Below are 57,671 nucleotides of genomic sequence, written 5' to 3' on the forward strand. Positions count from 1 at the left end.
TTACCAAGTAGCCACATCAGTTCAATATTGCGTTGGCATTCGGTTTCTAATCGGCGGGATGATTGAATACGGTTGAGGTAACCATAAAGATACAGTTTTAATAATGTGGCTGGATGATACTTAGGGCGGCCTGTGGACTTTAAAGTTAATCCTTTAAACCCCAATTCAGCTAGATTTAGTTCCTCAATGAAAACATCAATCACTCTGACCGTATTATCTTCACTGACGTAATCTTCCAACGATTCTGGAAATAACGTTGATTGGTCACGACTTTCACCGCTTATAAACTTTGACATACTGCCTCAACCCTCAACTGAATCAATAGTCTAATTATATAAATATCAGTATATTAAGTGAACTAAATGTATAGATTAATAGATCATAAGCAGAACATACTTAGACCAAAAGGTGATCAGAGTTTTCACACAGTCTGGGCACAGAGCAGTCAACTAAACTGGGCTGCATTATTAAGTGGTTAGCTACATAAAGCCTGTATTTGGTAACTTTATGCCATTATATACTTCAATTTTATGCCAAGTTATACTTCACTTACGACGCTGTAGCTCAGTAAAAGCATATGTTCTTATGCCAACTTATACTTCAAACAACATTTGGGTGTATTAAAATTCCATTTATCTATTTTCTAATATTTTATTTTGTTATTCGTACGCTAATTCTAGCTTTTACGCACTTAGCTAATTTTTTGTCATTATAGACAATAGCTAACGGGTAAGTAATAATTAAAACTCGTGATTATACTATACACCGCAGGTGTTCAATAAAGCTATAAAGGGTCAATATGGCATCTCAGAGGAATAAATGGGCGCTGGCAATATTACTCGGGCTTATTGGAGGTTGCGCTAACCTTCTACCTCTGTATTTTTTTGATAGCTCTGAATTTTTATTTGGTCAGACGTTTGTAATACTTAGCCTAGTGTTTGCAGGGCTTCGTTATTCTCTTCTTAGTTTAGCGATTGTAACTGGTTTTTTATTTTATCGCTGGGGGCATAGCTGGACCAGTGTTGTTTATGTACTTGAGCTATTTTGGCTTTATGTCTTTTGTTTAAAGCGTTCTAAGCCAATACTTCCTTTAGGCGCCGTATTTTGGTTTTTAGTGGGCTTACCACTGGTGTGGGTTTTGGGTCACTTTGTTATAGGCCTGCCTTGGCTCACACTTGTTGTGGCTGCCTCAAAATACTTAATCAATGCTATGATAGCGTTGGCTTTGGTTGACTTGGTGAGTATATTTGTCCCCCATGCAAGCCGAGCTTATCAAGGGCAGCCTCTGGCCCGAATATTAAGCTATGTTGTAAGTATAATTATTGCTTTAGTGGTTTTGATCACCAGTGCCTTTTTGGTTAATCAGCATTATTCGCGCTTAGAATACGAAGTAAACACTCAACTTAAAGAAAAATCTCGTTCGATCAGTGCCCAGCTGAGTGATTATTTATTGTTTCATAAAAGTGCCATGGTAATAACCAGTGATGCAATAAGTGCTGGGGTATCAATACAACAGCAGTTAGAGCGGCTAATGGAATTATATCCTGGCTTTGTAACTAGTCTATATGCCAGCTCTGAAGGTTATGTCGAGAAAAGTATGCCGAGTGAATTACTCAGTGGTTTGAGTCAGAGTCAGCGTTATATTAATGATCGTCCTTATTTTGCTCAAGCTCAGCAGTTCCCGTTGGGCTACATCAGTGGTGTTTTTCAAGGCAGAGGATTAGGCGATCAACCCATTGTAGCGCTTTCCGCCCCGATTTATAAAAATGATGAGTTTTATGGGGTCGTTGAGGGATCACTTAAGCTAGATCAATTAGAGCGGTTTATACCAAATTTATTTGAATATAATGGGGATTTACTTGTTCTAGATGCAGATAAAAAAGTGGTATTTAGTTCGTTAAGCCAGTTTGCTGCGCTCAGTGATTTTAAGCAGCAGGAACTTAGTCTTCAAAGCCTCAGTGGCAATCAACTTTTTCGCTCAAATGATAACGAGATGTACCATACAAATCAGTATGTTGACGACAACACAGGTTGGCAGGTTATATCGTTATATAATCGTAAACATTTAACTATGGTGGTAGTGGCTGCATGGTTGCCTACTATGTTATTAGGATTATGCTCTATTGCACTAGTGGTTTTATTTATTCATAAATTTACCCATTTGTTGGTTAAACCCATCATAGAGCTCACTCATTTAATTAATAGCTTTAGTAAAACTAAAAAACACGTATTTAATACAGATTCTAGTTGGTATGAAGTGCTGCAACTACAGCAACAATTTGAAATGTTGGGCAATGCACTACAACACTCAATTAAAAGTTTGCAAACTTCTAATGTAAAAAATGAAGATCTCAATAAACAGCTTAGTCATTTTAATCAGCAATTAGAAGAGAAAGTCGCAGAGCAAACAACTGAATTAACACAAGCAGTTAAACTCGCCAATGAAGCAAATATTGCTAAGTCACAATTTTTAGCAAACATGAGTCACGAACTTCGAACACCTATGAATGGCATATTAGGTATGGGAGAGGTTTTGCTTCGAGATCAGTCCTTAAGTACCGAACAAAAGGAGTTGTTAATCACACAACAAAAAAGTGCAAAAAACTTGCTTAATATTCTTAACGATATTTTAGATTTTTCTAAAATTGAAGCAAATGCCATGGAGTTAAATATTAAGCCTACGCAGCTAACTCCATTTATCGAAAATATACGTTCTTTATTTTCCTCTATTGTTGCTGCCAAAGAGGTAGAATTTACGGTTATTCAATCTAAGAATTTGCCACTGTGCATTAGTGTTGATGAATTACGCTTAAATCAGGTGATCATTAATTTACTCTCTAATGCGTATAAATTTACGCAGCAAGGCTTTGTGAATTTGTCGTTTGATTATCACGATAATAAGCTTCAAGTTAGCGTTGAAGATAGTGGCATTGGTATTGCGAAGGCACAGCAATCACTGTTATTTAGCGAATTTACTCAAGCTGATGTGGGCGTTGCTCGTAAATATGGGGGAACAGGGCTCGGGTTGGCTATTTCTCAAAAGCTGATAAAAATGATGGGCGGTGAAATTCAGTTAAACAGCGAAGAGGGTAAAGGTAGTACGTTTGCGTTTAGTATTAGTGCACCAGAGTCAGCAGACGCTCCCTCAACCTTACCTAAAAAAGCAGCTTTGCAACCAAATCTGCTGGGTAAGCACATACTGTTGGTAGAAGATAATGCGATAAATCGGCAGGTTATTTCAAAAATGTTGGAGCCGACTAAAGCTGTGGTTGTTATGGCCGAGGATGGTATTAAGGCTCTTGATGTATTAAAAGAGCAATCGTTTGATTTGATTTTAATGGATTGCCAAATGCCTAACATGGATGGTTATGAATGCACACGTACGATTAGAGTTATGGAACTTAAAACAGGTTGGCGAGTGCCTATAGTAGCGATTACGGCTAATGCCTATGAAGAAGATAAACAGCGATGCTTAATAGCCGGTATGGATGACTTTATTGCCAAACCAATTAATAGTGATGATTTATACACTGTGATTGGTAATATACTCAGTTGATAATGGTTCAACAGGCAAAAGCTTACACCGTGCCAGAGAGTATTCGCTTGCCAAATGGTTAAATGTATCTAATTAGTTTTATGAGCAGAAAGATAATAGGACGGAGGATTAGCCTGAGTAAACTAATGGCAAGTCGATGCTACTCAGGCTAAGTAATTACATTGACTCTAATTTCATACCGCGTGTTTCTTTGATGTATTTGACCACAAAAAATACACTAATAAATGCCGATAAGGCATAAAAGCCATAAGCGCCAGCTAAACCAATACTACCTAGCATGATAGGGAAGGTCATAGTAATAGCAAAGTTAGCTATCCACTGCGCACTAGCAGCAACTGCAAGCGCGGCGCCGCGAATGCGGTTATTAAACATTTCACCAAGCAGTACCCACACAATTGGGCCCCAGCTTAAACCAAAAAATACCACAAACAGGTTAGCCATTATTAAAGCAAAGGTACCCATATTTTCGCTAAGTGCTAACTTGCCCGCTTCATCAAGGCCTGCACTGCCAAAGGTGTAGGTAAGTGCACTTAAACTAATAAACATACCTATACTACCTACCAGTAACAATGGCTTACGTCCCACTTTATCAACTAAAGCAATAGCAATAAAAGTAGACAAAATATTAGTGGTACCCGCAAGCACGTTTATAAACAGTGATTGTGATTCATCAAAACCAGCGGCTTGCCAAAGCTCTGAACCGTAATAAAATACCACGTTAATACCAACAAATTGTTGAAACACTGACAAGGCCACACCCACCCAAACAATAGGGTGTACCTTTTTACTGCCATCGATAAATAAATCGCGAATACTTGGTTTTTTATCGCTTTTCAGAGACTGCTTTACGTCATTGATTTGCGCATCAGCATCATCGTTTGAAATTTTATTAAATACAGTTTTAGCGTGTTTAAGCTTGCCTTGTGCGACTAAGTAACGCGGTGACTCAGGAATAAAAAGTACGCCAATTAAAAATAAGCCTGCAGGAACAAGTTCAGCCCAAAACATCCAGCGCCATGCGGCTAAATCTAACATTAAAATACCTTCGGCACCGCCAGCGGCGTTAGCAATTAGGTAATTACTTAAAAAGGCTGCGAATAAACCAAGTACGATAGCGAGTTGTTGTAATGTCGCTAAACGACCACGTAAACTTGCTGGTGCTACTTCTGCAATATAAGCAGGTGCTAAAACAGAGGCTGCCCCTATGCCTAATCCGCCAAATAAGCGGTAAAAAATAAACTCAGCAGAACTATCGGCAACCCCAGAGCCAAAAGCGCTGACTGCAAATATAATGGCAGTGACAATCATAATAGCGCGACGGCCAAATTTGTCAGCTAATGGGCCAGCAGCTAAAGCCCCCAGCGCACAACCTAATAATACAGATGCAACATTAAAACCAGTTGCAACACTGCTTGAGTTAAATGTATTACCTAATGCCGATACGGTGCCGTTTATAACGCCCGAATCGAAACCAAATAAAAAGCCACCAATAGCGGCAATGGCCGATATAAAAATAACATATAAAAGCGAGCACTTAGTCTGTGCGCTATGCTCACCTTTAGTTGCATGCTGTGTCGTCATGTTGTTCAATCCTAATTTTTATTATGTGTAATGAAGTTAAAGTAGCACTAAATTTGCTGGCAACCTTAGCACAGAGTGATCACGCTAAAAAAGATATTTCAATAGTAATACGTATGCATAAAAATTTATTGGGTTGATAAAAATAACGAGATACTAGATACTGTTTTTATATACAGTGTGGGCGGTTTTATGAAAAAAGAGTTACCAGCGAAATATTATTTGGCACATTTTAGAGAGCTATTAACGTTTGTGAGCGAGAAATGCATGCATTTACTCGAGCAAAAGCATATTTCATTTATTAGTAAAATAAATACGCTCGACGAGCAGAGCCAGTGTATGTTGGCGCGCATTTATTCTCGTAAGCCTTATTTAGTTCAAACCCAATCATTAAACTACGAAGAAATTAGTTCGCCATACCAAGCACTTTTTAAATTAAAAGCGGCAAAGTTAATTGTAGAACCCTCTAATAAAGATCATAGGCAACTACTAAGTCACCTAACAAAACCGGCCTTAATAGAGCTGCTAGAAAAGCAAGAACAACCACCATTATTTAAAAAAAGCGCTGCTAAAAGTAACTTAGTTGAAATAGCTAGTTCATTCTTTGAATCTAAGCCAGAGTGTCTTGCACACTTATATAATCAGTACGTGATAAATAATAGAGAAGAGTATTACGAGTATTTTGAATTTTTATATATCGGCAGGCTCAGTGCAGGCGATATTAATCATCAAAATCGATTTGTACTGCGAGATTTAGGCGTAACACCTGTTAGGCAAGAGCATAGTGAAAGCTTGTCGCGCTTTGATTCAATAGAGGAAGCGCAGTCTAACTATGCATTAAACCGTTTGCGACTAACGCTTAAAAATACAAAAGATGACAATGAAAGAGAGGTACTAGCAAAGCAGCTAATAAATGAAGTAGCGTTGGGGGTTATTGCACAAGAGTTAAAAAACAAGTTACTGGTTATACTTTATAAGCAACTAAAAGCAACTAACCCAACACTTGCGTTTGATGTACTTAATGCTTGCGAAGACGATGCACAAGCCTTAGAAATTCAAATAAGGGAGCAATATCGACAAGGCAATAAGCAATGGGTAAAAAAGCAGCTTGAGCAAATTATAGAAAACCCGCTCACCGATGAGTTACTGTACTTTGCGGATGACTTTTTAATGCGCAAATTTAACAAGCAAACACGCTCACGGCTTAGTGAAATGTTAGCCAGTACACGCTGTATTATAGAAGTTGATGAACTTTACCGTGGCGATGTTGAGTTAGGTGTAAGTGATCACTACACTCGCCAAGGTAAACACGTTTTTTATACTGAGAATACCTTGTGGCAAAGCTTATTTGCGCTGGTTTTTTGGCAGGAACTTTTTATTGAAACCCCAACCCCACCCTGCAATGAATTTGATATTTTCCCACAAGCGTTAAAAACAGACTCCTTTTACTTAAATCAATCCTCACAAATAGAAGCGCGGCTGGCTGCGTGTAATAGTACCCCCAAATTGCTGCGTTTAGTGTGTAACCATGCCGCGAAGTATTATGAGCAACCAAATGGCTTATTTAGGTGGCACCCAGATGTTTTAAAGCCAGTAGAGATGCTTATATTAAATAGCCCAATAACGGCTTTACTTCAGCATTTAAAAAATATGGCAAAAAACTACCGACAATTAAAAGATGGTTATCCCGATTTAATGATTGTTGATAGTAACGCCGTTCATTTTGAAGAGGTTAAAGCGCCTGGCGATAAGCTCAAAAGAAACCAACTAGTGAGTATCGATAATTTAAAAAGCTGTGGCTTTATCGTAAATATTGCAGCGGTAAACTGGTATGTAGATCCTAAGCGGATTTATAGTGTGGTAGATATTGAAACAACAGGGGGATTAAAGGGTGGTAATCGAATTACCGAAATTGGTGTTGTTAAAATACAGCAAGGCAACATTATTGATACATGGACTACGCTGATAAACCCAGAGCGGCCTATCCCTCGTTTTATTACTAAACTAACCGGTATCAACGACGCCATGGTAAGTGATGCGCCTATATTTAGCGACATTGCTTCGACTTTATTAGATAAGCTTTCGGGTAGTATTTTTGTCGCTCACAATGTTAATTTTGATTATGGCTTTATTAAAAAAGAGCTTGAGGGGCTGGGAATCAACTTTAAAATGCCAAAACTATGTACCGTTGTTGAATCACGTAAAGCATTTAAGGGATTAAAGTCGTACTCACTGGGGAATTTATCTGCACACTTTAATTTAGATTTAACTAACCATCACCGTGCATTAGATGATGCTAAAGCGGCCGCGCAGTTATTGTTACTGGTACAACAATCTACAAATAGGGTTTGCGTTTAGGAAGTAAAAAGCGCTAAGTGCGCTTTGTTACTTTATTTTCAAAGTCACTTTTTACGATATCGAGCGCTTTTAATACTTCTTCGGGCTCTACATCGTGTTGCTCTAATATCATAATTAAATCAACAGCCAGTTTTATGTGTGTAGGGGCGTCTTCTAGCGGTTTACTCATTAATATCTTTCTTTTTAGCAATCTGATCAATCGCAAAGTTAATGGCAAGTTCAACGCGTTGTTCCATGTCCATACGATCTGTTTGGGTTAGATAAAACGCCATGTCTACATCGTATCGAATATAACGTGGGGGTAACTGATTGAGTACGGTACAGCAAAAGTCAGCCATTACATCGTCGTTGTAACGCTCATTAAGTTTACGTTTTTCTATTTCTTCTAAAACGAGTTTTTCGTAAAAATTGTGTATGTCGTCATCTAATCGCATATTCCTGTCACTCTTTTTTATTGTCTGTAATGAGTCTATACCAAGGACTGTTATAAATCGAGAGCCGCTTTAAATAGTTGTTTATGGACACTGACTAAATCATTGATGTTACGTTGATAACCCCCACCTAAAGCGCACATCAGCGGTATGTTTCGCTGCTTACAAAAGTTAAGAACAGCAAAGTCGCGTTTATACACACCAGCTAGAGAAACATCAAATAAGCCGAGTTCGTCTTTGGTATAAATATCGGCGCCCGCATTATATAAAATAATATCGGGCTGGTGGAGGCGAACACATAACTCAAGAGCTTGCTCTAGTGTTGTTAAATACTCTGCATCTGTGGTGTTTGCAGGTAAGGCAAAGTCGTAGTTTGAGTGCTGTTTTTGCCGAGGAAAGTTTTGTTCACAGTGAATTGAGCAGCTAATTATCTGCTCGTGCTGTTGGGTTATTTGCGCGGTACCGTCACCTTGGTGTACGTCACAATCAAATATTAATACAGTATCGGCTTGCTCTGTTGCAATAAGGTGCGCTGCCGCAATGGCTAAATCATTAAAAATACAAAAGCCACTGCCGTAATTGCTGTAAGCATGGTGATAGCCGCCACTTAAATTAGCCGCTAAACCACTTTCAAGTGCTGTTTCAGCGGCTTGAATACTGGCACCAACAGAGTAAAGAGTTCGCTCAACAAGTTTATAAGAGTGAGGAAATCCCATTTTCTTCACCGCTTTGTCAGTCAACGACCCGTTTAAAAAGTCAGCAATATAATCTGAGCTATGGCATAAGCTTAACTGCGCTGTAGTTGCAGGCGAAGGCGATATAAATTGGGTGTAGCCCAGGGTCTGTTGACCTTTCAAGGTTGAATTTGCAGCAGTCTGTTTGGTATTTAGGCAAGGCAGAGCCTATGTGGTGTGGTTATTCCCCATAAATAGGTGATAACGCAGCATTAATGCCAAACAGGCGCTGCCCTTCGGGTTCTGCCTAGGGGCGATTTACTCTTTGTTGCCTACATGGATGTAGGTAAGGGGCGTGAGCAGGACGCGGAAGCTTTGCTCGGTTTTTACTTAGCCCACTAGGTTACAAACCTCGCGCCGCGATTAAATCGCCCCTAGTTTGAACAAATTTTAATCTGCAAAGGTCAACAGACCCTAGACATTCAACTTCATGCTTGAGCTGCTGATACTTTTTAATTGGAAATCGATGGCGGTCAGGTAATTCTAGCTGCGAGTACAGTTCGTGGTAATAAAGCTGCATTAGCGTAGCTGTTGTTTTTCTACTTGTTGAATTTTGTCTTCGGTGGCAGAAATCGCTTTTCTACAACGGCCGAGTCGTGCATGAGTGGTTAAAATTTCCTGGTTAAGCTTTTGTGCTTGCGCAGGCGATGCTTTTTCCATTTGCAATTTACGCTCTTCAATCATTAATACCAGGCGGCGTTCAAATTCATGGTTTTGTTTAAGTTCGTCATATAACTCGTGGGATGATTGCATGATTTTTTGCACCGCTTGTTTATAAACAGGCTGTTTAGCACGAGGCTTATAATGACTTTTATTTTCTTTCACCCAAATAGGGGTCGATTTAATAACATTAAATACCGCTTGTACCTGACTGGCAATACGCTCAAGTGCGTAAGTGTAGGCATGGCGGTGTTCGCTCGGTGGTAAGCTAGCTATTTCATCTTCTATTTCTACTACGTAGTCGGCTAAGTTCATACTTTTGGTGCTAAACACGGCTCTGTCAAATAAGCTTGGCTGTGCCTGCATATAACGATTTTTAGCAAATAATTTTGCTTTATCAAATTGCTCAGCTTGTTGCTTAAGCGTAGCAACTTGTTGGCGTAGTTTGTCTAAAGCAGCAGATTGCATATTAAAAGTATGCCTCGTAAATTAGTTTTAACGCTAAAAGTATAACCATAGTATTAAATACTGGGCGAATAAATTTACTGCCAAAACGAATAGCTGAATGTGCGCCAAACCATGCACCAAGCATGATAAAGAAGCCCATTGTAATTCCCAGTAAAAAGTTAACATGGCCAAGTGCAACAAAGGTGATCAGAGAGATGAAGTTAGAAACAAAATTCATTGAACGCGCCAAACCACAATTGAGTAGCAAACTCATTTTATAAAGCATACCGTTTGAGGCAGTCCAAAAAGTTCCCGTTCCAGGCCCAGCTAAACCATCAAAAAAACCTAGGCTTAATCCTTGTAGCCACTGTTTTACTTTTATTGTGCGGGTTAATTTAGGCAGATCATCACTTTGTGTGGTACTTAAATTACCAAACAAGCTGTAGCAAGCCACTAAAATAATAATAATGGGTAAGAGCTTATTTAAAAACTCGATACTTAAATGATCAACAATAAGTGTGCCTAACAAAGCACCTATGGCGGTAGCCATAATAGAAGCAAACCAAAATCGTGGGTTAAATAGTTGTTTTTTATAATAGGTGATACTGGCCGTTAACGAGCCAAAACTGGCGGCCAATTTATTAGTGCCAAGCGTTAAATGAGGAGGTAATCCTGCCGTTAACAGTGCTGGTACAGTGAGTAATCCACCGCCGCCAGCAATAGCATCAATAAAGCCAGCTAAAAGTGCAACGCCACATAAAATAGCCCAAGTTGTTGGGTCGAGTGCAAGTTCAAACATCAGTAATCTATTTGTCTTTTAAAAGGTGGTAAGGTGTCAAGCATGGCTTTGCCATATCGTTTGGTGACTAGGCGTCTATCTAAAATAGTTATTGTGCCTGCATCACTTTCTTTACGCAGCAGTCTACCACAGCTTTGTACCAATTTCTTTGCTGCGTCTGGGACGGTTATCGATAAAAACGGATTACCGCCTTTACTTTGCACAAACTCTGCTTGCGCTTCTTCGATAGGCGAGGTGGGCACCGCAAACGGAATTTTGGTAATAATCAGGTTTTCTAAATACTTCCCAGGTAAATCAAGCCCTTCAGAAAGACTTTGGGTACCAAATAAAATACTGCCCTTGCCTTCATCAATATTTTTAGTATGTAATTTGAGTAAAGCTTCTCGTGACATTTCACCTTGTACTAATAAGTTAAATCCCTTTGTTCTAAGAAACTTACTTACATGGTCCATTTGCCAGTAAGAGGCAAACAACACTAAGTTGGCTTTTTTAGTGTTCAGATATTCGGGTAATGTTTTAGCAATATGATCGCTAAATTCTTTATCTGTTGGCTCTATACTTGAGGCCGGAATGCGTAAAGTGGCTTGTTTTGGGTAGTCAAACGGAGAGGGGACTTTAATGAATTTTACCCCTTCTTCTTTGGCAAGGCCGCTTTCATAGGCAAAATGATCAAATGAACCGAGTGCGCTCAAGGTAGCTGAACATAACACGGCTCCAGCACATTCGCTCCACAGCTTATCTTTTAAATAATAACCGACTTCAATCGGGCAGTCGCTAAGCAGATGGTCGTGATGGCTTTTATATTCAAGCCGTTTTATCCAACGCGCATGCGGCGTACCTTCGCCTTTAGTGGCGTAACTAAACCATAATTTATTAAGTTGCTCTAATCGGTTTATGTATTGCCCGCTTTCAGCCAAAATGGGGTCGGCAACATAAGGTTTAATATCACCGTCGCTTACATCTTGGGTGAGGGTGTCGTGCATCTTATTCAAATACCGTAAAGCATCAAGCGTGGCTTCGCTAATATCTTTTGCTTTTGCGTGTAACGATTTAGGGATTTCACCATGTTCAAAGCGATAGGTATCGTCTTTAGAATATTCAAAATCAGCGTTGTCGAGTATATCGCGCACCACTTTTAAATCTTTGTTAGCATCGTTAACGCTATCGCATAACTTAAAGTTTTGCCCAATACCTTTTTGACCCACTAACACTTTGGCCATTTTGCCACTGAATTTAGTAAGTTTGTCGAGCCAATCTATCGTGCCTTTTATTGTGGCGGCGGCAGATGAAAAGTCGCGGGTAATATGTGCAAGGTGGTGCGCTTCATCGATTACATAAATGGTATTGTCGGGCTCGGGTAAAATTTTTCCGCCCCCTAAGTCTAAATCGGCTAACAGTAACGAATGGTTTATAACCAATACATCCATTTGCATTAACTGCTGGCGAGCCAGTTGAAAAGGACATGTTTGGTGTGCTTTCATCTGGCGTTGGCAGGCATGTTTATCACAAGCAATGAGCCCCCATACTCTATCAGGAATGGTATCGGCCCAGCTGTCTCTATCACCTTGCCATTTTTTATTGATATAGGCATCGTAAAGTTGCTTTAAGCACTTAGTTTCCATATCGCTTAATGGCGATGTAAGGGTAGGCATAAACTCCATTTGAGTTTGGCTATCGCTGTTTAGTGCATTATGAAGTTTGTGTGCACAAATATAACGTTGGCGACCTTTGACTAAATCAAATTTAAAATCGAGTCCTGAGTGCTTTTTAAAAAATGGTAGCTCTTTAGCTATTAATTGTTCTTGCAAAGCCACAGTAGCCGTAGAAATAACCAATTTCTTTTTTTGTGCTAATGCCAGTGGCAGAGCGCCTAGGCAGTAAGCTAATGACTTTCCGGTGCCGGTACCTGCTTCAATAACACAAATACGTTGTTTTTTATGGTATTCACCGGCTAATGTTTTGGCGATTTCAGCAACTAAATAGTTTTGACTACTGCGAGGGCGGTAATCGGTTAGGTTATTTGCAACATGCTGGTGTACTTGTCTAATTGTTTTTTTAAGTGAGCTCGATAGCATGTGATGATTAACCTAAAATATGTATATAATTACAGTGTATATATTAAGTGGGATCGAACATTGACACAAGCAATCTATCAGGGCTTTATTTTATCAAGGCAACAATACAGCGCTAAAAATACGCAAGGTATTACTTTGTGCTATTGGCTGAGCTCTGATCAGGGCCCACTTAAAGTTATTATTGAAAACCAGCAGGCAGTGTTTTTCATCCCATTGTCAGCGCAACATACTGCAAATACTTTACTCGCACAGGCAAATATAAAAGCGCAGTTTAATAAGGTTGAGCTGTGCCATTTTAGTGGCAGCGAATGTGTGGCTTGTTACTTCAACGACATACATAGTTTATATACTGCGCGAACTCTACTAGAACAAGCAATGCCAATTTATGAGGCCGATGTACGCCACAGCGACCGCTTTTTAATGGAGCGCTTTATTAAAGGAGGTGTATGGGTAACGGGTAACGCCAAAGCTCAAAACGGCTTTATTGAAATTAGTGACGCAAAGTTAAAAGCAAACAAAGATTACACGCCAACGCTTAAGTCTGTTTCTTTGGATATAGAATGTAATGGCGATGGGGTGTTATTTAGTGTAGCACTTGTGGGAAATGGCTTAGATTGTGTATTGATGATAGGGGAGCCGCAGCAAAGTGATTCGACATTTGAAATTGACTGGTGCTATGACGAAATTAACCTGCTTACCAAGTTGCAGCAGTACATTATAAATAACGATCCTGATGTTATTATTGGTTGGAATGTTATTGATTTTGACTTTAGTTTATTGCAAGAACGCGCTGAGGCGTTAGGGCTTACTCTAAACTTTGGCCGAGATAATCAACCGTTATATATTAATAAAGGCCATTACACCCGATTGACTCTTCCAGGGCGGTGCGTCATTGATGGCATTGATACATTAAAAAATGCGACTTACCGATTTGATAGCTTTTCATTAGCTAATGTTGCAGAGCGGGTACTCAATGAATCAAAGTTAATAAAAACCGATAACCGATTAACTGAAATTGTTCGTCAATTTAACGAAGATAAGCTTTCTCTAGCGGCTTATAATCGTCAAGATTGTATTTTGGTTAATCAAATTTTCGAAAAATTAAAGTTATTTGAATTTGCCATAGTCAGAACCCAAATAACAGGGCTTGAGCTGGAACGCATGGGTGGCTCTGTTGCCGCATTTACAAACTTATACTTACCGCTATTACATCGCAGTGGTTATGTTGCACCCAATTTAGGCGATCATGGGCTCTCATTTGAGAGCCCAGGTGGCTATGTGATGGAGTCGACTCCGGGACTTTATAAAAACGTTTTGGTACTTGATTTTAAAAGCTTATACCCTTCAATTATGCGTACGTTTTGTATTGACCCTTTAGGGTTAATAGCTGGATTAAATGCACCAGAGCAAGCGGTTGAAGGATTTAATCAGGCGTTATTCTCAAGAACGCAGCACCATCTCCCCAAATTAATTGCACACCTCACCCAAACACGCCAAGAGGCAAAAGAGTCTAATCAACCTATGCTCTCGCAAGCGATTAAAATTATTATGAATAGTTTATATGGCGTACTCGGCTCTAAGGGCTGTCGGTTTTACGACCCGCGTTTATCGAGTTCTATCACGTTACGTGGTCATGAGATAATGCAAACAACCCGTAAATGGATAGAAGCGCAAGGTTACGAAGTAATTTACGGTGATACCGACTCTACGTTTGTAAAACTTTGTGAAGATACAAGTCCTGAGGAGTGTAACGAAATTGGCTGCCAACTTGTTCATCATATTAATACCATGTGGCAAGCTGATTTAAAACAACGCTATGATTTACATAGTTATTTAGAAATTGAATTTGAAACTCATTACACCCCGTTTTTTATGCCAACTATTAGGGGTAAAAAAACAGGCTCTAAAAAGCGTTATGTAGGGCAAGTAACCAAAAATAATGAAAAAAAATTAGTATTTAAAGGTATGGAAACGGTACGTAGTGACTGGACTGAGTTTGCACAAGAGTTTCAAACCGAATTATTTGAGACTTTATTTACTGACAACTTCGAGGTGCAACAACTGCACGATATTATAAATAGCTACACTCAAAAACTTTATGATGGTGAGTTTGACCGTAAATTAGTTTACAGAAAGCGCCTAGGGCAGCACCTTAACGATTACATAAAAAATATTCCTCCTCATGTTCAAGCCGTTAAAAAATATAAAGCGAATCATCCTGAGTTTGAAATAAAACGCGGACAAGTGATTGAATATGTTTACGCAGTAACCGGCGCTGAGCTTTATAACGGTAAAAACACTCTGAACTACCCACTGTACATTCAAAGACAGCTCGACCCTGTTGCGCAAATGATATTAAGCGCATTAAACACAACATCTGAATCTACACAAGCCTCGTTGTTTTAGCTTAACTATGAGCTTAAAAAGTCTTTTATAGTTAATTATTCGCCTATAAACTTTAAAGGTGAATAAAAAATTTAAAGGTAAATTAACAATTGTGGCCTTGGTTACAATTTTATCTAAAAAGAACACAAAGCGTAATTTAAAAAATTATTTATTCAAATCTATAAAAATCAATTGTTTAACGTGGGCTTGTTTTTAATTCTCAAGTTTGTTTCTAAATCGTATCCATAAATTAATTTAAAAAACTAATAAAATACCGCCAAAAATGATAATGAAAAGTCATGCAAAGTGCTTTTAAAGTTAATTTAATGTTGACCGACTTGTGTTTGAAGTATTATCATCTGAAGCGTGATCACAAATTAATTAACAAGGTGTGATCAAAAAAATACAAAAACAAATAGTATTCTAGGGAGAATCAAATGTTAAATAACAAAGTTTCAAAAGCAGTTCGCTTAGCGATCGCTTTTGGTGCAGCTTCTACTGCTGCTTTCTCAGCAAGTTCATTTGCTGCAGAAGAAGGCGTAGAAAAAGTTGAACGTATTCAAGTCACGGGTTCACGTATTCGCTCAGTAGAGGCAATGTCTTCTGCACCAATCCAAGTTATTGATGGTTCAGCTATTGACTCATCAGGTTCATTAAATATTCAAGATTTGTTGTTAGAAAACCCTGCGTTTGGTTCACCAGCTATAAGCCGAACAAACTCTAATTTTTCTACAGCAAGTGCAGGTGTTGCAACAGTAGATCTTCGTAACTTGGGATCTGCTCGTACATTAGTACTGGTTAATGGTCGACGTTATGTATCTGGTGTTCCTGGAAGTTCAGCAGTAGATTTAAATACAATCCCAAGCCAGTTCATTGAGCGAGTAGAAATTATGACTGGGGGTGCCTCATCAGTATACGGCTCTGACGCTGTAGCTGGTGTAGTTAATTTTGTGCTTAAAGATGGTTACGAAGGTATTGAATTTGAAGGTCAGTATGGTGAGTCTAAAGAGGGTGATGATCAGTCAAGACAGTTCTCTTTTACTTCAGGCCTAAGTAGTGCCGACGGTAAGGGTCAAGCAATGTTCCATTTGGGTTATTCTGATCAAGGAGCTGTATTTTCTCGAGATCGCAAGCGTTCAGCTGTAGACCAATATTCTGGAATTTACTTTGAAGATGATCCGGCTGCAAACCCAGGAGCGATTTTTGATGCGGTTAGTCCGTTTTATTCATCATTCCCACCACAAGGTCGTTTTGATGCTGGAGACTCTCGCTTTACTTACGATGCAAGTAATAATCTTAAGAACGGGTTTAGCACAAATGGCAGTGAGACAACTGCAGCTGATGGTTTCAACAGAAGCGGTGTTCGTACAATAGCTATCCCAACGGAGCGTTATTTGTTTGCGTCTAATGGTAGCTATGAACTTTCAGAAAATCACAGTTTCTTCTTTGAAGGTACTTATGCGGCAACTTCTACAGATACACAGCTAGAACCTTTCCCATTCGCTTCAGATGACATTTATGCAAACGGTCGAGTTCCGATTGAATTTGAAGTTAACGGTGCATTATTGCGTAATGCTTTTGTACCAGATGATATCTTTAATGCGGCAACGGATACAGATGGCGATGGTCGTCGCGATATCTTTTTTGCAAAACGATTAAGCGATATTGGTAACCGAGGTGCTAAAGCAGACAGAGATACTTTCCGTTTCGCTCTAGGTTTCGAAGGTCAAATTAATGATAACTGGTTCTATGATACTTACTATGTATACGGGAAAACAAAGGAATCTCAGATTTCTAGTGGCTTAGTAAATGTTCAAAGCTTCCGTCAGGGCTTAGCTGCTGTTACAGATACTTTAGATTTAGATCAGGATGGTATTACTAATGAAGCTATCTGTATTGACGAAACTTCACGAGGATTTAATTGTGCGCCAGTCAATATTTTTGGCTACAACTCGCTTTCTCAAGAAGCTATTGATTTTGTAAGAGCTCCTAGCATGCTATCAACTTCGGTTGAGCAGGAAATTGTTGGTGGTAATGTTTCTGGCGATTTATTTGAACTTCCTGCAGGTATGATTGGCATTGCAGCAGGCTTTGAATATCGCGAAGAATTCTCTCGAAGTGAATTTGATGCTCTTCAGCAATCAGGTTTAAATGCTGGTAATGCAATACCTGCTACAGAAGGTTCATTTGATGTAACCGAATATTATGTTGAAGCTAATATTCCTTTACTTGAGTCTGTAACCATGAATGCTGCGGTTCGCTTATCTGATTACTCGACGGTTGGAAATACTGAAAGCTGGAATGTTGGCTTAGATTGGGCAGTTTCAGATTCATTGCGCATACGTGCAACACGCGCTCGCTCTACTCGAGCACCTAATATTGATGAGTTATTCTCTCCACCATCGCAAACCTTCCCAAGCGGTCTTAATGATCCATGTCAAGGTGTAACTAGTAGTGGTGGTGGTGCTGCGGGCGATGCATGTCGTGCAGATTCTGGTATTGCCAACAATATTGCTACAAATGGTTCGTTTACTCTTAACCAGTCAGATTTACAAGGTATAAGCGGCTTTAACCGTGGTAACCCAGATTTATCTGAAGAGGTTGGTAATTCAGTAACTGTTGGTGTTGTATTTACACCTGAAGAGTTGATTTCTGGGCTTGATATCACGCTTGATTATTTTGATATTGAAATCGATGACGCAATCGTTTCAACTCCTCGACAGTTTATTTTAGATCAGTGTTATGGCGGAGGCGACAAAGATTTTTGTAATTTCATAACTCGTCGTAGTACTTCATCTGGTAATAATAGTGCTGGTTCAATTGAGTTTATTGATAGTGGTGTATCAAACAGTGGTGGTTTGGGTACTGAAGGTGTTGATTTAACAATGACTTACAGTGCTGATATTGGACCAGGTGCTTTTAGAACACGACTAGCTTATACTTACCTGATCGATGGTTATAACATCCCACTACCAGGTGCTGCTAAAGACGAGTTTGCTGGAGAAATTGGTGCATCAGAGCATAAAGCAAATTGGAACTTTGGATATAAGCTAAATGACTTTGACTTCAACTGGAGCTTGACTTACATAGGTAGTGCAGACTTCGATGATCAATTCCTAAGTGGTTTTGATATACCTGCCGGTTCTATTGGTATTGGCTCAGTAACTTACCATGATGTGCAAGCAAGCTATCACTTCAATGATTCTGTTGAATTATACGCAGGTGCTAATAACTTGTTTGATAAAGAGCCTCCTCGTATAGTGACTGGTGTTTCTGGTTCAAGTACTGGTACAGAGACCGATGCTGGAACTTATGACCCAATTGGTCAAACATTCTATGTTGGCTTCAGAAGTAAGTTTTAATTTACTTAAAACGGCTAGGTTATAAACAGGTTTAATTTAATTAAGAATTATTTTACATTTGCTATAATCTTCCATTATAGAATCCGATACCATTAATCTGGTATCGGATTTTTTATTGGATCATTTTTAACCTTTTTCGTGCAAACTTTTTATGGTTAGAAAAAGATCTGATTAAAGTTTTAAGACGGCAGTAACTACAAAAAATATAGCGTAAATGATATAGTTGCGCTAAATATGAAAGCGTTTATATCTCGTCAATTGATATTAAAAAAATTGTTATTGTGAGAGAAGTTCTATAGTTTGCTATTTTAGTAAGTTTTATATTAATAAAAAAATGAAAACCTTAATAAAGAGAACTTTCTTTAATTATATATTTAACAGACTTCACTTTATTCCATACTTTTTGATAAGCTTTGGCATCTAAATTTAATCAACTAATATATGACCTACACCCTTAGACCCTATCAGCAAGAGGCGGTTGAACGCACCGTTTTACACTTTAGAAAAACCAATGATCCTGCTGTCATTGTGCTGCCTACAGGTGCGGGTAAAAGTTTAGTGATAGCTGAGCTTGCGCGTATTGCTAAACAAAAAATATTGGTGTTGGCGCACGTAAAAGAATTAGTTGAGCAAAACGCACAAAAATATAAAAGCTTTGGTCTTGAGGCAAGTATATTTTCAGCCGGATTAAAAGAGAAGTCGTTAATCCACCAAGTTACTTTTGCGAGTGTGCAGTCGTTATCGCGTAATCTAAATAAACTTAATGAGCACTACTCACTACTTATTATTGATGAGTGTCACAGAGTAAATGGCGAAAAGAAAAGCCAATATGGTAAGGTTATTAATGCACTTAAATCTCACAACCCTGAATTAAAAGTATTAGGCTTAACAGCAACGCCTTACCGCCTTGGGTTAGGCTGGATTTATCATTATCATTACCATGGCTTTGTAAGAGGCAATAAAGAGAGTCCATTCAAACACTGTATTTTTGAATTACCTTTGCGCTATATGATCAAGCATAACTACTTAACTCCCCCTAAAGAGGTTGATGCTGCAATTAGCCATTATGACTTTTCATCTTTAACTAGCAATGCATTTGGGCAATATAGCAATGAGGATATGAATGCGCTGTTAAAAAAATCGACCCGTGCAACTCAAACAATTTTACAACAGGTTATACAATACAGTGAAAATCGTTACGGCGTGATGATATTTGCAGCTACGGTTATGCATGCACAAGAGATAATGACTTATCTACCAGAGGATCAAAGTGCGCTGATCACTGGAGATACTCCTAATGGTGAACGCGATAAAATAATAAAGCAATTTAAAGCTAAAAAATTAAAGTATTTAGTGAATATATCGGTTCTTACTACCGGCTTTGATGCCCCCCATGTTGATTTTATAGCTATTTTACGCCCCACTGAGTCAGTAAGTTTATACCAGCAAATTGTTGGGAGAGGCTTAAGGTTGGCTGAGGGTAAAGATGATTGTTTAGTGATTGACTATGCGGGTAATGGCTTTGACTTGTTCTACCCTGAGGTTGGTGATAAAAAAGGCGATAGCGATAATGAACCCGTGCAAGTGCTGTGTCCTGGGTGTGGCTTTGCCAATATATTTTGGGGTAAAACAGAGGCTGATGGCAAAGTAATCGAGCACTTTGGTAGGCGTTGCCAAGGCTTATTAGAAGACGATAATGGGGTAAGCGAGCAATGCGATTATCGTTTTCGTTTTAAAGAGTGTGAGCAGTGCGGCGCACAAAATGATATTGCTGCTCGAAAATGCCATGATTGTGACGCTGTGATGGCCGACCCTGATGATAAGCTTCGTAATGCGTTAAACCTTAAAGATGCATTAGTACTTCGTTGTAGCGGCTTGAGTGTGGTAAAACTTAAAGAGCAATTGTTAAAAATTACTTATTTTGATGAAGACGGAGCCAGTTGTGATGAAACTTTTGATTTATCAAACAAAGGGGCTCGGTATTACTTTAATCAGCAGTTTGGTAAGCGTGTAAGTCTGGGCCAATCCCCGATTGAATTTGTCAGTGCAGAGCAAGTTATAAAAGCGCAGTTTGATTTAATACCACCGGATTTTGTGATTGCGCGAAAAAGTAAAAAATATGGCTGGAAAGTAGCAGATAAACTTTTTGATTATAAAGGCAGCTTCAGAAAAGCAAACCAGCTAAGTCGATAGACTAAGCTGGATATCATTCATCATTCATCATTTAAATTAGGGATTATGCCTCTTCTGCGTCTAATCCCCAACCATCACCATAGCCATTAAAGCTGTTCGCTATGCTTTCAATGTATTGTTCTGCTTGGCCTAACAGTGCATGTTCAGGCACCATTTGTACATGGGCAATTACTTCCCAAACGCCGGTATCTTTGCATTTTTCAACATCAGCAGTTTGCACTAATGCATCGTTTACAATCTCAGTTGCAAATTTTTCGGCATCAACCTGTTGTTCAAATAAAATGTAAAAATCAATTTGTTGCATTTTACTTAAATCTACACCAGCGGCGGAAATTTCAGCAAGTAGCTGGCCATTGTCATCATCAGGGAATTGCATTAAAAAACTCATTAATTTTATTTTGTACTCGTTATAGCTATTGTAACCAAAATAAACCGTTAACGCGTACTAAATTTTGACTGCATCTTTGAGTGTTAATTGCGATTAAGTTAATGTTAGGCTCATTGTGGCTATGGTAGTATATCTCTGTCTAGCGGTTTATTTTATGGATACCACAGTAAGGATATTTACTTGTTCAATCAGCTTTTAAAGTTTTTTTGTTTTTTTTGCTTATTAGTAAGCCTGTCTTCTATTGCCTCTGAAAATATAATTGAAGATTATGAAATTAAAGGGATCAGTGGCGACTTAGAAAATAACGTTGCACTTTATTTAAAACAACTTGTTGGTGAAAAACCAACCCGTACACTTCGTCGGTATGCAAAAACGCAAGTTGAGAACAGTATCAAAGCCTTAGGTTATTACAGTCCAGTAGTAAATATTGATTTTGATAAAGACGAGCGCGAACTTGTTGTAAATATAGAGCGAGGCCCAGCCACACGTATTGAGTCACTTAATATAACGGTTAATGGTGAAGCAAAACAGGATCCGTTCGTTCAAAAAACGATTGAAGATCTTAATTTAAAACAAGGTGATATTTTAAATCATGGGGTTTATAGCAGCGCGCATAAAAAAATAGAGTCAGTGTTGCTAGAGTATGGATATTTCGATGCAAAATGGCCTGTTAGAAAATTTGAAGTATCACTCAAAAAACACAGCGCAACCATTACTTTTACTATTGATAGCGGTGTTCGTTATCAATTTGGTGATATTTTAATTGCCAGAAATACTCCAGCCGAAAAATATATCCGCTCTTTGGCGCCATTTAAAATGGGTCAGTCGTACAAAGCATCCTATATTGCCGATTATAATCTTGATTTATCAAGTACCCCTTATTTTAAGAGCGTGCGTGTTTACGCCGATATTACAGCGAGAAAAAACAAGCAAGTTCCTATAAAAGTCGATGTGTTACATAAACCAGAAAATAGTTATGAAATTGGTGGTGGCTTTAGTACAGATTTAGGGCCGAAAGTACGTTTTAAATGGAGTAAACCATGGATCACCGATAACGGGCACTATCTTGAAAGCAATTTAAATGTTTCTCAAAAACAGCAAGATATTTCCATGGCTTACACCGTGCCGGTGAATGATCCGAACGATGATTTATGGCGCTTTTCTGTCGGTTATAAGTTGGAAGATGAATTAACCAATCAAACTTACAGTGAAATACTAACAGGTCAGTTACAGCGCCAATGGTTAACTGAGCATAAATGGGTACGAACGGCTTTTTTAAGGCGTGAGCAAGAAACCTACCGCATAGGGGATGACGAAGAAAAAACAACTGAAATGTTAATGCCTGGGATCAGTTATGCGCGTAAACAATCAAAGGGTGGCACCACACCTTATTGGGGGGAGCAGTGGTCTATTTCAGCTGAGTTTGGACTCGATAGCGTACTCTCAAGTACCAATTTGGTTAGAGTTCAATTACAGCATGCTTGGTTACGTACTTACCTTGACCGCCATCTGATCTTTTTAAAAGCAAACGTGGGCGCAATGATTGTTAATGATATAAATAACGTGCCATTTTCTTTGCGATTTTATGCCGGTGGCGATCAAAGTGTCAGGGGTTTTGCTTATCAGTCGATTTCTCCGCAAAACGAGCAGGGTGAGCGTATTGGTGGTAAATATTTATTAGCGAGTACCGTTGAATACAACTACCAATTTGTTAAAAATTGGCGAGCTGCGCTGTTTGTTGATGGGGGGACCGCAACCAATGATTTTTCAGAACAATTTGAGGTAGGTGCAGGATTTGGTTTTCGTTATTTAACACCGGTTGGTCCGATAAGAGTTGATCACGCGTGGGGGCTCACAAAAGAAAGTAAAAGTACCCGTTTAAGTATTACCATAGGGCCTGAAATTTAATGTCAGTATTTAAAAAAGTAACGGCGATAATTAGCGCCGTTTTAGCAACGCTGTTAGTTACACTGTTTTGCGTTTTGTTTACCGCCCCAGGTAATCAATTGCTTGCTTATACAGCGAATAAATTGGTTGATGGCTTAACCATTGAAATAAAAAATGGCCGATTTTTATACAATGACACGTTTAACTTACAGTTTGACCAAAATGGCGTAAGCGTTAATGCACAGCAACTAAAGATAGATTTATTTTGGTGGCAATGTGATGGTATTTGTATTGATAATTTAAGCGCTAAGTCGATTAAATTAACCTTGCCAAAAAGCGCTGAGAATAAAGACGATACGCCAACCGAAGCATTAAAAAAAATAACCTTACCCTTTAATATTGCATTAAAAAATCTAGCTATTGATGAATTTATTTTAAATCATTCAAGTGCAAACGTAACACTTAACACTCTGCAATTGTCGGCAAAGGCTGAAGGGTCTGATGTTACAATTAAACGCTTAACCATTCCTCGTATTAATGTGGTATTAAAAGAGCAAACCGCAGCTCAACAAGCAGCGGCTAATCAACAAACAACAATGGCTATTAAGGAATTACCAGCTTTACCCAATATCGATTTTATCTCGCCACTTAACATCAATGTTGAGCAGTTCAATATCACCAACGTGACAATAAATCAGGGCGAGCAACACTATTCAATTGATGATATTGCCCTGCAAATGAGCGTAGAAGATGCCACTATTAAGGTACAGTCACTATCGGCAGGTTATCAGCAGTGGCAGTTAAATACTCAGCTTGATGCAACACTGGAAGGGGCTATGCCTATTAACGGCAACATTAGCTTAAAAGGGAATGAACACAGAGCTACTCTTGATATAAATGGTGATCTAGCCAAGCTTAACATTGCGCTTGATACCACAGGATTATTTCCTTTAAATTTGAGAGCAACAGCCAACCTCAAACAGAAAAATTATCCCTTTAGTGTTAATGGCAAAATTAATCAATGGCTTATTAATACACAAAATAATGAGCTAAAGGTTAAAAACATCAATTTAAGTGCCCAAGGTAATGCTAACGACTATCAATTAAGTTTAACGGGTAATACTCAGCTAGATGCTTATCCAAGTGTAGATTTAAATGCTCAGCTAAAAGGCACACTAACCAACGCGACGCTTGAAACGCTTGCTTTAAAAACTAACGATAGCGCTGCGAATATTCAAGCACAGCTTGATTGGCAACAGGGAATTAAAGCGGACTTTACCGGCGTTTTATCAAATTTAAAAGCGCAATACTTAACCGATGCCCTAACCAGTGATGTTTCAGGGACGTTTAAAGGCGTATTTAACGCTCAAGCCGATACCTGGCAGCTACAAATGAACAATACTAAGCTAGCTGGCTTTTTAAACAACGTTCCCTTAGAGTTTGCTGCAAACTTTAAGTTAGATAATCAATTAAAAGCGGATATCGATAGTTTTTATTTAAGTAGTGGTGCTAACAAGTTAACTTTGAATGGGCAGGTAGATGATACATGGCAAGTTGACGGTGATATTACACTTAATAGTGATGAGCAGGCTAACCTTCCTTTTATTGCTAACGGTAAAGCGGATTTAAAAGTACGCGGCAATAGATTAACCCCTTCGGTTAACTTAGCCGTCATACTAGAGCGTTTTATTTTTAATGAGATAAACATTAATAAACTTGCTATAAAATCTCAACTAGATACGGCCGCTGATTGGCAAACTGATCTCAGTGTTAATGTTGCATCTGCACTGGTCGCTGGGCAGCAAATTAATAATATAAACATAGCTGCCAGTGGTGATAAAACAGATCATCAACTTAGCGCGTCGATTGATGCCGAAAAAGGCGCGGTGGAACTTGAGCTTAATGGCAAAATGAAAAATGTCATTTGGAATGGTGAGCTAAGTGACATAACCCTTAGTGATAAAAAGCTGAGTTTTAATAATACTAAAAAAATATCCGTTATGGTGAATACACAAAACGGGGATTTTGATGTGAGCGCTCATTGTTGGCAATCAGCTCAAAGTAAGTTGTGTATAGATACCTTGTCGCAAACAAAAGCGCTAGGGCAGTTTAATGCAAAGCTTGCTAACCTCTCACTTGCAGAGCTTAAGCACTTATTACCAGATAATATTCGCACACGCGGAGACTTAACAGGTGATTTTGCTGCTAATTGGCAGTCAGGTGCACTTAAAACACTCAGAGCCAATGTAAATTCTAATGGATTAAATGCAGTGCTAACCTCAGAAGAGGATCGATTTAAACTCCCAATAGAAACACTCAGTATTCGTGCTTTTTCAGATTCGCAAGTTGGTAAAATTGAAGCTAACTTGGCATCCAGTGTGCTAGGTAAAATAGCTACCGATATAAATATTGACGACATTCAAAACACACAAACACTCTCTGGTAACGTTAATATAGATAAAATTTTACTCTCAGACATTCAGCCATTTTTAGATACGCTTGAGCAACTTAAAGGGGCAATCAGCGGACAGGTTACATTAGCTGGAACGCTCAAAGATCCTCAGTTAGATGGTGAGCTTAATATAGCAGACATTAATTTAGAGGGAGAGCAATTACCCGTTGCACTTAAAGACTCTAATATACATATTTTATTTAATAAAACCACGGCAACAATTAAAGGTAACTTAAGTGATCCTCAAGGCGGGCAAGTTAAACTTACCGGTGATGTTGATTGGCAAGGTGAGCAACCCGCGGTTAATGTTGCAGTTGTTGGCAATGAGTTTTTTGTTAGAGCGCAGCAGGGTGTGATATTTAAAGTATCACCCGATCTAAAAATCGGCATAGCAGATAACGCGCTTAACCTTGTCGGTGAAGTGGTTGTGCCTTATGGACGTATAGAAATTAAAGAGCTGCCCGAGGGCGCAGTGCAAGTAAGCGATGATGAAATAATTATTGATCAAAAAACACAAGCGGCTAAAAAAGTCCCTTTTGATTATGATGTAGACTTAAAAGTAACAGTAAAAAATGATGTAAAAGTCGAATCGTTTGGACTCAAGTCTAAAGTAACTGGTGATTTAGCGCTTAAAATGAGCCAAGGTACGCCAATTATTGCAACCGGAGAGCTTAATTTAATAGAAGGGACGTATTTAGCCTTCGGGCAAGACTTGATAATTAGAACAGGGCAAGTAGGTTTTAGTGGCGCAATCGACAAACCGTATCTCAACATTAAAGCGATTCGTAACCCAGATAATACCGCTGATGGTGTGATTGCCGGGGTGACTTTAACCGGCAGTGTTGAGCAACCTACGTTAAAAGTATTTTCTGAGCCGGGTATGGACCAAGCCCAAGCCTTAGCCTATTTACTCAATGGGCAACCATTAGGAGAGGGCGACAGCTCTACAGATGCTATGTTAACTCAGTTATTACTTTCTCAAGGTGTGAGTCGCAGTGAGGGAGTGGTTTCTAAGGTGGGTGAAACCTTTGGTTTATCTGATGTAAGCTTAAGCTCTAAAGGCAGTGGTGAGCAAACAAAAGTAGAAATATCGGGTTATATAGCCCCAAGCTTACAGGTTAAGTACAGTGTCGGGGTGTTCGACTCACTCAGTGAAGTGGCTGTGCGCTACCAGTTACTCTCTAAACTATACATAGAAATAACCAGCGGCTTATACCAAAACGTAGATATACTGTATAAGTTTGATTGGGACTAATAGATAACTATAAAAAAGGAAAGGTATGAAAAAGTGTGTAGTGACCCTTTTAGTGTCGGCTTTGTTAGGTGGATGTGCCCAGCACAGTACTCAATCACCAGCCTCATCGGCTAAAAAACTAACAAGCAGTGAGATTATTGCGGCGGCTAAAGATGATGAATGGCGATGGGTCGAATCAGAGAATATTCTAAAGTTAACCCTGCCCACAGGCGCCGCATATATTGAGCTTAACCCCAAACTTGCGCCTAAACACACTGCGAATATTAAAAAACTGGCAAGACAAGGCTTTTATCAAGGTACTCACATTTACCGTTTTGTTGAAGGGTTTGTAGCTCAAGGTGGCGATAGTACGGGTAAAAAGTTAGCCAAAACTAAACATAGCACGGTGCCAGCGGAATTTTATTTAACCACCACTGAGCCACTTTCAATAACCGAGATGGGCAGTGATGGTTATGCACCCGTAACGGGGTTTTTAGGTGGCTTTGCGGTTGCACAAAACCAAGCGCATACACAAACGTGGCAAGTCCATTGTCATGGCATATTTGCAATGGCGCGCGATAACGATATAAACAGTGCCAGCAGTGAGTTTTTTGTCACCATAGGTCAAGGGCCGCGTTATTTAGACAAAAATATTACCGTGTTTGGTCGGGTGCTTAAAGGCATGGCACATTTTCATCAGCTAGCGCGAACGCCAACTGAGAATACCGAGTTTAACCCCATTACAGATCTACAAGTATTAGCGGATGTAGCAGACGATAGCAGTCAATTTAAAGTAATGAAAACAGACTCTGATTCATTCAAACAATTAATTATTGCTAGGGGTAACCGCAGCGAGGAATGGTTTGCGTACAGCCATAATTATATTGATGTGTGTGGCATGGCGGTGCCAACTAAGCAACTTAATGACTAAAAAAGGAGCCTCAGGCTCCTTTTTTGTTAAGGTAACGCGACACTTATTGTCGGTTTATTTTTACCGCAAATGGGGTTTCGTTATAATGTGTTGAGCGATATGGGTTTATATCAAGCCCACCACGGCGCGTATAACGAGCGTATACTTCAAGTTTTTTAATATGGAGTTGAGTGGTTAAGTCGCTGTAAATACGTTCCACACATTGCTCATGAAACTCATTGTGAGTTCTAAATGAAATTAAATAGCGTAATAATGACTCACGACAAACTTGCTCACCGGTATAGCGAATAATAATACTCGCCCAATCCGGTTGTGAAGTAATTAAACAGTTAGACTTAAGCAAGTGGCTATGCAAAGTTTCGGTGACTATTTTATTGCTTTGTGATTTAAGTGAATGGGCATCAATATGGTAGTTATCTATCTCAATATCTAACTCATCTATACACTCACCTGGCAGTGGTGTGCAAGGAATACAATTGTAGTCATCAGCGCTGTATAAGGTTACCTTTACAGGGCTGTTTACCGCATTGGATAAGTCGTCAATTAAATGTTGTTTAACAATTTCAATACTCCCAAAACGGCTTTGATTAAAGCTGTTTAAATAAAGCTTAAACGACTTTGATTCAATAATATGACTACTTTGACATTCGAAAGTAAACAATGCCACCGCAACTTGAGGCTTACCTTTAGTATTTAACCAAGACAGTTCGTAACCTGTCCATATGTCTTGGCCTTTAAACGGCAGCGCAGTTTCATCAATACTTAATGAATCACGATTAAGCTTGCGAGCAATAGGAAAAAGCAAGCTGGGCGTGTATTGATCGACATACTCAGTAGATTGACCAAGTACGCTGCCTTTAAGATCAGGAGAATTGCTGTAATCTGTCATGTTTGCTCTTAAATAGTTACAATGGGGGCATTATATATAAATTAAATGAGTTTCACAGTATGTCTGTTGCAATGCAATTAGCTCAACTTCACGAAAAATTTAGCCAACAAACGATTACTAATACACAAAAGCGCCCATTAATCGTCCACGATGAGCAATGGCCAAGCCCATGTGAAATAGGTAGCGCCGATGAACATGGCATGATCCAATGGCAAGCGATAGTTAGAGAGCCTACAGGTTCATTAACCGATCTCGCTAACGCATTGGAGCTTGAGTTTCCAGAGGCGTTGAGTCAATTTTATGGTCATATGTTTGCTGGCAGTGTTGTAGCCAATATTGACGGACATCAAGTGGAATTATTACAAGCATGGAATGAAGATGATTTTGACCTACTGCAACAAAATATCACTGGCCATGTTTTAATGAAACGTAAACTCAAACAAGCGCCAAGTGTATTTATTGGGTTAACCGACCAAGACGATTTGCTTGTTACCGTATTAGTAGAAACAGGTGAGGTGTGCTTAGAGTATGTAGGTAAAAAGCCACATCATGTACTTGCCAAAAACCTCAGTGAATTTATAGCATCGTTGACAGTATAATTATAAGGTAGTTTTAAGGTGTGATGTTTTTAGACATAGCACCTTAAGCGTGGGATTTATTGAAAATCCCACGAAATATTAGAGACTAAACCACACGGTTCACACCTAAAATCAAACAAGCCAAACCAAGGCTCGGGTAATTTCCATTCACCATGGCAACTCGGGCATTTACGCTCAAGTTCAGAGGCTTTATCAACCCCCCCTACACGGTATAAATAATAGTAAACAGGCTTTTTAGTTAAAAAACTAATCCGTTTAGTTATATCTTTACCACGGCGGTATAAATCACTTTGGGTGCTGGCTATTTCTTCAAGCGCTGGAAATTCACAGCGTGTTGCACCATTAATTTGAATTTGATCGCACGCTTGCCAATCTTCTTGCCATTTAATTAGTGTTTTATAGTCACCATTAGCAATCGCAGGAATCTTAAATAGCGGCACGGGTAAAAAGTCATCGCCACAATACAGTGGGCTACATGTATGCACATAGGTGGTATATAAAATATAGCTTGATGGCTCTTTACAGCCATCGGCACCATTGGAGTGAATATCTTGGCCGATGACCTTTACTTTGGGAGCAAGCAAACCAGCGCCATGAAGCTTTTCAACACTGTGTTTAACAAACGCACTGTTATTAAGTGGGTGCATGGCGTCTTCGGTCGGGCACATTACACGAGTAATAAAATAGCCATCTTTTAAAACCGTTGGAAATTCCTCTCCAATGATTTGGCCATTAAAGCGTAATGCATTCACTAAGCGGTTTATTGCCTGCTCGGCTTGCTCTAGGGTTGTGTCTTGGTAGCAATCAAATGTTAAATCAACAACAAACATTTATAGTCTCAAATTATTTTTGCTCTAGCAAAGCAAGTAATCGGTCAAGTTTTTGCTCAATTCTATCTAACTGAGTGTTTTTAGGATCTGAGTTACTTGCTTGCTCGGGTGTTTTCATTAAATTATAAATTGAATCGGGATTATTTTTATATTGACTCACTGCTGCAATAATAACCGGCATAGGAAGTGGTTTTACTAAACGGCTTTTAGTTAGTGCAACAGTGGGGACTTTGCCTTCATCAAGAAGGACTTTAATAGCTTCAAATACAGCAGCATTCATTCGATTTATAACTCTTTAATAAAGTAAGCTCGCAACATGGAAGTTGCGAGCAGGTATGGTAACAATAAAGTGGCTCAGACACATTAAAATGTGCGATTTAATTATTTTGACGAAGGCGAGAGTCGAGTTCGTCAATTACCTCACTCCAATCGCCATCAACCGCCAGCGATTCAGCAATAAAGTGTTGTTGGGCTTCATCCCAAAAGGGAGCATCTTGCAATAATGTGGTATCCGAAATGGCATGCGATGCAATAAATGCATCTATTTCTGCTTCTGTATTAGGTAACCCTAATTGTGCGAACAATGTATTTATGTCGTGCTTAGTCGTATCCATAATCGTGCTCCTTAATGAATTAATACTTAATACTTATTAACTCTAGGGGGGAATGATATATCTAGCCAGTTTAACCCTTACTGAATTTACGCTTTATTTACTCAGTAGTAAGTCGCTAAAGCATGATCTGACTCAATGCAGTGGATGAGCGTACTAACTAAAATGTAAATTCGCTTATTTGCCCCACTTAGGTATATAGTTATATGAGCATTTGGTCATCGTTGTAGTTCAAAATTAATCCCAAACAAGTTACGCGGCGTAATGACAAAGGGTATAAAATAATAAAGGAAATAAAATGACAGCCACAGCAGAATCCACAGACACGTTTAGCGTGCAACATATTGCACCAGAAGATATCAGTACCGCTGCAAGTCTTATATATCAGGCCTACCAAAATGACCCTATTTTACAAACTCTGCTAGGGTATAACGAAAAAAGCCCTCTGGACTATGAAAAAAAACTCCGTGCGCTTATTCGCGAAGAGCTCAGTAGCTTTTGGCAAGAAAAACAGCCTTTAATTGGCCTTTACCGTAATGATAAGTTAAAAGCAGTTGCTTGTGTATTTGAGTCAAGTAGCCAACTTCAAGCAGAGCGTTATTGGCATTGGCGATTAAAGTTGATGTTAAGTGCCGGTTATTTGCAAACGAATCAATTAATTGAAAAAGAAAAAACTATTCGTGATGCACTAAAGCCGCAAGGCAATTACTACTTTTTAGCGTTTATCGCCGTTGACCCACATTTTCATGGTCAAGGGTTTGGCCGCCAATTACTTAAAGGCTTAGATGGTTTATTACATGACAATCCTGAGTCCTCTGGTATAGCGGTATTTGTGACTCGTGACGAACATACGCAATTTTTTAAATCACAAGGCTTTGAGCACTTTAAGCAGCTCACATTTAACCGAGTTAAAGGTGAATTACTTTTTAAAGCTGCTCTATCTGTACAAGGCTAGGTGTTTAGAATTGTGATTGGTAATTGACTTTCGGATTGAGAATCTCAGTCAGTGGCATCTAGTAGCTTACTTAGCCGTACGTGAGCAGTGAAAAATTGGCTGCCGCTGCGGGTAAGAATTGTTTGCAAAAATCTCATAAAATAGTCCCTGTATGTAACCCTACCAGTGTGCTGGTTAGGGTTCGTTTACTACGCAATAACGTCAAACGTAATTGTACGTTCAACTTCATTGCCTCTGTATTAGTAACAAATATGAGCTAGATGAGCAAACTATACTGGAGCTAGAGTAAAAATAGTGGGGGCGTGCATAGAAATAGAGGATCCAAGGCGGGTTTCAGCCTACCGGAAGAATGGTTACCTTCAAGTTGAATTAATTAACCCATTCGACTTCACAAGGAAATACCTAAAATACTGATATTTAAAATAAATCACACATCAACTTGTTATCTTGAAAAAATGTAGAGAAATCAAACCAGTATCATGAAGATTGCAGTTTCCTTATCCAGCTCAAACAACTTTTCAACAATCCACGTAAGTCATAATAGTGCTTTTTTACACTATAGTGTCGGAAATTGTCACTAATAGTGCTTTTTTCCATGATTATGTAAGCCAATGTTCCAAATAGGGCGCACTTACGTGAGATATATCTTACATTAACGTGCGCCTTGTCAGTTTAACTCCGTATTTTATCTTCTTAAAAACATCAAGTCATTGTTATTTATAGTTATTTTTATTTTTCAATTTTATGACCGTAATTTTTTTTGTTTTCTTCACTATCATACGAAGCCGTTTGCTTTAAACTTTACTTTGTCAAGACGACATAGCCCAATGATTGAGCTACTGCCACGGATAAGGAATCAGGCAACTAAGTAGTTACTAGCAGGAAGCACAAAGGACAAGTTAACACGGATGCAGGGATTAAACAGGAAGTACACGGAGTACTAAAATAGCTGGGAGCTATTTAAAGGACACCAAGGATGATGCGATAGGAAATTGCAGGAGCGTTAGTTTACGCAGGATAGCCAAGGCGGCAAGTGGATATTGCAGGATGCAATGGAGAGTAAACACGGTAGTTTGCTCGTTCAGAGGATGATAAACAGGGAATAGGTAAAGGATACCTTACAGGATGTTTGCAATTGGGGCGTAACTGAGGTTACGCCTTAGTTTTTTGTGCTAAGAAATTATATTCTATGTGGTGGCACAACCACACTTTTTAGTTTTTCATCTTCCATGATTAATACCCCTTGGTAGGCGTTTTCACCGTCACTTGAAAACTCAAAAATAAATTCGCTTTTCATGCCCGGTTTACCACTTTTTAAAATGCCAAATCGACGCTTGTTACAAGCTACACTCATAAGTTGCACTTGCAATTGCTCGCTTTGGCGTTTGGCATGAACGTTCGCTGCTTCGGCTATTTTACGATTTAGCCAAAAAAAATAAATTACAGCACCAATAAGTATGAACGTCCATAAACTAGCCATTTAAGAGAATAACCTTCCAATTGCGCGAGCTAATGTCTCGCTTCTGTTTTCTTCACGTAATAAAGCTAATAAGTGAGGGCGAATAGTCGCAATTGCAACTAAATCTGCAAAAACGCTAGGAAATAATTCAGCTATTTTCTCATGATGCGCACAGTTATCCATAAACACATGTAAACGCTGTGGCTGTTCTAACTGTTTGAAGCAGCGACCAGCAATGGTCAACAAAATATCAGAATCCTGCCCTAAAGGTGAGTTAAGCGCGCAGTCAACAAGTTGTGCGCTAAGCCCTACTGCTTGCCCTGATGATATTGCACGCAGCGCGGCAGAGGCCGCAACAACATCATTATTACTAAGGGCGGTTTGCCCATAACTTAACAATAACTCACTTAACGAGGGCGGTATTTCGATGTGTTCAAGCATTGCACTTAATGGCTGTAATACTTCAACTGGTAATTTAGGCCACGCTGCTTGTAAGTGCTTTAAGTTATCAGCACTATGAAGACGATAAGCAAAATCGGCAATGCCTTGTAACGCGACATTTTGCCAATTATCAAAGCCAATTTGGCCACTAAAGTAGAGTTGGGCGTGCTCGTAGTATTGCGACGCTGGTTGCTTTAGCAACACTTTAACTTGTGCATTGAACGCCGCTAATTTATTCGCGTTCGGAGTAAATACATAAGGGTTGTTATCGAGTGTGCCATCGGCTTGCTCGCCGGTAATTTCTGTTCCTAGTGCCTGAATAACCATATCTGCAAAGTGATCACGGCTCGCGCTTACTAACTTACTTTGCTCATCAAGTGGGAATTTTAAGAACCACACATAGGGTTCTTTACTGGCTTTGCTATCCCAAAACTGAATCGCTAACCATGCATGACCTGCTAACGGGTAAGGGTAAGGAATTTGCGCTTGTTCAACGGCTAAAAATTGTTGTTTATCAAGCTTGGTAATGTGCCTGCCAATATCAAAAGCACGCCATTGAGTGCCTGCACCATCTAAAAGCTGGCCTAACGTAGCTATATGTTCACTCATGGATTTCCAACTGTTTTTACTACAAAATTACCTTAATTATACGCCATAGCGACTGTTGTGGGAACAGGGTATAATTGCATAATACACAGACCAAAGGGTGATTATGTACCAGCAAACCCACATATATTTACAGCAATTAGCGGCGCTACTTAAAAAGCATCAACTGTGGCAGGTTGAGCCACTGAATCCCGATTTATTAGATTCTAGCGTACCGTTTTGTCACGATACACTGGCATTTGAACAATGGTTGCAGTTTGTATTTATTGAAAAGTTACAGCGGCTAATTGACAACAAGCAGCCGTTACCGCGCAATTTTGCAGTCGCCCCGATGGCGCAAATGACACTCACTGATAAATCAGGCAGCGAAGACATTATCGCTTTACTGACCCAATTAGATTCATATTTAGGAGAGCCTAATGAGTGAGCGCCCAGAGCCTATTGAATACGGCGAACTGTCGATTCTTTATCAAGATGAAAATTATGTAGCAATAGATAAACCCTCTGGGCTACTTGTTCATCGCTCATTTTTAGATAAACATGAAACCCAATTTGCAATGCAAATGCTGCGCGATCAAATAGGGCAACATGTGTTTCCTGTTCACCGTCTTGATAGGCCTACTTCGGGTGTATTACTGTTTGCATTAAGCTCAGAGGCGGCGCGTGATATGAATCAATTATTTATTGAGGGCACAATAACAAAACGTTATTTAGCGTTGGTACGCGGGTTTGCGCCTGAATCTGTTTTTTTAGATAAACCGTTAAAAGAAGAACTCGACAAAATAGCCGATAAGTTTGCTGATCAAGACAAAGCCGCGCAAGAAGCACAAACCCAATTTAATTGTTTGCATCAAGCTGCGCTGCCTATCCCAATAGGAAAATACCCAACGGTTCGTTATTCTTTGGTAGAGTGTTTTCCTAAAACGGGTCGCAAACATCAAATACGCCGGCATTTAAAGCACTTGTCTTTACCTATTATTGGTGATGTAAATCATGGCGATAACCAGCATAATCAGTTTTTTAGGGAGCATTTTTCGCTTCGCCGTCTAATGTTGTTTGCATCAGAGCTTAGCTTTGTGCACCCTTATAATAATGAACCCATAACAATTAAAGCGCCGCTGGGTGATGCAATGTTAAACATTTGCAAACAGCTGGGGTGGCCAGAACAAGAAGAGGATTATTAAATGGCACATATTAGTATTTTTGTTGGCAGCGTGTATGGCGGTGCAGAGCGATTAAGTGAGCAAGTTAGCGACACGCTAGAGCAAGCTGGTCATCAGGTTAGTGTCTTCGAGCAGCCTACTTTAGATGATATAAAAAATGCTTCGCATATTTTAATTGTTACCTCGACCACTGGGCAAGGCGATATTCCTGATAATTTAGCGGATCTTTATCATCAATTAAATAGTACTTTTCCAATGCTAACAGACAAGCCTTTTGGTATTGTTGCCATGGGTGATAGAAGTTACGGTGATACGTTTTGTGGGGCAGGGCGCAGCTTTGATGAGCTACTACGTGATTTACAAGCTAAACCTGTTGGTAACCGACTAGAAATCGATGCCTGTGAAGACTTTGAGCCATGGCCGGTAACTGAGCCTTGGTTGCAAGCTTGGCTTGGTAAATTACCCTCATAAATGCGCAGACTCTAAATGAAAAAACATAAACTGAGTTTGGTTGTGCTTGCGGGTGGCTTAGGTAGTCGCTTTGGTGGCAATAAACAAATAGCAGCAATCCCTGGGCTAAATTGCACGATTATGGAGTTAAGCATTACTGATGCGTATCGCGCCGGTGTGACACAGGTTGTACTGATCATCAATCAAGCCGTTCGCAGTGAGATAGAACACACTATTTTACCTCGCTTACCTAAAGCCCTTGACGTGGTATTAGTAGAGCAACATAACGCGCTTGTTCCTGATGCATACAAAGCACTATCACAGCAACGTATAAAACCATGGGGCACAGGGCATGCGTTACTGTGTGCCAAAGCATATATTAACAACCCTGCAATTGTTATTACCGCAGATGACTATTATGGTGCGTCTTCATTTTTATTGCTTAGTGAGCATTTTAAAAATAGCCCCGAATGGGCAATGGTGGGGTACCCGATTATCAATACCCTCTCTGAGCACGGTGGGGTTAATCGCGGGGTATGTAGCATTGCTGATGGAAAGCTTGTTGCAGTGACGGAATATTTAAATATTCAAAAAGAATCTGCACATATTGTTGGAAATAATCCGCAGGGCTTGCGTGAAAAAATTAGCCGAGATGCGCTAGGATCTATGAGTTTTTGGGGGATCACGCCGTGCTTTTTTGATTATTTGCAACAAGGTTTTGAGACGTTTTTACAGCAATATAACGCTAATACTCAGCAAGAGTATTACTTACCTGATCAAATCCAGCAAGCGATTAATGTAAAAGCACAGCCTGTATTTGTATACACTGCAAAAGAGCCTTGGTTTGGTGTTACCTATAAATCAGAACTGACAAGCATTGCGGCTACTTTGTGCGCATTGCGTCAAGCGTAAAGGTGTTAATACCAATTTTATTAAAAATATGATCAATCTAGCGTATTAAATAACCCGCTTCCTGCGTTAAAAATTATTTATATAGAACAACTATGTATCATAATTTTCGCCTTGCTATCGCGTTATTTCCTTGTCGCTGTAATCGTTCACTAATTTAATGCAATTGATATAAATTATTGTCGCCTTGGGCGAAAAGAGTGAAGTAGAAAATGAATTCAATTCCTATAGAAGTTTACTTATCTGAGAGTTTTGGCCTTGACGATAAGCATGCGAGTATAAAACCCATTGGTAGTGGGCATATCAATACTACCATGTTATTGAGCACACCTAAGCGGTCATTGGTTGTACAAAAGCTCAATACGGTGGTATTCCCAAAACCACAGTTACTTGTTGATAATGCAAGATTAATAGAACAACACTTAAGCAAAAAGCAGCAAGTCGGTGAGTTCAACTTAGCAATTGTGCGGCATGTAGCAACAACTCAGCATGACTATTTAGTAAATAATAATAACGATACTTGGCGAGCCCTTGAGTTTATTGGTGGCAGTTACAGCGAAGATGTGGTTAATACTGTTAGCCAAGCGCAAACCGCGGCTAATGCATTTGGCCAATTTGCTGCAGCATTAGAGGATTTTGACGCTAACAAATTACATGCAGTTATCCCTAACTTTCATAACTTAGCCATGCGTGCAGAGGTTTTTAAGCAAGTTATTAACGCCGATCCTCATAAACGTGTAGCTCATTGTCAGGAGGAGGTTGATTTTTGCTTGTCGCAGTTCTCACTCATTGATGAGCTCAATGCATTAGCTGGAAAAGTCCCTATTCGCGTGTGTCATAACGATACTAAAATAAACAACATGCTATTTTGTTCAGATTCAAATGATGCAAAAGCGGTGATTGATTTAGACACCTGTATGCCAGGTTATTGGCTTAATGACTTTGGCGATATGGTCAGAACATTCTGCTCTGCAGAGCAAGAAGATTCAACAGCGCTTGAAAAAGTAGGTGTTCGTGAAGACATTTTTGCAGCAATTGTTAAAGGTTACGTTGAACCATTAAAGTCAGTATTAACGGCCGCAGAAAAACAAAGCTTTTGGTTAGGTGCTAAAGTAATGCCTTTTATGATTGGCTTACGCTTTTTAACCGACTATATAGACGGCGATAATTACTTTAGTGTTAAATATGAGAGACACAATTTAGATCGCGCAAAAAATCAATTTGCGTTGTACAGGGATATAGTAAGTAAGCAGCAGGTATTAAAGGCGATGTTAACTCAGATATAAGCCCAATTGGTTATATTGCTCAAAGTGTTAAAGCTAAGCTTTGAGCAATATAAAGCGAGGTTAAACGCTGAAAATACGTATAAACTTCCAACCCCTCAATCGTTATTAAGCATCGGCTAGTTTTACGCGGATTTTGCTTTTATCAACGGTTGTTTGATTAAGGGCTTTAATAGCGCCTTTAACTTCAATGTCGTTTGGCATTTCTACAAAAGCAAAACCTTTTGATTGGCCAGTTTCTTTATCGAGTACTAAGTTACAGGTGGTCACTTTACCGTGCGCTGTAAATAAAGTACGAAGCTCATGCTCAGTGGTAGCACGAGATAAGTTGCGAACTAATAGTTTCATAATGAACCTAATTAAGGGTATCAGCGGTAATTATCTCAAGTAACCCCGCTTTAGCCTAACTTTATTTTACATTTGCTGAAAATAACACCCATAAACAAAAAAAGCTGCTCGTTGGCAGCTTTTTGTTAATCAGCAGGCTTATTTTACTTCTTTACCCGCTGCTTGTTGATCTGCGTGATAGCTTGAGCGTACAAACGGGCCAGAAGCCGCGTGTGTAAAGCCAATTTCATCAGCATACTCTTTTAGTGCATCAAACTCAGCAGGCGGCACGTAGCGTTTTACTGGTAAGTGATGCTTAGAGGGTTGTAGGTATTGGCCTACGGTTAGCATATCAACGTTATGCTCACGTAAATCACGCAGTACTTCTTCAATTTCGCTAATTTCTTCACCAAGGCCAACCATTAACCCCGATTTAGTTTTAACCTCAGGGTGTGCTTCTTTAAAGCGGCGTAATAATTCAAGTGACCACTTGTAATCAGCACCTGGACGCGCCAATTTGTACAAACGTGGTGCTGTTTCTAGGTTGTGGTTAAATACATCTGGCGGCGTTTCAATTAATATTTCCAACGCTCTGTCCATACGACCACGAAAATCAGGGACTAATATCTCAATGGTGATTTCTGGATTGTGCTTGCGAATTTCACGGATACAATCGGCAAAGTGCTGAGCGCCACCGTCACGTAAATCATCACGGTCTACCGAAGTGATCACTACGTAGCTTAGCTTCATGTCTTTAATGGTCAGTGCAAGCTTTTCAGGCTCTGCTGCATCGGGCTTTAATGGACGGCCATGTGCAACATCACAGAATGGGCAACGACGTGTACAAATAGCCCCTAAAATCATAAAGGTCGCCGTACCGTGGTTAAAACATTCTGATAAGTTGGGGCACGAGGCTTCTTCACATACAGAGTGAAGGCCATGCTTACGCATTGCTTGTTTTATGCCGTCAATCCGCTCGGTTGACTTAGGTAAGCGGATTTTAAGCCACTCTGGCTTACGGAGCATTTCGGTTTTTTCAGTTGGTAAAACTTTAACGGGGATCAACGCCATTTTTTCTGCGTCGCGTAGTTTTACACCTGGTTCCATTTTGACTGGTTTATTCATTCGTTTTCAAACCCTTCAGTATGCTTAACCTGTGTTGCATTAAGCTTTTTGATCATGTGTTTTACCAGCCCTTGACCTGCAGCTTCAAGGTTTTGAGGGCCATTTAATTCTTTAGTTTGCACCATATTCATGCCCGCATAACCACAAGGGTTAATGCGTAAAAATGGACTTAGGTCCATGTTAACATTTAATGCTAAACCATGAAATGAGCAGCCACGACGAACTCTTAGGCCTAAAGAGGCAATTTTGCTGTCGTTCACGTAAACACCGGGTGCATCGGCTTTTGCGTATGCATCAATACCGTACTCAGCAAGGGATTCAATAATACATTCCTCAAGCCATGTTACTAGCTCTCGTACGCCAATCTTTAAACGACGTAAGTTAAATAATACATACATCATTTGCTGACCTGGGCCGTGGTAAGTTACTTGTCCGCCACGATCCACTTTAATCACTTCAATGTCACCTGGGGCGAGCAAGTGCTCATCTTTACCGGCTTGGCCTTGGGTAAATACACTTTCGTGCTCTACCAGCCAAATTTCATCTGGGGTATTTTCATCACGGGTGTCGGTAAACTCTTGCATTTTTTGCCAAATCGGCATGTAACGCTGACGACCCAGTTGGCGTACGATTAGGGTGTTTTCGCTCACAACAAATCTCAACTATGGATTAAAGCATATGGCGTACGTCATCGATGTTGCTGATCACGTTGTAAATTTCTTCAATGTGTTTGCCGCTTGTTACAGTAGCTACTAGCGTTACAGACTCGTAATTACCTTTACTGCTTGGTTTTACTTTTGGCGCATAATCACCTGGAGCAATAGGTTGTAATTTAGCTAAAATTTGATCAGTTAAGTTTACATTAGCTAGACCCATAATTTTAAATGTAAATGGGCAAGGGTACTCTAAGTACTCATCAAATTTAGTGTCTTTAACAGGTTCAACCACGACGGGAACTCCTCAAACAAAAAGTGTTGGCTTTGCTAAAACGCGAAGCTTAAAACTGACAGGCTAATGGCAATCTTGAAATGATGCTATTGTTGACCCAAGCCAATGATAGTCATTCAATACGATTGGTATATATGGGGCGCATTCTAGCACTTTTCAAGCAAAAAAAAACGCCTCACAGTGGAGGCGTTCATATTACTTTACTCGCAATTACATAATCTGTAAGCGTAAGTAGTCATATATTTTACTAAAGAAGCTACCTTCTTGTATTTCTTCAAGTGTAACTAGCGGATATTGTGCAATATCTTCGCCTTCAAGCTGTAAAAATAAAGTACCTACTTTTGTGCCTTTAGCTAAAGGTGCCTCAAGGGTATCGTCTAGCTCAAAGTTTGCTTTAAGGTTTTTATGCTGACCACGAGGAATAGTAATGGGTGTATCTTCTAAAATTCCTAAAGAAACATTCTCTTTATTGCCCATCCAAACACGTTGCTCAGCAAAGCTGTCGCCGGCTTTATACGGGGTAATTGTTTCAAAAAAGCGAAAACCGTAGTTTAGTAGTTTTTTACTTTCTACTTTACGCGCGCGCTCACTTGAGGTGCCCATTACAACGGCAATTAAACGCATGTCGTTTTTTGTTGCAGAGGTGACTAAGCTGTAACCCGCCTCAGACGTGTGACCTGTTTTAATACCATCTACATCTAAGCTTTCATCCCATAACAACGAGTTGCGGTTATATTGCTTTATACCATTAAAAGTAAAAGACTTTTGTTTATATAGAGCGTATTCATCAGGCACATCTCTGATAAGTGCAGCCCCTAATGTTGCCATGTCGCGTGGCGTTGTATAATGCGCATCAGTATCAAGGCCATGGCTATTAACAAAATGCGTATTAGTCATGCCTATTTTTTCGGCGTGAGCATTCATTAAATCTGCAAACGCGCTTTCGCTACCAGCAATATGCTCTGCCATAGCAACACATGCATCATTTCCTGATTGAATAATAATGCCATGGTTAAGATCATCGACACTAACTTGTTTACCGACTTCAATAAACATTTTTGATGATTCAGGGAAGTTTTTTGCCCACGCTTTTTCACTAACAGTAACCATATCGGTAGGCGCAATATTACCAGCATTAATTTCGGTACCAATTACATAACTGGTCATCATTTTAGTTAAGCTGGCCGGTGCGAGTTTGGTATCAGCCTCGCCTTGTGCAATGACTTTACCTGTGGTGAAGTCCACCAAAAAGTAACCTTTTGCATTAACTTGAGGAGGCGCTGGAATAATTTGGGCGGTGGCTGAAAAGACGGCGGCAGAACAGACTAAGCCGCAAACACCAGTAAGAATTTTATGTTTAATAGATTTCATCATACTCATTAATGGTTAAAGTTAAAAATATGCGTATTCCCATTCTAAAGGGCTTACTGAGTGTAAAGCAAGAACGCGTTTTGAAATTGATTTTGTTTTAATGTTTCTAGTACTTGTTGCGCATGTTGGGCATCTTTTATTGGCCCTAAGTGCAATCTATAAATAGCGTCTTTTTCAACGATATTTGTCGGTAACTTATACTGTTCTCGCAGTGTACTTGCTAACGCTTCTATGTTGGCTAAGGTACTGCCCGCGGCAACTTGAACGTAGGTTTTTCGTGCATGGGTATCGGCTAGAGTAATGGCTTCTAGCTTAACCTCTGCTGTACCGTACTTATGGTATCCAAGTTTGTATGCAGCGGCATAAGAAAGGTCAATAATTCTATTATCATGAAAGGGGCCACGGTCATTAACACGAACAATAATTGATTTGCCATTAGCCGTATTTGTTACCCGCACAAAACTAGGTAAAGGCAACGTTTTATGGGCTGCGGTCATCGCGAACATGTCGTAAATTTCGCCGTTAGAGGTGTGATACCCATGAAATTTACGGCCATACCACGAAGCAATGCCCGTTTCTGAATAGCCGGTTTCATCGAGCATCGGGGTATAACGTTTGCCAAGCACTTCGTAGGGGCGCGTGGTACTCGCACTTTTAATAACTTGAGTAACAATGGCATCTTGCATTTCTAATTCGGTCGGTGCACGAAGCGGCGCCGCATCATGGCGCATGCTGTAACGACTATTTGAACTGCTGCATGCAGTTAAAAAGAGGCTAACGAGAATAATAATTATAAGTTGTTTGTAAAGGCGCATTATTTTAAGAGCATCCTTTTATCTGTGGCAATCGACATAATAATGCCAAATGCAGCCATCAGGGTCACCATTGAGGTACCGCCATAACTAATTAATGGTAACGGTACACCTACAACAGGCAGCAAACCCGATACCATGCCAATATTTACAAAAATATAAACAAAAAATGTAAGTGTGAGTGAGCCGGCTAATAGTTTACCAAACGCATCTTGTGCGTTAACCGCAATATAAAGCCCACGGCCAATAATAAATAAATATAAACTAAGTAAAACACACACACCAAATAAGCCAAACTCTTCACTCAGTACTGAAAAAATAAAGTCAGTATGTCGCTCAGGTAAAAATTCTAGTTGCGATTGCGTGCCTTGCAGCCAGCCTTTACCTTCGATACCGCCTGAACCAATGGCAATTTTTGATTGAATAATATGATAGCCAGAACCCAGCGGATCGCTCTCAGGGTCTAAAAAGGTCAGTACCCTTTGCTTTTGATAATCGTGCATACCGTAGTGCCAAAATGGCCATGCTGCCAAAGCAACAACCGAGCTTAAAAAGCCGATTAAACGCCAGCTCAAGCCTGATAAAAACAATACAAATACACCGGAACTGGCAATCAAAATTGAGGTGCCCAAATCAGGTTGTTCTTTAATTAGTAGGGTAGGCAGCATAACAATGGCAAAGCCAATGACTAAATGTAACGGACGCGGCGGCAAATGGTGGCGGCCAATATACCAAGCAACCATCATCGGAACCGCTAGTTTCATTAGCTCTGAGGGTTGAAAGCGAGTAATGCCTAAATCTAACCAGCGTTGAGCTCCCTTAGAACTTACACCAAATAGCAGTACCCCAACCAGCATGAGTAATCCTAGGCAATACATGGGAATAACTAAACGTTTTAAAGTCGCTGGTGGAATTTGAGCAAGTACAAACATACCTATAATGGCGCCAGCCATTCGCGTAATATGGCGAACCATCATGGCAGAGTCTTGCCCTGAGGCGCTGTATACAATGGTGATACTACCGGCCATCATCAGCAATAACGCAATAAAAAGTGGCAAATCAATATGCAGTCGCAGCCAAATAGAGCGCTTATCATGTAAAGCCGTCATGGTGCTTTGTCCCCTGAAGGTTGGATTGGGTTAGCTGCAAAATAGTAATCCATTAATTGGCGCGCAATGGGCGCACCTACTGAGCTTCCCCCACCGGTATTTTCTACCACAATAGAGACAACAATTTGTGGGTTATTAAACGGGGCAAAACCTATATAAATGGCGTTGTCGCGTTGGCGCTCTTTGAGTGCATCGGCGTCGTAACGCTCGCCCTGAGCAATACTCACCACTTGGGCAGTACCGGTTTTACCTGCAGGGTCATAAGTAGCCCCTTTAAATGCACGATGGGCAGTTCCGGTAGTTTTTTTAACGGTGTTATGCATGGCATCAATCGCGATGCGCCAGTTATCTTCGTTATTGAGTACAACCGGCGGTTTTTCTTCATTATTGAGCTGAGTAATTTGATCTTCTTTTTTAGCAACTTGCACTAAATGAGGAGGGTGATTTATCCCTCTGTTAACTAAAATATTAGTGGCATTCGCTATTTGAATGGGGGTGGCAGTCCAATAACCTTGGCCAATTCCTACAGAAATAGTATCTCCAGGCCACCAAGACTCTTTAAAACGGGCTTCTTTCCACTCTTTTGAGGGTAAAATAGCGGTTGTTTCTTCATGAATATCAATACCGGATAATTCACCAAAGCCAAAGCGAGCCATAAAATTACTTATTTTTGTGATCCCCATTCGATAGGCTGCGTCATAAAAGTAGGTATCGCATGACTCTTCTATTGCTTTATAAACATCAACATGGCCATGACCCCAACGTCGCCAATCACGCCATCTATGATCTACGTTGGGAATTTGAAAAAAGCCGGGATCCCACATACTGGTGGTTTCTTGCACTATATTTTCTTCTAATGCCAAAATAGCCATGTGTGGTTTAACAGTAGATGCTGGTGCGTAGCGACCTTGAGTCGTGCGATTGATCAGTGGACGATCAGGGTTGAGTAAGGCTTTGTAGTCTTTACTGCTAATACCGTGCACAAATAAATTGGGATCATAACTTGGGTTTGAATACAGTGCTAAAACGCCGCCATCTTTTGCATCCATTACCACAATAGCGCCGCGCATATCTTTAAGTGCATGTTGGGCTATTTGTTGTAAACCAATGTCGAGAGTAAGTACTAAGTCGTCACCCGCTTGCGGTGGATCCATACTTAAAGTGCGGATAATTCGGCCGCGGTTATTAACTTCAACTCGTTGTGAGCCAACTTGACCATGTAATAACGGCTCGTAGTATTTTTCGATACCCAGCTTACCAATATCATGCGTGGCTCGGTAGTTTGTGGCTTCATCTTGTTGTTCAAGCTTGTTTAACTCTTTTCTATTGAGCTTTGCGACATAGCCTAATGCATGGGTTAAAGTATCGCCAAAGGGGTAATATCTCGCTAGACGTGCCTCAATACTAAAGCCTGGGAACTTATGTTGGTTTACTGAAAACATCGCTACTTCGTTTTCATTTAAACGGGCTTTGAGGACTTGACTTTTAAAACGTCGAGTATGTTTTATATCATCAAGAAAATCAGCTTGTTGCTGCTCGGTTATTTCAATGATTTTGCTGATAGACTTCAAAGAGGCGGTTAAATCATCAACTTCTTCGGGGATCACCTCAAGGTTATAAACGGGCTTATTTTCGGCCAGTAAAACACCATTGCGGTCGTAAATTAAACCGCGATTGGGGGCTATAGGTATAACTTTTATACGGTTATCATTAGAACGAGTTTGATAATCTTGATGATCATCTACCTGAATTTTATACAAGTTAGACAGCAATATTGCTACAAGGACTAATATAAAAATAAAACCCACGAATGCACGCCGAGCAAATAAATTAGCTTCTGCTGAGTGGTCGCGAATGGTGGGTCTTCGTTTTAGCATGGCAAGAAACTACTCGCGATGATAAGGATGGTTGTTATTTAAGCTCCAGCCTCTGTAGAGGCTTTCAGCAACAATAATGCGTACTAAAGGGTGTGGGAGCGTTAAATTTGATAACGACCATTTTTGCTCAGAGGCAGCAATACACTCTGGGGCTAAGCCTTCAGGTCCGCCAATTAATAAACTGACATCGCGACCATCTAGTTGCCACTTTTCCATGTTTTTCGCTAGTTGATGAGTATCCAGTGCTTTACCGGTTACTTCTAGTGTGACAATACGATTGCCTTTAGGTATGGCGGCTAAGGTTTTTTCACCTTCAATGTGCAAAATACGCTTTATATCGGCATTTTTTCCACGTTTACCAGCAGGGATCTCAATGAGTTCCAATGCCATATCTTTGGGAAAGCGGCGTTGATACTCTGCAAAACCTGTCTCTACCCATGCTGGCATTTTTGTACCAACAGCAATCATTTGTATTTTCACGACGTTACTTCCAAGCGTTGTCTAAAATAGGGAGCAATTAGCCCCAAAGCTTTTCTAGATCGTAATAGCTACGTGCTTGATCTTGCATAACGTGAACAATCACATCACCTAAATCAACGAGTGCCCATTCACCATCGCTTTGGCCTTCATACCCTAATGGCTCTTCACCAGCGTGGCGAGCTTCTTTTGCTAAGTTATCAGCAATTGACAATACATGACGTCTTGATGTGCCTGAACATACAATCATGTAATCGGTTACGTCTGAGCTGCCAGTTACGTCAAGTTGAATCACATCACGTGCTTTCATATCGTCAATTTTGTCTAGTGCAAAAGCGAGTAGTTGTTTCGAATCCAAGGTTTTGTCTCAATTTAAAATTTAATAGCGGTTATTTTAACACGCTGAGGGGTTTATACCAATCACTCTTGATAAAGCTGGTGCTGCTTAATATAGTGACTCACGGCGTCGGGTAATAGTTCACTCTTTTTAGTACTTTTTTTAAGGGCTTGACGGATCTCGCTGGATGCGGCATCCAGCTGTTCCCCCTCTAAAAAGTAAAGGTGTCCGGCATTTGTTTTTTGCAGCAAGGCAATATCAGTGGTAACAGCGTTATGTTGATAGCATTTAAGTTCACCCTGTGTATCACAAATTTGGCCAGGGCGTTGATACACCACCAGATGACAAAGGCGAGTTATTGTTTGCCATTGATACCATTTATCGAAATTGTTGAATGAGTCCATGCCAATTAAAAATAAAATAGGGGTATCGGGGTTTTCTGCTCTTAGCTCTTGCAAACTTAATAAAGAATACGACGGGCCGCTGCGTTGCAGTTCTCGTAAATCAAGTTTGAACGGCGCATAAGGTGTAATTGCGGCTTTAAGCATTGCTATACGATGCTCGGTGCTGATCCCCGGTGCCGCTTTGTGTGCGGGTATTGCACAGGGCATAAAATAGAGTGAGTGTAATTTAAAGGTCGCAACGCATTGCTGCGCCATATTAAGGTGTCCCAAATGAACGGGATCAAAAGTACCACCAAAAATTGCAATCATGTATTTCCCTTTACTGACGGTTACTATGGCAGGGAAGTGGAATATCGAGCGGTTGGCAGAACTTAATGCAAATATGCGCCAATGCTTGGTAAGGGGCAATCAATGCGCCTTGCTTGTAACTTGCATCAAACAATGCCAGTTCACTGCTAATATTCTCTAGGGTATGAATGTTTAGCCTGTTAATGGCTGTTTGTACTGGCGCTTGTTGATTTTTCCAAATCGTTTTTTGTTTAAATAAGGTTGCTAATGACTCACCTTGCAATAATCCCTGCTGCACACTCAATAATGTATTAAGGTCTTTATTGATGGCCCATAAGATACTCACAACCTCAGTGTTATCACTGGCAAGTTTGTTAAGTACTTTTATAGCCTGAGCGGTGTGGCCGTTTAAAAGCGCATCACTTAAATCAAAAATATCAAACTTAGCTTGGTTTAGTAGTCCTTGCATCACCAGTTGTTGCGTTATCAGAGCGTCACCGTGTATTAATGCTAGTTTTTCAAGCTCTTGGTAACACGCAAGTAAGTTGCCTTCAGTGGCATTAATTAAACTGAGTTTGGCCTCGTTTTGAATATTTAGTGACAAACGTTGGCACTGCTCATCAAGCCAACGCTTTAAGTGATTTCCGCTAAGTGGGTAACAGGGTACAAATAACCCATGCTTATCAAGTGCTTTAAACCACGCGCCGCGCTGAACATCTTGACTGGCCTTAGCGCCTTTTACGATTAAGATCGTATCAGGGTTTTCAAGCTCTACTATTTTTTTAAAGGTGTTTGCGCCGGGTGTCCCCGGTTTTTGCTGGTTTAAATCAAGCTCAATAATAGTGCGCGCGCTAAACAACGACATACTTTGGTATTGCGCGATTATTTCTTGCCAATCAAAGCCCTGAGCTAAAGTGAATTTAATTACTTCATCAAATCCTTGTGCCTTTGCCGTGTCGCGAATGAGCTGTACACATTGCGCTTCTTGAAAAGGCTCTTCGCCAAAAACCAAATAAAAAGGTTTTAAGCCTTTTTTTAATTCACTCGATAGCTGATTTGCATAACAACGCATTATAGCTGCGACAACTCTCTAACAATACGACGACTCGCTTGTTGGCGAATTTCGCTAATTAGCAGCTCAAGCTCTTTTGCTTTTGCTAGTGCGTTATCTGGATCGTCTTGGTAGTTACGGTATAACTCAAAGCGTTTTTCGATGGCTTTTTGTTTCGGGCGTTTTACTACATAACTTACGCTGTATGCCAGTTCGTACTCAGCTACTTGTCCATTTTGGAACAACGATAAGGTTTGACGCTCTAGTTGTTCTTTAAATAAATAAAGCTGCGCTGATTGTTTACTTGCAGGCACTAAAGTGACATCGCTCATAGCCAGTTCGCTTTGCAAATAGCTAAATAAAGCAGATTTTTGATCATCCCCCACCAGAGTTAGCTGTTTTAAATCATCGGGTAGGCTTGATGCTTTTTTAAGATGAAAGCCACAGCTCGATAACAAAAAACAGACTAGCACTAAGGCTAGTCCGTTTTTAATGGCGTTTAAAGCAGCCATATTAGTTAGCTACCACGTTAAGTAATTTACCTGGTACATAAATGACTTTGCGTATCGTTGCACCATCAGTAAATTTAGTCACGTTAGACTCTGCAAATGCCAAAGCTTCTACTTGCTCTTGCGTAGCATCAGCAGCCACTGTTAGTTTTGCACGCAGCTTACCGTTTACTTGTACGATGATTAGTTTTTCATCTTCAACAAGAGCAGATTCGTCAACTTTTGGCCATGCCGCATCTAAAATATCACCTTCTTTACCTAGGTCTTGCCATAATTGATGCGATAAATGCGGTGTAATAGGTGCCAGCATAATTATTAATGCTTCCAGTGCCTCGTTAGCAATGGCAACATCTTGTGTGTCACTTAATGGCGCTTTTAATAGCTTGTTAGAAAGCTCCATAATTGCGGCAATAGCGGTGTTAAAGGTTTGACGACGTTCTACATCATCGCTCACTTTTGCGATTGCTTTGTGTAGCTCACGACGTAGTACTTTTTGCGGGTTAGTAAGCGCCGATTTATCAAGTGCTTGGTAACCTACTGTTTTAACATCTACCGCATATTTCCACACACGTTTTAAGAAACGATGTGCGCCTTCAACCCCTGAATCTGACCATTCAAGTGTTTGCTCTGGTGGTGCTGTAAACATCATAAATAAACGCACTGTATCTGCACCGTATTGGGCAATAACTTCTTGTGGGTCTATACCGTTGTTTTTCGACTTAGACATTTTGCTCATGCCAGATGAGAACACCGGTTCACCATCTTTTTTATGCCATGCTTTAGTTACGCGACCTTTGTCGTCGGTTTCGGTGTTTACATCACTTGGCGAAATCCAAATGTCGCCACCTTTTTCATCTTTACGATAAAATGTTTCAGCAAGTACCATACCTTGACAAAGTAAGCGGTCGAATGGTTCATCTGAATTAACTAAACCAAAGTCACGTAATAATTTGTGGAAAAAGCGCGAATATAATAAGTGCAATATAGCGTGCTCAATACCACCAATGTATTGGTTTACTGGTAACCAGTAGTTAGCTGCTGCAGGGTCTAACATGCCTTCGTCATGGCGTGGGCTACAGTAGCGAGCGTAATACCACGATGATTCCATAAAGGTGTCAAAAGTATCTGTTTCGTGAGTAGCGGGTACACCGTTTACAGTTGTTTTAGCCCAATTTGGATCGGCTTTAATTGGCGATGTAACACCATTCATTACCACATCTTCTGGTAAACGCACAGGGAGCATATCTTCAGTGGCAGCAAGCTCGTTCCCGTTTTCATCGCTCAGCATTGGGATTGGAGAGCCCCAGTAACGTTGGCGGCTTACGCCCCAATCGCGAAGACGGAAGTTTACTTTACGCTCACCTACACCTAATGCTTCTAATTTGTCGGCAACAGCGTTAAAGGCGTTTTCAAAATCAAGGCCATCAAATTCACCTGAGTTAACCAGTACGCCTTTTTCGGTGAATGCTTCTTTGCTTAGGTTTACTTCAAGCTCTGAACCTTCAGCAGGGGCAATAACTTGTTTAATATCGAGGCCATAAGCGGTGGCAAATTCAAAGTCACGTTGGTCGTGCGCTGGTACTGCCATTACCGCGCCTGAGCCGTAATGCATCAATACAAAGTTTGCAACCCAAATAGGCACTTGCTCGCCCGTTAATGGATGCGTGGCGTAAAAGCCCGTTGCAATGCCTTTTTTCTCCATGGTTGCCATATCCGCTTCGGCAACTTTAGTGTTTTTACACTCTTCAACAAACATCGCAATCGCGTCGTTGTTTTTAGCCGCTTCTTGCGCGATTGGGTGGCCACCGGCAACGGCAAGGTATGTCACGCCCATAAACGTATCTGGACGAGTGGTGTATACACTAAACTTTTCGTTATTGTCGGTACGCGTAAACTCGATATCTAACCCTTCAGAGCGACCAATCCAGTTGCGCTGCATAGTTTTAACTTGCTCAGGCCAATCTTCTAGTTTGTCTAAGTCGTCTAATAGCTCTTGAGCATAGTCGGTAATTTTAATAAACCACTGTGGAATTTCTTTTTGTTCTACTACTGCGCCTGAACGCCAACCACGACCATCAATTACTTGTTCGTTAGCTAATACTGTTTGATCCACAGGATCCCAGTTAACCGTTGACATTTTTTTGTACACTAGGCCTTTTTCGTAAAGCTTAGTGAAGAACCATTGTTCCCATTTATAATATTCTGGGTGGCACGTCGCAATTTCGCGATCCCAGTCGTAGCCAAACCCTAATTGCTTAAGCTGGTTACGCATGTAGTCAATATTTTCGTAAGTCCATTTTGCAGGGGCTGTTTTATTTTTAATAGCCGCGTTTTCTGCAGGTAAACCAAACGCATCCCAACCCATAGGTTGCATTACGTTTTTGCCTTGCAAGCGCTGAAAGCGAGAAACCACGTCACCAATGGTGTAGTTACGCACATGACCCATATGCAGTCGACCACTTGGGTAAGGAAACATTGAGAGGCAGTAGTACTTTTCTTTGCTCTCGTCTTCTGTGACTTTAAATACTTGGTTTTCTTCCCAGTAGCGTTGGACTTTTGACTCTATGTCTTGTGGGTTATATTGCTCTTGCATTTACGTTTCCAAACTTCTTGCATACTAATAAAAAATTGTCGATAGGATACCCCAAATAAAGCGTTATTCACAGCGCCAAAGCGGCGCTTTTTACAAATTTGCCGCTAAATTAGTTTTCAGTGCAGGTTAACCTATACTTATCTATGTTAGGAGTCAGTTTTAACTTAGCGTTTGTTAATCTTTTTAGTTGAGTTTACACGCAAGTATTTGAGGTTTAGGCTAGGGTCTGTTGATCTTTGTGGATTACAATTTGTTCAAACTAGGGGCGATTTAATCGCGACGCGAGGTTTGTAACCTAGTGGGCTAAGTAAAAACCGAGCAACAAAGAGTAAATCACCCCTAGGCAGAACCCTTCGGGCAGCGCCTGTTTGGCATTGATGCTGCGTTATCGCCTATTTATGGGGAATAACCACACCACATAGGCTCTGCCTTGCCTAAATACCAAACAGGCTGCTGCAAATTTAACCTTAAAAGGTCAACAGACCCTAAACAAAGCCTGTATGGTGTTGTTTTTATCAACAGCTAATAGCGCCGTATTAATATCAGTCCCCTCACAATTTTGAAGGAGTAAAAAATGGCAGATTACAGAGCATGGCTAAGCGATTTAACCGATTGGTTAAAAGATGTAAAAGAGCATGAAGTTAAAGCAGCAGTAAAGCGATTTATTGAATCCGAGCAGGCACTTAAAGATTTAGGTGAAGAAAAATATTATCTTTATCGTAATTACCTAATGCGTGACATTTCTCATCTACAAGAAAATAACAACTACTATAATTCGCTTGCATGGCAGGAGCTTAAAGAGTCATTGTGGTTTGAGCTTTCTCATATTGAAGACAAAACACAACTTGAATGGCAGTCATTAAGTGAAGATTTTAAGCATAATGGTGTTTATCACGCAGGTGAATGGATAGCCATGGGCACATTAGTATGTAAGAATTGCAACCATAGTTACGATGTTTATCATGCAACGCAAATTATTCCGTGTACACAGTGTGATGGCATCTATTTTAGCCGCCAGGCTTTACAACCTTAAATATGAATATTGAGTGGCTTATATAGCCACTCAATACGTCCAAAACCTAGCGAATATGCTGGTAAAAAAAGAAGTTAGAATGACGAAAAAATTGCTGCCACTACCCGTATCAAATCTTGCACCGAGTATTTCATCGAGCCATGTAAACACTTGCATGAGTAATCCATACCCTGAGCAACTTACCTTTATAGGCCAACAACGTGCGCAAAGTGCATTGGACTTTTCTTTAGGAATGGACCTACCCGGTTATAATGTTTATGTAATGGGAGAGGCGGCACACGGGCGTTTTACCTTAGTAAAAGACAAATTAAAAGAACATGCTAAAGAGCGCACTACACCGCATGAATGGTTATATGTTAATAACTACGACGATCACCGTGAGCCTATTGCGTTATTTATGCATGCAGGGCAAAGCAAGCAATTAGCCGATGATATTGACTCATTTATTGATGAAGTGCTCGACACTTTTCCTGCTGCATTTGATAACCCAGCCTATCAGCGTAAGAAAAAATCGATAGACCGTGAATTTAACGATGCTTACGACGGCGCAATTACCGCAGTAGAAATAGCAGCACTTGAACAAAGTGTGGCACTAATTGAAGAAAAAGGCGTAGTCGGCTTTGCACCGCTGATTGATGGTAAACAACTTACCGATAATGAGTTTTCTGATCTTGAAGATGACTTACGCGAGATGTTTTTTGAGCGTATAGAAAAATTAGAAGATGCCCTCATTGAGGCGCTTATTGAGTTACCGCGCTGGAAACGCGAGTCGAAAGAAAAGCTCCGCAACCTTAAAAAGTCTACTGCTGAGCAAGCCACTAAACCGTTATTAAAAGATTTAGAACATAAATATGCCAGCCATATTGGTGTACTGCGTTATTTAAAAGATATACGTGTAGAAATTATTGATGCCGTCCTTGAATGGCTTGATGATGAAGGTGAAAGCGAAGAAAACAAAGAAGACTTTGATCGTAAAGGCATGCTTACCGACTTTTTTGCGCCTAATATTTTGGTCGAATATAAAGAAGGCGATGCGGCACCGGTTGTTTACGAGCCGAACCCCACTTTTGGTAATATTTTTGGCAAAATTGAATACGCAACATCGCAAGGGTCGTTAATTACCAGCTATCGATCAATTCAACCAGGTGCATTGCACCGCGCGAATGGCGGCTATTTAATTATGGATGCTGAAAAAGTAATGGCTCAACCCCAAGTGTGGGATGGGCTAAAGTTGTCGCTAAAAACGCATCAAATAAAAAATGACTTACCTTATCAAGACAGTGTCGTTGGCAGTAGCTTTACGCTTCGCCCGCAGTTAATACCGCTTGATGTGAAAATTATTTTACTCGGCTCACGTGAACTCTATTACACCATCGGTGAATACGACGAAGAATTTGCCGAGTTATTTAGAGTACTTGCCGATTTTGATTATTACTTACCAAGCAGCGATAAGCTGCAGTATCAGTTTATTACTAAAGTCAGTGATTACTGCGAGCAAACATTAAAGTGCACGTTAAACGAATCAGCAATGGTGCGATTGCTTAAGTTTAGTTACCGCCAAGCTGAGCACCATAATAAACTCTCAGCCCGTTTTGCTGATGTACTAGAGCTTGTGGCTGAGGCCAGTTTTTACGCTAAGCAAGACAAACTGACGGTGATTGATGCTCGCCATATTGACGAAGCGATTGAAGGCAAACAATACCGTACGGGGCAAATTAGTGAAAATATGCTCAGCGATATAAAAGAAGGGCATACCTTAATTGCAACCGACGGGCAAGCCGTAGGTAAAGTAAATGGTTTAACAGTACTGCACATTGGTGATACTTCGTTTGGTACACCTGCACGCATTACCGCCACTGTTTATGCGGGTGCTGATGGCGTTATTGATGTGGAGCGCGAAGCAGAGCTGGGTAAAGCAATTCACTCAAAAGGGGTGATGTTGCTTACCGGTTATTTAGGTAACAAATACGCGCAGCACTTTAGCTTAACACTCAGTGCGAATATTGCCATTGAACAAAGCTATGGCTACATAGATGGTGATAGCGCCTCATTAGCTGAACTTTGTGCGCTAATATCGGCGATCACCAGTTTACCAATAAGCCAATCTATTGCACTAACCGGCTCTATTAATCAGCATGGTGATGTGCAAGCAATCGGTGGCGTAAATGAAAAAATAGAAGGCTTCTTTAAACTATGTAAAATGCGTGGCTTAACGGGTGAGCAAGGCGTTATTATTCCAAAATCAAACCAAGTTAACTTAGTACTTGATGATGAAATACTGAATGCGGTTGAACTGGGTAAATTTAATATTTTCGCCGTTGAAACAGTTGACCAAGCGCTAAACTTACTAATGGACATTGACGCGGGTGACATGATTGATGAGCAGTACCCAGAAGATTCAGTGAATGGCATCGCATTAGCGCGATTAAAAGACATTGCTGATATTGTTAATGGCGATAACAGCGACGACAAAGACGACTCAGAAGATGAAAAAGGGGAGTTATGATCAATATTATTTTACTGATTGTTATCGCTATTTTTTGCGTTTTGATTTTTAAAAACAGTAAAAAAGCCAAGCAGCAAGCAATCGCTAACGCGCAAATTGAAAGTGATTATTTAATTGCCAATGCAAAGGTAGAAGGCGTTCAAGAAACCGCATCTGGCTTGCAATATAAAATAATCCATAAAGGACAGAGCGAAAATACACCTATCCCAACGAGTATGGTGAAAGTGCATTATCATGGCACTTTAATTGATGGCACTGTATTTGACAGCTCAGTGGAGCGTAAAACGCCGATTAGCTTTGGCTTGCACCAAGTTATAAAAGGCTGGACTGAGGGTCTGCAACTGATGAGCCCAGGCGATAAATTTCAGTTTTATATACCGCATCAGCTCGCCTATGGTGAAAAGCGAGTAGGGAGTATTCCTCCTGCATCATTGCTTATTTTTGAAGTGGAATTACTGGCTATTGAGTCGTAATTTTAAAGAAAAAAAACACTTTAAGCCTTACTTTAATCAAGTAGGGCTTTTTATTTGCTCTCATTAGCCAATCCTACTCAAGAATTTAAAATATCAGTCGATACCTAAAATAGTGACAAATTCATTTTAGGGATAAAATAATGAAGATTTCAACCGCCTCAATCCAATATCAAGCATCTAATTACAACAACCAGCCTTTAATAGAATCAGAACAGCAACGCATTGATGATAAATCAGAGGAAGAACCTGACTATGTTTTATCAGAGTTTTTAGATGCTAAGGTTCAAAAATACAGCGAAGATAACGCAACATTTGCTGAGCAATATCAAAATTTAGAAAAGGCATATAAATATTTCACCCAGCAAGTGGTTGCATTGCAAGAACAAGTAAATAAGCTTAAGCAGAGTACGGTACAACGCAGTTTAACCATTGATAATAGCCAATATGGGCCAGCTCAAGAGGGCTATCAGTTGGCTATGGATGCTGAGCATATGGGAGCTAAAAAGTATAAAACCGAGCAACAACAAGAAGAGATAAATAGATTGAAGCTGCAACTTAGTGAGGTAAAGTCACAGCAGGCAGCAATAAAACAACAAATTATTGAGCTAGTAATCAACGAAATGAAAAGGCGAGGCGACGACTTTACTATTTAACCAAAGTCTAACTGTATTAGTTCAGGTTATTTAACCTTGTAATGTACGCAGAAAAGTTAGTTTTTAAACTCAATTTTTTCAACCTCAAGCCTAAATTCTCCCGCCTGTTTACCTGCAATCATAAACCCAAGCTGCCTTACATCTTTAAAGTTAATTGTAGGTTGTTGTTCAAGTAAGCGGCCGCGATAAGTAAGCTGAAAATCCTCAGGTAAAAACTCAATATTAAGCCACTCGCTCTTTGTGGTACTAAACGAGCGGGTATAAGCCGCACCATCCATGTACTCATTGGTTCTTAAACGTAATTGATAGGTTTGACCATCGCCCTTAACACGTAGCATAATTTTAGTGATGTCTTGGCTTTGTACATCCAATAGCGTTCGAATAGAAGCAAACCCGCCATTGTTTGCAAGCGATACATTGCCTGTAAACACTAAATTGTCGTTTTCATACAAAACCTGACTATTAGAAATGCCACCCATCACCGAATCATTCACTACATACCAGCGAGCATTGGCGTTTGCCTCGGTTGTGGCAAACAGTAAGTTAAAAACGAAAAGTGATGAGAGTTGTTTGGTTGTCATAAGCTCTTCCTCGTAGCTTTTATATTTAATACGATACGATAGATTAATTGTTCACTCTTTTAAGAATTAATCTACACCTAGCGGCTATTTTCAATGTGAACTCTCGTTATCCATTTTATTCGCTTGAGCAAAAATTAAAAAGCGCGTAATTTAATCGCGTTACCTATTTTAATAACAAGTATAATAATGAAAGCACAAGAATTAGAACAATTAGCGTTATCTAAAGCCGAAACTCGAGAAGTGATCACGCCATATGCCTTTGAGGTTGATAATGCTTTACTTGGCTTGCCTTTGGCTTCGCCGACTCGGCGCGCATTAGCTATGATTATTGATGTTGCATTAATATTCATAGCTGCAAAGCTCAGTGCGACTATTATTGCATTCGTTGCTGCGATGGCTTTTTACAAAGGAACGGCGCAGCAATACCTTCCTAAAATGTCGAGTGTGTGGCGAAGAATATTAAAAATAGTAGCAGCAAGTATTTTATTTGTAAGCGCTCTTGCTGTGCTTTCAATTGGCATAGATTACTTAGAAGGCGATGACCCTGTTCAAGGCTTAACTGTTAAAGGCTTAAAAATACAGGATGACATTCAGCTTACCTCCACAGAAAAAAAGCAGGTAAATGCCTACTTAGTGCAAACAGCCGACGAAAGCTGTGAGCAACTTTGCCAACAAAATGCGCTTGATAATTTGATAGGGCAAGTACCCAAATTAGCCGAAATGGACGACTTACAAAACCCACAACTTGCAAAAGCATTTTTACAATTATTAGTGTTTGGTGAAAATAATGAATTAAAGCTTGCGCAGTTAATAGAAGATAAGCCCGCACAAACAACCACGCACAGTATTTTGCAGTGGGGTAAAGGTATTATTCAAGATTTAGGTTTGGGTTTTGGCTGGGCGACTGTGTACTTCACACTGTTTTCTTTATTATGGCGCGGTCAAACCCCTGGTAAAAAGCTCTGTAACACCCGAGTGGTTGCATTAAGTGGTGAACCGCTGGGTTTACTTGATTGTTTTGGCCGCTACGGTGGTTACGGCGCAGGTTTTGCCACCGGCTTGTTAGGCTTTTTACAAGTGTACTGGGACCCAAACAGACAAGCTATTCAAGATAAAATATCAGCCACGGTGGTTATTAAAGGGAGTATTAACCAAGTTGTAAATGTGCAAACGGTAGAAGAGACTGTTAAAAGTTAATTTTGCTCTTATTACAAGGATGGTTATGAAAGCTTTATTAATTGTATTTATTAATCTGTATTTTATTATGGTTTCGTATGCGTCAGAAAATATTGTGTTCGCAAAAACGCATCAGCTTACGTCTGTTATTTTAGGTGAGCAACGCAGCTTTAGCGTTTATTTACCGCCAAGCTATAATGAAAACCCTAATAAAGTATATCCAGTTATTTACTTGCTCGATGGTGACCAAACACATCTAAAAGCCGTAGCTGGGCTAGTAGAGACACTTAGTACGGACCGGCTAGAGCAGCAAATACAGCAAGCAATTATAGTAGCCATTCCTAATAGTAAAAATG

51 protein-coding genes and 1 pseudogene (1 of these 52 running past the window's edge) are annotated in these 57,671 nt (G+C 40.0%); 21 read left to right on the top strand and 31 right to left on the bottom strand.

Translation table 11 applies throughout. The annotated features are described in order from the left end of the window. Nucleotides 1-296, bottom strand: a 296-nt coding sequence (locus L641_RS0107480) for a transposase (protein ID WP_029750350.1), incomplete at its 3' end; no start/stop codon positions are given. Nucleotides 297-799: 503 nt separating this feature from the next. Between L641_RS0107480 and L641_RS0107485 the strand changes: the two genes are divergently transcribed. Next, entirely contained in the window at nt 800-3,556 is a 2,757-nt protein-coding gene (locus tag L641_RS0107485) for a response regulator (protein WP_008110938.1), read from the top strand. 156 nt (nt 3,557-3,712) lie between these two features. On the opposite strand, the gene L641_RS0107490 is transcribed toward L641_RS0107485, so the two are convergent. Beyond that, on the bottom strand, nt 3,713-5,137 hold the full coding sequence (locus L641_RS0107490; RefSeq protein WP_024601572.1) for a sugar porter family MFS transporter: 1,425 nt from the start codon (nt 5,135-5,137) through the stop codon (nt 3,713-3,715). A 189-nt stretch (nt 5,138-5,326) separates the two neighbouring features. Between L641_RS0107490 and L641_RS0107500 the strand changes: the two genes are divergently transcribed. Continuing rightward, on the top strand, nt 5,327-7,492 hold the full coding sequence (locus L641_RS0107500) for an exonuclease domain-containing protein (protein ID WP_024601573.1): 2,166 nt from the start codon (nt 5,327-5,329) through the stop codon (nt 7,490-7,492). 13 nt (nt 7,493-7,505) lie between these two features. Here the strand turns inward: L641_RS0107500 and L641_RS22855 are convergent, their stop codons facing one another. The 7 genes and pseudogenes from L641_RS22855 to dinG form a co-directional block, all read right to left on the bottom strand. Further along, nucleotides 7,506-7,661: a YbaM family protein gene (locus L641_RS22855; RefSeq protein WP_076916060.1), complete on the bottom strand. Its 156-nt coding sequence runs from the start codon at nt 7,659-7,661 to the stop codon at nt 7,506-7,508. Further along, entirely contained in the window at nt 7,654-7,926 is a 273-nt protein-coding gene (locus tag L641_RS0107510; protein WP_024601574.1) for a late competence development ComFB family protein, read from the bottom strand. Before L641_RS0107510 ends, L641_RS22855 begins: the two co-directional genes overlap by 8 nt. Nucleotides 7,927-7,976: 50 nt before the next feature. After that, the gene (locus L641_RS0107515) at nt 7,977-8,780 is read right to left on the bottom strand and encodes a histone deacetylase (RefSeq protein WP_024601575.1); all 804 of its coding nucleotides are present in this window, start codon (nt 8,778-8,780) and stop codon (nt 7,977-7,979) included. 289 nt (nt 8,781-9,069) lie between these two features. Next, a pseudogene (locus L641_RS23785) lies at nt 9,070-9,177 on the bottom strand (histone deacetylase); the annotation flags it as partial. Continuing rightward, nucleotides 9,177-9,785, bottom strand: coding sequence for a primosomal replication protein (locus tag L641_RS0107525; protein WP_024601576.1), 609 nt, complete (start codon nt 9,783-9,785; stop codon nt 9,177-9,179). The pseudogene L641_RS23785 and the gene L641_RS0107525, both read right to left, overlap by 1 nt. A 1-nt stretch (nt 9,786) precedes the next feature. After that, nucleotides 9,787-10,563, bottom strand: a complete 777-nt coding sequence (locus L641_RS0107530) for a TSUP family transporter (RefSeq protein WP_016898974.1) — start codon at nt 10,561-10,563, stop codon at nt 9,787-9,789. Then, nucleotides 10,563-12,638 (bottom strand): ATP-dependent DNA helicase DinG, encoded by a 2,076-nt coding sequence (gene dinG / locus L641_RS0107535; RefSeq protein WP_024601577.1) that lies wholly within the window; start codon nt 12,636-12,638, stop codon nt 10,563-10,565. The genes L641_RS0107530 and dinG overlap by 1 nt, the downstream gene beginning before the upstream one ends. Nucleotides 12,639-12,698: 60 nt before the next feature. On the opposite strand from dinG, the gene L641_RS0107540 reads away from it, so the two are divergent. The 3 genes from L641_RS0107540 to L641_RS0107550 all read left to right on the top strand — a co-directional run bounded on the left by L641_RS0107540 (nt 12,699) and on the right by L641_RS0107550 (nt 20,578). Further along, nucleotides 12,699-15,044, top strand: a complete 2,346-nt coding sequence (locus L641_RS0107540) for a DNA polymerase II (RefSeq protein WP_024601578.1) — start codon at nt 12,699-12,701, stop codon at nt 15,042-15,044. 575 nt (nt 15,045-15,619) lie between these two features. Beyond that, nucleotides 15,620-18,385 carry a TonB-dependent receptor gene (locus tag L641_RS0107545; RefSeq protein WP_253944052.1) on the top strand — a complete coding sequence of 922 codons (2,766 nt, stop codon included), beginning with the start codon at nt 15,620-15,622 and terminating at the stop codon, nt 18,383-18,385. A 441-nt stretch (nt 18,386-18,826) separates the two neighbouring features. Then, complete coding sequence (locus L641_RS0107550; protein ID WP_024601580.1) at nt 18,827-20,578, top strand: DEAD/DEAH box helicase; 1,752 nt, start codon at nt 18,827-18,829, stop codon at nt 20,576-20,578. Nucleotides 20,579-20,621: 43 nt separating this feature from the next. Here the strand turns inward: L641_RS0107550 and L641_RS0107555 are convergent, their stop codons facing one another. Further along, nucleotides 20,622-20,954, bottom strand: coding sequence for a ribonuclease E inhibitor RraB (locus L641_RS0107555; protein ID WP_008109396.1), 333 nt, complete (start codon nt 20,952-20,954; stop codon nt 20,622-20,624). Between the two features lie 192 nt (nt 20,955-21,146). Between L641_RS0107555 and L641_RS0107560 the strand changes: the two genes are divergently transcribed. From L641_RS0107560 to L641_RS0107570, 3 genes are read left to right on the top strand one after another with little or no spacing between them, the layout of a single operon-like run. Then, the gene (locus tag L641_RS0107560; RefSeq protein ID WP_024601581.1) at nt 21,147-22,874 is read left to right on the top strand and encodes an autotransporter assembly complex family protein; all 1,728 of its coding nucleotides are present in this window, start codon (nt 21,147-21,149) and stop codon (nt 22,872-22,874) included. Then, on the top strand, nt 22,874-26,560 hold the full coding sequence (locus L641_RS0107565) for a translocation/assembly module TamB domain-containing protein (protein ID WP_024601582.1): 3,687 nt from the start codon (nt 22,874-22,876) through the stop codon (nt 26,558-26,560). The genes L641_RS0107560 and L641_RS0107565 overlap by 1 nt, the downstream gene beginning before the upstream one ends. Before the next feature lie 25 nt (nt 26,561-26,585). Beyond that, the gene (locus tag L641_RS0107570; protein ID WP_024601583.1) at nt 26,586-27,470 is read left to right on the top strand and encodes a peptidylprolyl isomerase; all 885 of its coding nucleotides are present in this window, start codon (nt 26,586-26,588) and stop codon (nt 27,468-27,470) included. Between the two features lie 43 nt (nt 27,471-27,513). Here L641_RS0107570 and queF read toward each other — a convergent pair whose 3' ends face one another. Continuing rightward, a complete protein-coding gene (gene queF / locus L641_RS0107575) occupies nt 27,514-28,359 on the bottom strand; it encodes an NADPH-dependent 7-cyano-7-deazaguanine reductase QueF (RefSeq protein ID WP_013465371.1) in 846 nt (281 codons plus the stop codon). A gap of 59 nt (nt 28,360-28,418) precedes the next feature. On the opposite strand from queF, the gene syd reads away from it, so the two are divergent. Next, the gene (gene syd, locus L641_RS0107580; RefSeq protein ID WP_024601584.1) at nt 28,419-28,958 is read left to right on the top strand and encodes a SecY-interacting protein; all 540 of its coding nucleotides are present in this window, start codon (nt 28,419-28,421) and stop codon (nt 28,956-28,958) included. Nucleotides 28,959-29,014: 56 nt separating this feature from the next. Here syd and L641_RS0107585 read toward each other — a convergent pair whose 3' ends face one another. The 3 genes from L641_RS0107585 to L641_RS0107595 all read right to left on the bottom strand — a co-directional run bounded on the left by L641_RS0107585 (nt 29,015) and on the right by L641_RS0107595 (nt 30,402). Further along, nucleotides 29,015-29,788 (bottom strand): Zn-ribbon-containing protein, encoded by a 774-nt coding sequence (locus tag L641_RS0107585; RefSeq protein WP_024601585.1) that lies wholly within the window; start codon nt 29,786-29,788, stop codon nt 29,015-29,017. 13 nt (nt 29,789-29,801) lie between these two features. Further along, nucleotides 29,802-30,068, bottom strand: a complete 267-nt coding sequence (locus tag L641_RS0107590; protein WP_024601586.1) for a hypothetical protein — start codon at nt 30,066-30,068, stop codon at nt 29,802-29,804. Between the two features lie 97 nt (nt 30,069-30,165). Beyond that, nucleotides 30,166-30,402, bottom strand: a complete 237-nt coding sequence (locus L641_RS0107595; RefSeq protein ID WP_013465367.1) for a DUF2789 domain-containing protein — start codon at nt 30,400-30,402, stop codon at nt 30,166-30,168. 295 nt (nt 30,403-30,697) lie between these two features. Here L641_RS0107595 and L641_RS0107600 point away from each other — a divergent pair, with 295 nt between their 5' ends. Continuing rightward, on the top strand, nt 30,698-31,354 hold the full coding sequence (locus tag L641_RS0107600; protein ID WP_013465366.1) for a GNAT family N-acetyltransferase: 657 nt from the start codon (nt 30,698-30,700) through the stop codon (nt 31,352-31,354). A 1,180-nt stretch (nt 31,355-32,534) separates the two neighbouring features. Here the strand turns inward: L641_RS0107600 and L641_RS0107605 are convergent. Both L641_RS0107605 and L641_RS0107610 read right to left on the bottom strand, forming a co-directional pair. Continuing rightward, a complete protein-coding gene (locus L641_RS0107605) occupies nt 32,535-32,834 on the bottom strand; it encodes a DUF3301 domain-containing protein (RefSeq protein ID WP_013465365.1) in 300 nt (99 codons plus the stop codon). After that, a complete protein-coding gene (locus L641_RS0107610; RefSeq protein WP_024601587.1) occupies nt 32,835-33,863 on the bottom strand; it encodes a DUF3549 family protein in 1,029 nt (342 codons plus the stop codon). 103 nt (nt 33,864-33,966) lie between these two features. Here L641_RS0107610 and L641_RS0107615 point away from each other — a divergent pair, with 103 nt between their 5' ends. The 5 genes from L641_RS0107615 (at nt 33,967) to L641_RS0107635 (ending at nt 37,668) form a co-directional block, all read left to right on the top strand. Further along, nucleotides 33,967-34,287 (top strand): YqcC family protein, encoded by a 321-nt coding sequence (locus L641_RS0107615; RefSeq protein WP_013465363.1) that lies wholly within the window; start codon nt 33,967-33,969, stop codon nt 34,285-34,287. Beyond that, nucleotides 34,280-35,044, top strand: coding sequence for a tRNA pseudouridine(65) synthase TruC (truC, locus tag L641_RS0107620; RefSeq protein WP_013465362.1), 765 nt, complete (start codon nt 34,280-34,282; stop codon nt 35,042-35,044). The genes L641_RS0107615 and truC overlap by 8 nt, the downstream gene beginning before the upstream one ends. Continuing rightward, a complete protein-coding gene (locus tag L641_RS0107625) occupies nt 35,045-35,494 on the top strand; it encodes a flavodoxin (RefSeq protein WP_013465361.1) in 450 nt (149 codons plus the stop codon). A gap of 15 nt (nt 35,495-35,509) precedes the next feature. Then, nucleotides 35,510-36,385, top strand: coding sequence for an NTP transferase domain-containing protein (locus tag L641_RS0107630; protein ID WP_013465360.1), 876 nt, complete (start codon nt 35,510-35,512; stop codon nt 36,383-36,385). Between the two features lie 209 nt (nt 36,386-36,594). After that, the gene (locus L641_RS0107635; RefSeq protein ID WP_013465359.1) at nt 36,595-37,668 is read left to right on the top strand and encodes an aminoglycoside phosphotransferase family protein; all 1,074 of its coding nucleotides are present in this window, start codon (nt 36,595-36,597) and stop codon (nt 37,666-37,668) included. 105 nt (nt 37,669-37,773) lie between these two features. Here L641_RS0107635 and L641_RS0107640 read toward each other — a convergent pair whose 3' ends face one another. The 14 genes from L641_RS0107640 to leuS all read right to left on the bottom strand — a co-directional run bounded on the left by L641_RS0107640 (nt 37,774) and on the right by leuS (nt 50,893). After that, complete coding sequence (locus L641_RS0107640) at nt 37,774-38,013, bottom strand: hypothetical protein (protein WP_008109433.1); 240 nt, start codon at nt 38,011-38,013, stop codon at nt 37,774-37,776. Between the two features lie 138 nt (nt 38,014-38,151). Then, entirely contained in the window at nt 38,152-39,117 is a 966-nt protein-coding gene (lipA, locus tag L641_RS0107645; RefSeq protein WP_013465357.1) for a lipoyl synthase, read from the bottom strand. Then, complete coding sequence (gene lipB / locus L641_RS0107650; RefSeq protein WP_013465356.1) at nt 39,114-39,767, bottom strand: lipoyl(octanoyl) transferase LipB; 654 nt, start codon at nt 39,765-39,767, stop codon at nt 39,114-39,116. Before lipB ends, lipA begins: the two co-directional genes overlap by 4 nt. Before the next feature lie 19 nt (nt 39,768-39,786). Further along, nucleotides 39,787-40,065 (bottom strand): DUF493 family protein YbeD, encoded by a 279-nt coding sequence (ybeD, locus tag L641_RS0107655; protein WP_016898950.1) that lies wholly within the window; start codon nt 40,063-40,065, stop codon nt 39,787-39,789. A gap of 210 nt (nt 40,066-40,275) precedes the next feature. Beyond that, nucleotides 40,276-41,436, bottom strand: coding sequence for a serine hydrolase (locus L641_RS0107660; protein ID WP_024601588.1), 1,161 nt, complete (start codon nt 41,434-41,436; stop codon nt 40,276-40,278). A gap of 53 nt (nt 41,437-41,489) precedes the next feature. Beyond that, nucleotides 41,490-42,251, bottom strand: a complete 762-nt coding sequence (locus L641_RS0107665; protein WP_024601589.1) for a septal ring lytic transglycosylase RlpA family protein — start codon at nt 42,249-42,251, stop codon at nt 41,490-41,492. Then, the gene (gene rodA / locus L641_RS0107670) at nt 42,251-43,357 is read right to left on the bottom strand and encodes a rod shape-determining protein RodA (protein ID WP_013465351.1); all 1,107 of its coding nucleotides are present in this window, start codon (nt 43,355-43,357) and stop codon (nt 42,251-42,253) included. Before rodA ends, L641_RS0107665 begins: the two co-directional genes overlap by 1 nt. After that, the gene (gene mrdA, locus L641_RS0107675) at nt 43,354-45,234 is read right to left on the bottom strand and encodes a penicillin-binding protein 2 (protein WP_024601590.1); all 1,881 of its coding nucleotides are present in this window, start codon (nt 45,232-45,234) and stop codon (nt 43,354-43,356) included. Before mrdA ends, rodA begins: the two co-directional genes overlap by 4 nt. A 9-nt stretch (nt 45,235-45,243) precedes the next feature. Further along, on the bottom strand, nt 45,244-45,714 hold the full coding sequence (rlmH, locus tag L641_RS0107680) for a 23S rRNA (pseudouridine(1915)-N(3))-methyltransferase RlmH (protein WP_002958522.1): 471 nt from the start codon (nt 45,712-45,714) through the stop codon (nt 45,244-45,246). Nucleotides 45,715-45,751: 37 nt separating this feature from the next. Continuing rightward, complete coding sequence (gene rsfS / locus L641_RS0107685) at nt 45,752-46,069, bottom strand: ribosome silencing factor (RefSeq protein WP_013465348.1); 318 nt, start codon at nt 46,067-46,069, stop codon at nt 45,752-45,754. 62 nt (nt 46,070-46,131) lie between these two features. Next, nucleotides 46,132-46,761, bottom strand: a complete 630-nt coding sequence (nadD, locus tag L641_RS0107690; RefSeq protein ID WP_013465347.1) for a nicotinate-nucleotide adenylyltransferase — start codon at nt 46,759-46,761, stop codon at nt 46,132-46,134. Between the two features lie 10 nt (nt 46,762-46,771). Further along, nucleotides 46,772-47,812 (bottom strand): DNA polymerase III subunit delta, encoded by a 1,041-nt coding sequence (holA, locus tag L641_RS0107695; RefSeq protein WP_024601591.1) that lies wholly within the window; start codon nt 47,810-47,812, stop codon nt 46,772-46,774. Then, on the bottom strand, nt 47,812-48,303 hold the full coding sequence (gene lptE, locus L641_RS0107700; protein WP_016898943.1) for an LPS assembly lipoprotein LptE: 492 nt from the start codon (nt 48,301-48,303) through the stop codon (nt 47,812-47,814). Before lptE ends, holA begins: the two co-directional genes overlap by 1 nt. A gap of 1 nt (nt 48,304) precedes the next feature. Then, entirely contained in the window at nt 48,305-50,893 is a 2,589-nt protein-coding gene (gene leuS / locus L641_RS0107705; protein ID WP_024601592.1) for a leucine--tRNA ligase, read from the bottom strand. 574 nt (nt 50,894-51,467) lie between these two features. Here leuS and L641_RS0107710 point away from each other — a divergent pair. The 4 genes from L641_RS0107710 to L641_RS0107725 all read left to right on the top strand — a co-directional run bounded on the left by L641_RS0107710 (nt 51,468) and on the right by L641_RS0107725 (nt 55,558). Beyond that, a complete protein-coding gene (locus tag L641_RS0107710; protein ID WP_016898941.1) occupies nt 51,468-51,926 on the top strand; it encodes a hypothetical protein in 459 nt (152 codons plus the stop codon). Nucleotides 51,927-52,005: 79 nt separating this feature from the next. Then, entirely contained in the window at nt 52,006-54,432 is a 2,427-nt protein-coding gene (locus L641_RS0107715; protein ID WP_024601593.1) for an AAA family ATPase, read from the top strand. Next, nucleotides 54,429-54,905: an FKBP-type peptidyl-prolyl cis-trans isomerase gene (locus tag L641_RS0107720; RefSeq protein WP_024601594.1), complete on the top strand. Its 477-nt coding sequence runs from the start codon at nt 54,429-54,431 to the stop codon at nt 54,903-54,905. Before L641_RS0107715 ends, L641_RS0107720 begins: the two co-directional genes overlap by 4 nt. A 140-nt stretch (nt 54,906-55,045) precedes the next feature. Beyond that, nucleotides 55,046-55,558: a hypothetical protein gene (locus tag L641_RS0107725; RefSeq protein ID WP_024601595.1), complete on the top strand. Its 513-nt coding sequence runs from the start codon at nt 55,046-55,048 to the stop codon at nt 55,556-55,558. A 56-nt stretch (nt 55,559-55,614) separates the two neighbouring features. Here L641_RS0107725 and L641_RS0107730 read toward each other — a convergent pair whose 3' ends face one another. Beyond that, the gene (locus L641_RS0107730; protein WP_024601596.1) at nt 55,615-56,139 is read right to left on the bottom strand and encodes a CIA30 family protein; all 525 of its coding nucleotides are present in this window, start codon (nt 56,137-56,139) and stop codon (nt 55,615-55,617) included. 186 nt (nt 56,140-56,325) lie between these two features. Here L641_RS0107730 and L641_RS0107735 point away from each other — a divergent pair, with 186 nt between their 5' ends. After that, nucleotides 56,326-57,336, top strand: coding sequence for an RDD family protein (locus L641_RS0107735; protein WP_024601597.1), 1,011 nt, complete (start codon nt 56,326-56,328; stop codon nt 57,334-57,336). Nucleotides 57,337-57,361: 25 nt separating this feature from the next. After that, nucleotides 57,362-57,671: the 5' portion of an alpha/beta hydrolase-fold protein gene (locus L641_RS0107740; RefSeq protein WP_024601598.1), read on the top strand. The gene runs 542 nt beyond the window's last position; only the first 310 of its 852 coding nucleotides appear in the window; the start codon lies at nt 57,362-57,364; its stop codon lies beyond the right edge, outside the window.

Origin of the sequence: Pseudoalteromonas sp. TB41 (assembly GCF_000497975.1) — a bacterium.
In the GTDB taxonomy this organism is placed as follows: domain Bacteria; phylum Pseudomonadota; class Gammaproteobacteria; order Enterobacterales; family Alteromonadaceae; genus Pseudoalteromonas; species Pseudoalteromonas tetraodonis.

Excerpts from the sequence above, each read along its gene's own strand:
- L641_RS0107610 (WP_024601587.1), bottom strand. The coding sequence starts at position 33,863 with ATGAGTGAACATATAGCTACGTTAGGCCAGCTTTTAGATGGTGCAGGC.
- L641_RS0107545 (WP_253944052.1), top strand. The coding sequence starts at position 15,620 with ATGTCTTCTGCACCAATCCAAGTTATTGATGGTTCAGCTATTGACTCA.
- L641_RS0107640 (WP_008109433.1), bottom strand. The coding sequence starts at position 38,013 with ATGAAACTATTAGTTCGCAACTTATCTCGTGCTACCACTGAGCATGAG.
- L641_RS0107510 (WP_024601574.1), bottom strand. The coding sequence starts at position 7,926 with ATGCGATTAGATGACGACATACACAATTTTTACGAAAAACTCGTTTTA.
- L641_RS0107660 (WP_024601588.1), bottom strand. The coding sequence starts at position 41,436 with ATGAAATCTATTAAACATAAAATTCTTACTGGTGTTTGCGGCTTAGTC.
- L641_RS0107720 (WP_024601594.1), top strand. The coding sequence starts at position 54,429 with ATGATCAATATTATTTTACTGATTGTTATCGCTATTTTTTGCGTTTTG.
- lptE (WP_016898943.1), bottom strand. The coding sequence starts at position 48,303 with ATGGCTGCTTTAAACGCCATTAAAAACGGACTAGCCTTAGTGCTAGTC.
- L641_RS0107585 (WP_024601585.1), bottom strand. The coding sequence starts at position 29,788 with ATGTTTGTTGTTGATTTAACATTTGATTGCTACCAAGACACAACCCTA.
- L641_RS22855 (WP_076916060.1), bottom strand. The coding sequence starts at position 7,661 with ATGAGTAAACCGCTAGAAGACGCCCCTACACACATAAAACTGGCTGTT.
- L641_RS0107590 (WP_024601586.1), bottom strand. The coding sequence starts at position 30,068 with ATGAATGCTGCTGTATTTGAAGCTATTAAAGTCCTTCTTGATGAAGGC.
- L641_RS0107605 (WP_013465365.1), bottom strand. The coding sequence starts at position 32,834 with ATGGCTAGTTTATGGACGTTCATACTTATTGGTGCTGTAATTTATTTT.
- L641_RS0107555 (WP_008109396.1), bottom strand. The coding sequence starts at position 20,954 with ATGCAATTCCCTGATGATGACAATGGCCAGCTACTTGCTGAAATTTCC.
- L641_RS0107735 (WP_024601597.1), top strand. The coding sequence starts at position 56,326 with ATGAAAGCACAAGAATTAGAACAATTAGCGTTATCTAAAGCCGAAACT.
- L641_RS0107715 (WP_024601593.1), top strand. The coding sequence starts at position 52,006 with ATGACGAAAAAATTGCTGCCACTACCCGTATCAAATCTTGCACCGAGT.
- L641_RS0107550 (WP_024601580.1), top strand. The coding sequence starts at position 18,827 with ATGACCTACACCCTTAGACCCTATCAGCAAGAGGCGGTTGAACGCACC.
- L641_RS0107500 (WP_024601573.1), top strand. The coding sequence starts at position 5,327 with ATGAAAAAAGAGTTACCAGCGAAATATTATTTGGCACATTTTAGAGAG.
- L641_RS0107625 (WP_013465361.1), top strand. The coding sequence starts at position 35,045 with ATGGCACATATTAGTATTTTTGTTGGCAGCGTGTATGGCGGTGCAGAG.
- L641_RS0107630 (WP_013465360.1), top strand. The coding sequence starts at position 35,510 with ATGAAAAAACATAAACTGAGTTTGGTTGTGCTTGCGGGTGGCTTAGGT.
- L641_RS0107730 (WP_024601596.1), bottom strand. The coding sequence starts at position 56,139 with ATGACAACCAAACAACTCTCATCACTTTTCGTTTTTAACTTACTGTTT.
- L641_RS0107565 (WP_024601582.1), top strand. The coding sequence starts at position 22,874 with ATGTCAGTATTTAAAAAAGTAACGGCGATAATTAGCGCCGTTTTAGCA.
- L641_RS0107710 (WP_016898941.1), top strand. The coding sequence starts at position 51,468 with ATGGCAGATTACAGAGCATGGCTAAGCGATTTAACCGATTGGTTAAAA.
- lipA (WP_013465357.1), bottom strand. The coding sequence starts at position 39,117 with ATGAATAAACCAGTCAAAATGGAACCAGGTGTAAAACTACGCGACGCA.
- nadD (WP_013465347.1), bottom strand. The coding sequence starts at position 46,761 with ATGATTGCAATTTTTGGTGGTACTTTTGATCCCGTTCATTTGGGACAC.
- L641_RS0107595 (WP_013465367.1), bottom strand. The coding sequence starts at position 30,402 with ATGGATACGACTAAGCACGACATAAATACATTGTTCGCACAATTAGGG.
- leuS (WP_024601592.1), bottom strand. The coding sequence starts at position 50,893 with ATGCAAGAGCAATATAACCCACAAGACATAGAGTCAAAAGTCCAACGC.
- mrdA (WP_024601590.1), bottom strand. The coding sequence starts at position 45,234 with ATGCTAAAACGAAGACCCACCATTCGCGACCACTCAGCAGAAGCTAAT.
- L641_RS0107615 (WP_013465363.1), top strand. The coding sequence starts at position 33,967 with ATGTACCAGCAAACCCACATATATTTACAGCAATTAGCGGCGCTACTT.
- L641_RS0107665 (WP_024601589.1), bottom strand. The coding sequence starts at position 42,251 with ATGCGCCTTTACAAACAACTTATAATTATTATTCTCGTTAGCCTCTTT.
- syd (WP_024601584.1), top strand. The coding sequence starts at position 28,419 with ATGTCTGTTGCAATGCAATTAGCTCAACTTCACGAAAAATTTAGCCAA.
- queF (WP_013465371.1), bottom strand. The coding sequence starts at position 28,359 with ATGACAGATTACAGCAATTCTCCTGATCTTAAAGGCAGCGTACTTGGT.
- truC (WP_013465362.1), top strand. The coding sequence starts at position 34,280 with ATGAGTGAGCGCCCAGAGCCTATTGAATACGGCGAACTGTCGATTCTT.
- L641_RS0107525 (WP_024601576.1), bottom strand. The coding sequence starts at position 9,785 with ATGCAATCTGCTGCTTTAGACAAACTACGCCAACAAGTTGCTACGCTT.
- L641_RS0107530 (WP_016898974.1), bottom strand. The coding sequence starts at position 10,563 with ATGTTTGAACTTGCACTCGACCCAACAACTTGGGCTATTTTATGTGGC.
- holA (WP_024601591.1), bottom strand. The coding sequence starts at position 47,812 with ATGCGTTGTTATGCAAATCAGCTATCGAGTGAATTAAAAAAAGGCTTA.
- L641_RS0107725 (WP_024601595.1), top strand. The coding sequence starts at position 55,046 with ATGAAGATTTCAACCGCCTCAATCCAATATCAAGCATCTAATTACAAC.
- L641_RS0107635 (WP_013465359.1), top strand. The coding sequence starts at position 36,595 with ATGAATTCAATTCCTATAGAAGTTTACTTATCTGAGAGTTTTGGCCTT.
- L641_RS0107485 (WP_008110938.1), top strand. The coding sequence starts at position 800 with ATGGCATCTCAGAGGAATAAATGGGCGCTGGCAATATTACTCGGGCTT.
- dinG (WP_024601577.1), bottom strand. The coding sequence starts at position 12,638 with ATGCTATCGAGCTCACTTAAAAAAACAATTAGACAAGTACACCAGCAT.
- L641_RS0107570 (WP_024601583.1), top strand. The coding sequence starts at position 26,586 with ATGAAAAAGTGTGTAGTGACCCTTTTAGTGTCGGCTTTGTTAGGTGGA.
- L641_RS0107490 (WP_024601572.1), bottom strand. The coding sequence starts at position 5,137 with ATGACGACACAGCATGCAACTAAAGGTGAGCATAGCGCACAGACTAAG.
- rodA (WP_013465351.1), bottom strand. The coding sequence starts at position 43,357 with ATGACGGCTTTACATGATAAGCGCTCTATTTGGCTGCGACTGCATATT.
- L641_RS0107600 (WP_013465366.1), top strand. The coding sequence starts at position 30,698 with ATGACAGCCACAGCAGAATCCACAGACACGTTTAGCGTGCAACATATT.